This window comes from Candidatus Pantoea floridensis, from assembly GCF_900215435.1.
Taxonomy (GTDB): Bacteria; Pseudomonadota; Gammaproteobacteria; order Enterobacterales; family Enterobacteriaceae; genus Pantoea; species Pantoea floridensis.
The window spans coordinates 2,067,192-2,124,862 of the sequence record NZ_OCMY01000001.1 but is presented as its reverse complement, the minus strand read 5'-3'; the positions used below and the strand labels follow the sequence as shown (position 1 = coordinate 2,124,862).

Annotated in this window: 45 protein-coding genes, 4 tRNA genes, 3 rRNA genes and 1 riboswitch (1 of these 53 only partly in view); of the genes, 20 read left to right on the top strand and 32 right to left on the bottom strand. The window is 54.7% G+C overall.

Features of this window, described 5'->3' with window-relative positions:
• Window positions 1-402, bottom strand: partial view of a LysE family translocator gene (locus CRO19_RS09955; RefSeq protein ID WP_097095683.1) — the 5' portion only. The gene continues 186 nt to the left of window position 1, outside the view; only the first 402 of its 588 coding nucleotides appear in the window; the start codon lies at window positions 400-402; its stop codon lies off the left edge, out of view.
• A 136-nt stretch (window positions 403-538) separates the two neighbouring features.
• On the opposite strand from CRO19_RS09955, the gene CRO19_RS09950 reads away from it, so the two are divergent.
• Complete coding sequence (locus CRO19_RS09950) at window positions 539-2,029, top strand: aminotransferase-like domain-containing protein (protein ID WP_097097628.1); 1,491 nt, start codon at window positions 539-541, stop codon at window positions 2,027-2,029.
• Here the strand turns inward: CRO19_RS09950 and CRO19_RS09945 are convergent.
• Window positions 1,996-2,619: a glutathione S-transferase family protein gene (locus CRO19_RS09945; RefSeq protein ID WP_097095682.1), complete on the bottom strand. Its 624-nt coding sequence runs from the start codon at window positions 2,617-2,619 to the stop codon at window positions 1,996-1,998. The genes CRO19_RS09950 and CRO19_RS09945 overlap by 34 nt on opposite strands.
• A 113-nt stretch (window positions 2,620-2,732) precedes the next feature.
• On the opposite strand from CRO19_RS09945, the gene CRO19_RS09940 reads away from it, so the two are divergent.
• Entirely contained in the window at window positions 2,733-3,581 is an 849-nt protein-coding gene (locus CRO19_RS09940) for a PhzF family phenazine biosynthesis protein (protein ID WP_097095681.1), read from the top strand.
• Between the two features lie 70 nt (window positions 3,582-3,651).
• Here CRO19_RS09940 and CRO19_RS09935 read toward each other — a convergent pair whose 3' ends face one another.
• Window positions 3,652-4,410 (bottom strand): SDR family NAD(P)-dependent oxidoreductase, encoded by a 759-nt coding sequence (locus tag CRO19_RS09935; RefSeq protein WP_097095680.1) that lies wholly within the window; start codon window positions 4,408-4,410, stop codon window positions 3,652-3,654.
• 115 nt (window positions 4,411-4,525) lie between these two features.
• Here CRO19_RS09935 and CRO19_RS09930 point away from each other — a divergent pair, with 115 nt between their 5' ends.
• The 3 genes from CRO19_RS09930 (at window position 4,526) to CRO19_RS09920 (ending at window position 8,102) form a co-directional block, all read left to right on the top strand.
• Window positions 4,526-5,425 carry a LysR family transcriptional regulator gene (locus tag CRO19_RS09930; RefSeq protein ID WP_097097627.1) on the top strand — a complete coding sequence of 300 codons (900 nt, stop codon included), beginning with the start codon at window positions 4,526-4,528 and terminating at the stop codon, window positions 5,423-5,425.
• A 45-nt stretch (window positions 5,426-5,470) separates the two neighbouring features.
• Window positions 5,471-6,478, top strand: a complete 1,008-nt coding sequence (yhjD, locus tag CRO19_RS09925) for an inner membrane protein YhjD (RefSeq protein ID WP_097095679.1) — start codon at window positions 5,471-5,473, stop codon at window positions 6,476-6,478.
• Between the two features lie 289 nt (window positions 6,479-6,767).
• Window positions 6,768-8,102, top strand: coding sequence for an MFS transporter (locus tag CRO19_RS09920; protein WP_097095678.1), 1,335 nt, complete (start codon window positions 6,768-6,770; stop codon window positions 8,100-8,102).
• A 201-nt stretch (window positions 8,103-8,303) separates the two neighbouring features.
• On the opposite strand, the gene ilvC is transcribed toward CRO19_RS09920, so the two are convergent.
• Complete coding sequence (gene ilvC, locus CRO19_RS09915) at window positions 8,304-9,779, bottom strand: ketol-acid reductoisomerase (protein WP_097095677.1); 1,476 nt, start codon at window positions 9,777-9,779, stop codon at window positions 8,304-8,306.
• 161 nt (window positions 9,780-9,940) lie between these two features.
• On the opposite strand from ilvC, the gene ilvY reads away from it, so the two are divergent.
• Window positions 9,941-10,822 carry an HTH-type transcriptional activator IlvY gene (gene ilvY, locus CRO19_RS09910; RefSeq protein ID WP_007888824.1) on the top strand — a complete coding sequence of 294 codons (882 nt, stop codon included), beginning with the start codon at window positions 9,941-9,943 and terminating at the stop codon, window positions 10,820-10,822.
• Here ilvY and ilvA read toward each other — a convergent pair whose 3' ends face one another.
• The 6 genes from ilvA to ilvL all read right to left on the bottom strand — a co-directional run bounded on the left by ilvA (window position 10,823) and on the right by ilvL (window position 17,384).
• Window positions 10,823-12,370 carry a threonine ammonia-lyase, biosynthetic gene (gene ilvA / locus CRO19_RS09905; protein ID WP_097095676.1) on the bottom strand — a complete coding sequence of 516 codons (1,548 nt, stop codon included), beginning with the start codon at window positions 12,368-12,370 and terminating at the stop codon, window positions 10,823-10,825. It lies immediately after the preceding gene.
• 3 nt (window positions 12,371-12,373) lie between these two features.
• On the bottom strand, window positions 12,374-14,224 hold the full coding sequence (gene ilvD / locus CRO19_RS09900) for a dihydroxy-acid dehydratase (protein ID WP_097095675.1): 1,851 nt from the start codon (window positions 14,222-14,224) through the stop codon (window positions 12,374-12,376).
• Window positions 14,225-14,286: 62 nt separating this feature from the next.
• On the bottom strand, window positions 14,287-15,216 hold the full coding sequence (locus CRO19_RS09895) for a branched-chain amino acid transaminase (protein WP_097095674.1): 930 nt from the start codon (window positions 15,214-15,216) through the stop codon (window positions 14,287-14,289).
• Window positions 15,217-15,235: 19 nt separating this feature from the next.
• Window positions 15,236-15,493, bottom strand: coding sequence for an acetolactate synthase 2 small subunit (gene ilvM, locus CRO19_RS09890; RefSeq protein ID WP_097095673.1), 258 nt, complete (start codon window positions 15,491-15,493; stop codon window positions 15,236-15,238).
• The gene (gene ilvG, locus CRO19_RS09885) at window positions 15,490-17,136 is read right to left on the bottom strand and encodes an acetolactate synthase 2 catalytic subunit (protein ID WP_097095672.1); all 1,647 of its coding nucleotides are present in this window, start codon (window positions 17,134-17,136) and stop codon (window positions 15,490-15,492) included. The genes ilvM and ilvG overlap by 4 nt, the downstream gene beginning before the upstream one ends.
• Window positions 17,137-17,285: 149 nt before the next feature.
• On the bottom strand, window positions 17,286-17,384 hold the full coding sequence (ilvL, locus tag CRO19_RS09880) for an ilv operon leader peptide (RefSeq protein ID WP_071531048.1): 99 nt from the start codon (window positions 17,382-17,384) through the stop codon (window positions 17,286-17,288).
• 328 nt (window positions 17,385-17,712) lie between these two features.
• Between ilvL and CRO19_RS09875 the strand changes: the two genes are divergently transcribed.
• Window positions 17,713-19,233 (top strand): YifB family Mg chelatase-like AAA ATPase, encoded by a 1,521-nt coding sequence (locus tag CRO19_RS09875; RefSeq protein WP_097095671.1) that lies wholly within the window; start codon window positions 17,713-17,715, stop codon window positions 19,231-19,233.
• Window positions 19,234-19,262: 29 nt separating this feature from the next.
• On the opposite strand, the gene CRO19_RS09870 is transcribed toward CRO19_RS09875, so the two are convergent.
• Entirely contained in the window at window positions 19,263-19,601 is a 339-nt protein-coding gene (locus tag CRO19_RS09870; RefSeq protein WP_007888811.1) for a MaoP family protein, read from the bottom strand.
• 121 nt (window positions 19,602-19,722) lie between these two features.
• Here CRO19_RS09870 and hdfR point away from each other — a divergent pair, with 121 nt between their 5' ends.
• Window positions 19,723-20,544, top strand: coding sequence for an HTH-type transcriptional regulator HdfR (gene hdfR, locus CRO19_RS09865; RefSeq protein WP_097095670.1), 822 nt, complete (start codon window positions 19,723-19,725; stop codon window positions 20,542-20,544).
• A 105-nt stretch (window positions 20,545-20,649) separates the two neighbouring features.
• On the opposite strand, the gene CRO19_RS09860 is transcribed toward hdfR, so the two are convergent.
• From CRO19_RS09860 to btuB, 9 genes are all read right to left on the bottom strand, one after another.
• A tRNA-Trp gene (locus tag CRO19_RS09860) sits at window positions 20,650-20,725 on the bottom strand.
• A gap of 8 nt (window positions 20,726-20,733) precedes the next feature.
• Window positions 20,734-20,810: transfer RNA gene (locus CRO19_RS09855), tRNA-Asp, on the bottom strand.
• 102 nt (window positions 20,811-20,912) lie between these two features.
• Window positions 20,913-21,028, bottom strand: a 5S ribosomal RNA gene (gene rrf / locus CRO19_RS09850).
• 227 nt (window positions 21,029-21,255) lie between these two features.
• Window positions 21,256-24,161 (bottom strand): 23S ribosomal RNA (locus CRO19_RS09845).
• A 201-nt stretch (window positions 24,162-24,362) separates the two neighbouring features.
• Window positions 24,363-24,438: transfer RNA gene (locus tag CRO19_RS09840), tRNA-Ala, on the bottom strand.
• Window positions 24,439-24,580: 142 nt separating this feature from the next.
• Window positions 24,581-24,657 (bottom strand) — tRNA-Ile (locus CRO19_RS09835).
• A 73-nt stretch (window positions 24,658-24,730) separates the two neighbouring features.
• A 16S ribosomal RNA gene (locus CRO19_RS09830) occupies window positions 24,731-26,271 on the bottom strand.
• Together the 16S, 23S and 5S rRNA genes with 4 tRNA genes alongside form the textbook arrangement of a ribosomal RNA operon.
• A 396-nt stretch (window positions 26,272-26,667) precedes the next feature.
• Entirely contained in the window at window positions 26,668-27,519 is an 852-nt protein-coding gene (murI, locus tag CRO19_RS09825) for a glutamate racemase (protein WP_097095669.1), read from the bottom strand.
• Window positions 27,464-29,344: a TonB-dependent vitamin B12 receptor BtuB gene (gene btuB / locus CRO19_RS09820; protein ID WP_097095668.1), complete on the bottom strand. Its 1,881-nt coding sequence runs from the start codon at window positions 29,342-29,344 to the stop codon at window positions 27,464-27,466. Before btuB ends, murI begins: the two co-directional genes overlap by 56 nt.
• A 68-nt stretch (window positions 29,345-29,412) precedes the next feature.
• Window positions 29,413-29,594: riboswitch (cobalamin riboswitch) on the bottom strand.
• 112 nt (window positions 29,595-29,706) lie between these two features.
• Here btuB and trmA point away from each other — a divergent pair.
• A complete protein-coding gene (trmA, locus tag CRO19_RS09815; protein WP_097095667.1) occupies window positions 29,707-30,810 on the top strand; it encodes a tRNA (uridine(54)-C5)-methyltransferase TrmA in 1,104 nt (367 codons plus the stop codon).
• 99 nt (window positions 30,811-30,909) lie between these two features.
• On the opposite strand, the gene CRO19_RS09810 is transcribed toward trmA, so the two are convergent.
• Window positions 30,910-31,263, bottom strand: a complete 354-nt coding sequence (locus tag CRO19_RS09810) for a YijD family membrane protein (protein WP_097095666.1) — start codon at window positions 31,261-31,263, stop codon at window positions 30,910-30,912.
• 18 nt (window positions 31,264-31,281) lie between these two features.
• The gene (gene fabR / locus CRO19_RS09805) at window positions 31,282-31,926 is read right to left on the bottom strand and encodes an HTH-type transcriptional repressor FabR (protein ID WP_097095665.1); all 645 of its coding nucleotides are present in this window, start codon (window positions 31,924-31,926) and stop codon (window positions 31,282-31,284) included.
• 194 nt (window positions 31,927-32,120) lie between these two features.
• Between fabR and sthA the strand changes: the two genes are divergently transcribed.
• Window positions 32,121-33,521 (top strand): Si-specific NAD(P)(+) transhydrogenase, encoded by a 1,401-nt coding sequence (sthA, locus tag CRO19_RS09800; protein WP_007885417.1) that lies wholly within the window; start codon window positions 32,121-32,123, stop codon window positions 33,519-33,521.
• Here sthA and oxyR read toward each other — a convergent pair.
• Entirely contained in the window at window positions 33,504-34,421 is a 918-nt protein-coding gene (gene oxyR / locus CRO19_RS09795; RefSeq protein WP_097095664.1) for a DNA-binding transcriptional regulator OxyR, read from the bottom strand. The genes sthA and oxyR overlap by 18 nt on opposite strands.
• A gap of 128 nt (window positions 34,422-34,549) precedes the next feature.
• Between oxyR and CRO19_RS09790 the strand changes: the two genes are divergently transcribed.
• A complete protein-coding gene (locus CRO19_RS09790; RefSeq protein ID WP_097095663.1) occupies window positions 34,550-35,284 on the top strand; it encodes a glutathione peroxidase in 735 nt (244 codons plus the stop codon).
• A 184-nt stretch (window positions 35,285-35,468) separates the two neighbouring features.
• On the opposite strand, the gene argH is transcribed toward CRO19_RS09790, so the two are convergent.
• From argH to argC, 4 genes are all read right to left on the bottom strand, one after another.
• Window positions 35,469-36,845, bottom strand: a complete 1,377-nt coding sequence (argH, locus tag CRO19_RS09785; RefSeq protein ID WP_097095662.1) for an argininosuccinate lyase — start codon at window positions 36,843-36,845, stop codon at window positions 35,469-35,471.
• 75 nt (window positions 36,846-36,920) lie between these two features.
• Window positions 36,921-38,138 (bottom strand): argininosuccinate synthase, encoded by a 1,218-nt coding sequence (locus tag CRO19_RS09780; protein ID WP_097095661.1) that lies wholly within the window; start codon window positions 38,136-38,138, stop codon window positions 36,921-36,923.
• A 14-nt stretch (window positions 38,139-38,152) separates the two neighbouring features.
• Window positions 38,153-38,926, bottom strand: a complete 774-nt coding sequence (argB, locus tag CRO19_RS09775) for an acetylglutamate kinase (RefSeq protein ID WP_097095660.1) — start codon at window positions 38,924-38,926, stop codon at window positions 38,153-38,155.
• 15 nt (window positions 38,927-38,941) lie between these two features.
• A complete protein-coding gene (argC, locus tag CRO19_RS09770; protein ID WP_097095659.1) occupies window positions 38,942-39,946 on the bottom strand; it encodes an N-acetyl-gamma-glutamyl-phosphate reductase in 1,005 nt (334 codons plus the stop codon).
• Window positions 39,947-40,115: 169 nt separating this feature from the next.
• Here argC and argE point away from each other — a divergent pair, with 169 nt between their 5' ends.
• Complete coding sequence (gene argE, locus CRO19_RS09765) at window positions 40,116-41,264, top strand: acetylornithine deacetylase (RefSeq protein WP_007885409.1); 1,149 nt, start codon at window positions 40,116-40,118, stop codon at window positions 41,262-41,264.
• 253 nt (window positions 41,265-41,517) lie between these two features.
• On the top strand, window positions 41,518-44,169 hold the full coding sequence (ppc, locus tag CRO19_RS09760) for a phosphoenolpyruvate carboxylase (protein WP_097095658.1): 2,652 nt from the start codon (window positions 41,518-41,520) through the stop codon (window positions 44,167-44,169).
• A 130-nt stretch (window positions 44,170-44,299) separates the two neighbouring features.
• Here the strand turns inward: ppc and metF are convergent, their stop codons facing one another.
• The 3 genes from metF to metB form a co-directional block, all read right to left on the bottom strand.
• A complete protein-coding gene (gene metF / locus CRO19_RS09755; protein ID WP_097095657.1) occupies window positions 44,300-45,196 on the bottom strand; it encodes a methylenetetrahydrofolate reductase in 897 nt (298 codons plus the stop codon).
• Between the two features lie 218 nt (window positions 45,197-45,414).
• Entirely contained in the window at window positions 45,415-47,847 is a 2,433-nt protein-coding gene (locus CRO19_RS09750; protein ID WP_097095656.1) for a bifunctional aspartate kinase/homoserine dehydrogenase II, read from the bottom strand.
• A gap of 2 nt (window positions 47,848-47,849) precedes the next feature.
• Window positions 47,850-49,010, bottom strand: a complete 1,161-nt coding sequence (gene metB, locus CRO19_RS09745; RefSeq protein WP_097095655.1) for a cystathionine gamma-synthase — start codon at window positions 49,008-49,010, stop codon at window positions 47,850-47,852.
• A 274-nt stretch (window positions 49,011-49,284) separates the two neighbouring features.
• On the opposite strand from metB, the gene metJ reads away from it, so the two are divergent.
• Complete coding sequence (metJ, locus tag CRO19_RS09740) at window positions 49,285-49,602, top strand: met regulon transcriptional regulator MetJ (protein ID WP_007885403.1); 318 nt, start codon at window positions 49,285-49,287, stop codon at window positions 49,600-49,602.
• Window positions 49,603-49,679: 77 nt separating this feature from the next.
• Here metJ and rpmE read toward each other — a convergent pair whose 3' ends face one another.
• On the bottom strand, window positions 49,680-49,895 hold the full coding sequence (gene rpmE / locus CRO19_RS09735; protein ID WP_097095654.1) for a 50S ribosomal protein L31: 216 nt from the start codon (window positions 49,893-49,895) through the stop codon (window positions 49,680-49,682).
• A gap of 225 nt (window positions 49,896-50,120) precedes the next feature.
• Here rpmE and priA point away from each other — a divergent pair, with 225 nt between their 5' ends.
• From priA to rraA, 6 genes are all read left to right on the top strand, one after another.
• Complete coding sequence (priA, locus tag CRO19_RS09730; RefSeq protein WP_097095653.1) at window positions 50,121-52,319, top strand: primosomal protein N'; 2,199 nt, start codon at window positions 50,121-50,123, stop codon at window positions 52,317-52,319.
• A 166-nt stretch (window positions 52,320-52,485) separates the two neighbouring features.
• Window positions 52,486-53,523 carry a DNA-binding transcriptional regulator CytR gene (gene cytR / locus CRO19_RS09725; RefSeq protein WP_097095652.1) on the top strand — a complete coding sequence of 346 codons (1,038 nt, stop codon included), beginning with the start codon at window positions 52,486-52,488 and terminating at the stop codon, window positions 53,521-53,523.
• 151 nt (window positions 53,524-53,674) lie between these two features.
• The gene (gene ftsN, locus CRO19_RS09720) at window positions 53,675-54,559 is read left to right on the top strand and encodes a cell division protein FtsN (protein WP_097095651.1); all 885 of its coding nucleotides are present in this window, start codon (window positions 53,675-53,677) and stop codon (window positions 54,557-54,559) included.
• A 105-nt stretch (window positions 54,560-54,664) separates the two neighbouring features.
• Window positions 54,665-55,195, top strand: coding sequence for an ATP-dependent protease subunit HslV (gene hslV, locus CRO19_RS09715; RefSeq protein WP_007885391.1), 531 nt, complete (start codon window positions 54,665-54,667; stop codon window positions 55,193-55,195).
• An 11-nt stretch (window positions 55,196-55,206) separates the two neighbouring features.
• The gene (hslU, locus tag CRO19_RS09710) at window positions 55,207-56,544 is read left to right on the top strand and encodes an ATP-dependent protease ATPase subunit HslU (RefSeq protein WP_007885388.1); all 1,338 of its coding nucleotides are present in this window, start codon (window positions 55,207-55,209) and stop codon (window positions 56,542-56,544) included.
• Window positions 56,545-56,698: 154 nt separating this feature from the next.
• Window positions 56,699-57,184, top strand: a complete 486-nt coding sequence (rraA, locus tag CRO19_RS09705; protein ID WP_097095650.1) for a ribonuclease E activity regulator RraA — start codon at window positions 56,699-56,701, stop codon at window positions 57,182-57,184.
• Window positions 57,185-57,234: 50 nt separating this feature from the next.
• Here rraA and zapB read toward each other — a convergent pair whose 3' ends face one another.
• Entirely contained in the window at window positions 57,235-57,474 is a 240-nt protein-coding gene (zapB, locus tag CRO19_RS09700; protein ID WP_097095649.1) for a cell division protein ZapB, read from the bottom strand.
• Window positions 57,475-57,671: the final 197 nt, after the last annotated feature.

Sequence of the window (57,671 nt, the reverse complement as noted above, 5' to 3'; positions counted from 1 at the left end):
CACGCCGTTGCTGTTGGCGTACATCAGCGCCACGTTCGTCACCATCAGCCAGGCTTTCGGATTCACCGCCTGAAAACAGATACCGCCCACTAGCGTCATCGGGCGCGGGCGTTCGCGCAACGCCGGCGCCCCGGCGCGGAATATCTTCCATGAGAGCCACAGCAGATAGCTGCATCCGACCACTGTCAGCGGCAGGCGAATCGCGCCCATCCAGTGCAGCAACACATCCAGCGCCATACTTGCCAGCAGCATCTGTATCGCACAGCCCAGCAGGATGCCAAACAGCATCGGCAGCGTGCGCCTGAAGCCAAAGTTGACGCCTGAGGTCGCCAGTAACAGATTGTTCGGGCCGGGCGTGATCGACATAACGGTGACGTAGCTGAAGAATGAGGGATCGAGCATGATGCGCTTCCTGATGAACCAATGTTGCATTTATGCTAATGCGGAGCGCGCGATGGAAACAGAGACACAAAACTACTATTGTAATGGATACAGTTGTCTTAAAACTGAATTGTACCCATCACGCGCGGAGGCTTTTGTGTCCCTTCCTCTTTCATCCGGTCAAACGCTGTATCAGCAGCTGGTCGATAGTTTTGCCGAGTCAATTCATCAGGGCACGTTAAAGCCGGGCAAACGACTGCCGGCGATCCGGCGCGTGGCACAATCACATCAGGTTAGTATCAATACGGTGTTAAACGCCTGGCAAATCCTGGAAGATCGCGGCCTGATCGAATCACGTCCGCAATCGGGTTATTACGTGCGCGGCGTGCTGCCCGCCGTGACGCGTCCGGTTAAACCGCTTGCGGCAAAAATTAATGACCCCAGCTCGCAAAAGCTGGCGCTGATTGAGCAGGTGTTCGCCGCGCAGAATAATCCGGAGTACACCAATATCTCGCTCGCCTGTCCGCAGGATGGCACCTTCTATCCGGCGGCGCGTATCGGACGCATTACCGCCTCCATTTTGCGGCAGAATCCCAACATTATCGGGCGCTACGCGCTTCCGCCTGGTAGTGAGCGCTTACGGGAGGAGATTGCGCGCCGCGCGCTGCATAACGGCATCAATCTGCCGCCGCAGGAGATCACCCTCACCCACGGCTGCATGGAAGCGCTGCAGCTGGCGCTGCGTGCAGTAACCAAGCCCGGCGACTGCATTGGTCTGGAATCGCCAACCTATTTCTTCCTGTTTCCGCTGCTGGCGTCGCTGGGGCTGAAGGCGCTGGAAATCCCCACCGATCCGCAGCAAGGTTTGTCGCTGGATGCACTGGAGATGCTGCTGCAGGAGAAACGCATTCAGGCAGTGATCGCCATGCCCGGCGCGCAGAACCCGCTGGGTTATGTGATGCCGCTGGAGCATAAAAAGCGCCTGGCTAAGTTAGTGAATACTTACCACGTTCCGCTGCTGGAAGACGGCTTGTACGACGAATTGCAATTTGAGTGGCCGCTATCGCCGCCGGTGAAGGCCTTTGATAGCGACGGCTGGGTGATTTACTGCACCAGCTTTACCAAAACCGTGGCACCCGATTTTCGTATCGGCTGGACGGCCGCCGGCCGCTTTCATGAACGCATCGCCCAGCTTAAGGCAGTGTCCTCCATGGCAGAATCACGCCTGTTGAGCGAAACGCTGGCCGAGTTTCTTGCCAGCGGCGGTTACGATCATCATCTGCGCACGCTGCGGCGGCGCTATGCCGCAAATCTTGATGCCGCGCGCGGGATGCTGGCGCGCCACTTCCCACAGGGCACGCGCGCTACCCTGCCGCGCGGCGGATTTGTCTTTTGGGTAGAACTGCCGGGCAAAGTCGATACCGTGGAGATGTTTCATCGTCTGCTGCAAGAGCAAATCTGTGTAACGCCGGGAGCGCTCTACTCGCTGAGCAATCGCTATACGCACGCGCTGCGCCTCTCCTGCTGCTATCCGTTTGATGAGCGTTATACGTGGGCGTTGCAACGCACCGGCGCGCTGGCCTGCGAAATGACAGGCCTCGCGCCGGGGCAGGATCAGGGCTTGCCGTTGCGGCCCCAGGTGGTGTAAGGCTCACGCTCGGTCAGGCGCTCGTAATACGTTTGTACCGCCGGGAAGGGAGGATGCTCAAGCGGTGTTTCATACCAGCGATTCACCGCTAATCCCACGGGAATGTCTGCCAGCGAGAAATTGCGGCCTGCGACGTAGCGCCCGGTTTTTTCCAAATGCGCGTTGAGAATGTTCATGGTGTGCGTCCAGCCTTTGACGGCCGCCGCCAGCAGTCGGGGATCCTGATGTGCTGGCGAGTTGCGCACCAGTGACATAAATGCATAGCGCCAGGAGGTATTCAGCTCGGTGGCTTGCCAATCCATCCACTGATCGACCGGCGCACGGGCGCGCGGATTCTCTGGGTAGAGCCATTCGCCGCCGTTGCTATTAGCCAGATAGCGCAAAATAGTGTTGGATTCCCACAGCACGAAATCGTCCTCGATAATCACCGGGACCATTGCATTGGGATTGAGTGCCATAAACTCGGGCGAGTGCAGCGATTGCGGATCGTCGCCCCAGGGTTCAGATTCATACGCGATATCCAGTTCTTCGCACAGCCACAGAACTTTTCGCACGTTAATAGACGAAGTACGGCCAAGCACTTTTAACATTGCAGTCTCCAATTGCAGAATTCTTAATCTATTCATAGCCCTGTTGCTGGCCTTTCGCAATCGGCAGGATGTAAATCCGGATTTCAGACAACCTCAACGAGGAAGGAGTGACAATGCAGGTCGCATTTAAACAGGTGGATGTGTTTACCTCATCGGCGTTCAAAGGTAATCCGCTGGCGGTGATTATGGATGCGCAGGGATTAAGTGACGCGCAGCTGGCAGCAATCGCGCGCTGGACGAATCTGTCGGAAACCACCTTTGTGCTGCCGCCGCAAGATGAAGCGGCAGATTACCGCGTGCGCATTTTTACCGTAGAAGGTGAACTGCCCTTTGCCGGTCATCCAACGCTCGGCACCGCGCACGCGCTACTCGAAGCGGGTTGGCCGCTAAAAACGCCGGGCAAGATTGTGCAGGAGTGCGGCGTTGGCCTGGTTGAGGTGAAGATTAGCCACGACGGCGCGCTGGCCTTTGCAGCCCCCGCCGCCACCTTAACGCCTTTTAGCGATGCGCTGATGAGCAGTGCGCTCAACAGCGAAGCCTTTGATCTCAGCCAGGCACCCACCATCGTCGATATGGGCATTCGCTGGCTGCTGATTCCACTGAGCAGCGCGCAGGCGGTACTGGATGTGGTGCCCTCGGTGGCCGATTTACATCGTCTGCAACAGCATGCCGATGTTAACGGCACGATGATTTTTGGCGCGCTTCCCGCGGATGAAAACGAGCAGTACGAAGTGCGCGCGTTGCTGGTTGAGAATGGCAGTTTGACCGAAGATCCGGTTACCGGTAGCGCCAATGCGTGCCTGGCACGCTACTTCGCCGCCCAGGGCCAAACGCGTGATTATCGGGCGCGCCAGGGCAGCGTGATTCAGCGTGAAGGTCGCATTCAGGTGAGTTTTAGTGATGCAGCGATCTGGATTGGCGGCCAAACGGTGACGGTGATTGATGGGACGATTGCGGTGTAAGGTTGCCATTTATGGCAACCTGGCTGGCGTCGCGGTTTAATGAGGTCGCCATTAATGGCGACCCTACGGATTACAGTGCCTGGCCACCTGAGGCTTCAATGCGCTGCGCGGTGATCCAGCTGGTTTCATCGCTGAGAATTGCGCTAATGGCGTCACCAATATCATCCGGTAATCCCACACGACCCAGCGCAGTCACCGAAGCGATGTGGTCGTTGAGATCTTTGGTATCACGTACGTGGCCACCGCCAAAATCGGTTTCTATCGCTCCTGGCGCCAGAATGTTGACGCGGATGCGGCGTTCACCCAGCTCTTTAGCCTGATAGCGGGTTAATACTTCCATCGCGCCTTTCATCGACGCGTAAGTGCCAGAACCTGGCAGCGTCATACGCGTTAAGCCACTGGAAATGTTCAGGATGCGCGCACCATCCACCAGCAGTGGCAGCAGTTTCTGCGTCAGGAAATAGGGCCCTTTGAAATGCACATTCACCAGTGCGTCGAACTCATCTTCCGTGGTATCGGCAAAGGGCTTGTAGTGGCCGTGGCCGGCGTTGTTCACTAAATAGTCAAAGTTGTCACGCTGCCAGGTTTTTTGCAGCGCCTCTTTTACCTGGGCCACAAAGCCATCAAATTGCCCCGTGTCGCCAACATCCAGCTGCAGCGCCACTGCACGCGCGCCCAGCGCTTCAATCTGTTGTACTACCGCCTGCGCTTCTTCAGCATGGTTGCGATAGGTAAACAGGATATCGGTGCCTTTAGCGGCCAGTTTCAGCGCGCCATTTTTGCCTAAACCGCGATTTCCGCCGGTAATCAATGCAATTTTATGACTCATGTTTCGCTCCAGTTGGAAAATTGAACACGGGATAAGGATATTCGCGAATAATTGATCTATAAACGCAGAGGAATACGCAGCACTGTTTCACTAACAACAACAATCGGTGAACAACATGGATAAAATTCACGCAATGCAGGTTTTTGTGCGGGTGGCAGAAATGGGCAGTTTTACCCGTGCGGCAGAAAGTCTCGGTTTACCGAAAGGCAGCGTTTCACGCCAGCTACAGGCGCTGGAAAATCAAATGGGTACGCGCCTGCTGCATCGCACCACGCGCCGCGTGCATCTGACTCAGGATGGCCTGGTCTATTACGATCGCTGCCTCGATTTACTATCGATGCTCGACGACATAGACAGCCTGTTTCAGCACGATCCCGGCACTTTAAGCGGCAAACTGCGCGTGGATATGTCGGTGGCGATGGCGACCGGCTTTGTGTTGCCGCGCCTGCCGGAGTTTTTACAGCACTATCCTGGCGTGGAGATTGAGCTGAGCAGCAGCGATCGTCAGGTGGATGTGATTCGTGAAGGCTTTGACTGCGTGGTACGCGTGGGCGAGCTGAAAGATTCCGGCCTGATTGCGCGCAAAATTGGCACTCACGCTTTGATCAACTGCGCCAGCGCCGACTACCTTTCCCGCTTCGGCATGCCGGTGCGGCTGGAAGATTTGTCGCAACATGCGATGGTGCATTACAGCCAACAGCTTGGGCAACCTTCACAGGGCTTTGAGTATTTTGATGGCAAACAGTGTCATTACATTCAAACCGGCGGCGTGGTGACGGTAAACAGTACCGAGACCTATCGTGCCGCGTGTCTCGCCGGTCTCGGCATTATTCAGGTACCGGCAATTGGCGTACAGCCGCTGCTGGAATCAGGACAGCTGGTAGAAGTGCTGCATCACTTCCCGGCGAAACCGATGCCGATCTCGCTGCTTTATCCGCATCGTCGTAACGTGGCGCGCCGCGTGCGAGTGTTTATGGAGTGGCTCAGCCAAGTCCTACAAGAGTATGTGACATAAGACGCTATAATTGTATTTTCGCAGTGAACAGGATGACTATCGTCTATGACGGACAACACCCCTAAAGAGAGCGCGGCTGAGGCAGAAGCCAAGCCGCTGATTGATATCAAAACCGGTAATAAAACCGTAGATGGCTCGATCCAAAACGTTTCGCGCTTTGCCGCCTGGTTTCAGGCGATTCCCGCGGTCGCACATTTTTTGCGTGCGCTTGAACGCTTTAACGATCGCCTCGGCAGCCAGTTTGGCGCGGCTATCACCTACTTCTCATTTCTCTCCCTGATACCGATTTTGATGGTCTCCTTTGCGGCTGTCGGCTTTGTGCTGGCGTCGAATCAGGACTTGCTCACCGAGTTGATCAACAAAATCGTTAACAGCATCAGCGATCCTACGTTGGCTACCACCCTGAAGAACACGGTGAATACCGCGATTCAGCAGCGCGCAACGGTAGGATTGACCGGTTTGCTGCTGGCGCTGTACTCCGGCATCAACTGGATGGGCAATCTGCGTGAAGCGGTGCGCGCGCAGTCGCGCGATGTATGGGAACGTAAGCCAGATGACCAGGAGAAGTTCTGGAAAAAGTACGCGCGTGATTTGCTTTCACTGCTTGGTTTGATGTTTGCGCTGGTGATTACGCTGTCGCTGACCTCCATTGCAGGTGCGGCGCAGGCGGCAATTGTGAATGCGCTGGGATTGCAGGATATTGAGTGGCTGCGACCAGCGATGACCATCATCGCGTTATCGATCTCTATTTTCGCGAACTACCTGCTGTTCCTGTGGATCTTCTGGATTCTGCCGCGCCATAAGCCGCGTAAGAAAGCGCTGTTCCGCGGTACGCTGCTGGCAGCAATTGGCTTTGAGGTGATTAAATTTGTGATGACGCTGACCCTGCCAAAACTGGCAACCTCGCCTTCTGGCGCGGCCTTTGGTTCGGTGCTTGGCTTAATGGCCTTCTTCTACTTCTTTGCACGTCTGACGCTGTTCTGCGCAGCGTGGATCGCCACGGCGAAATACAAAGATGATAAAGAGATGCCGCAGCCGCATCAGGCAAAATAGGCTGGCTCACTTGTTACATTTTCTCAACTAGCTAAAAATGTTTCCTGCTGGCTGCTTTTCCAGCAAAAACCAGCAGGAAACGCTGAAGGGTCACTTTAATTTGGCCCTTTTGCAGAGATTCACGCCAAAAAAGTGACACTTCCCGTTCCCATCCGCCACTGATTGCATCAACTCAGAAATTATCCACTTTTTCGCCGAAAAAGCCCGGTCTGACGCGGTTTTTCGCCATTGAATGCCGCAAACCAGGTGCGTAAGATTCTCTGTCTACATTTACAATTAAGAAACACTTATGCAAGCCTCCATCACAGAAACACTCGACCAAAAACACGACGACACGCCGGTCAATTCACGCGGCAAAGTGGTTGTGGCATCGCTTGTCGGCACCGCCATCGAATTCTTCGATTTCTATATTTATGCCACTGCCGCGGTGATTATTTTCCCGCATATCTTCTTCCCGCAGGGCGATCCAACCGTCGCCACGCTGCAATCACTGGCTACCTTCGCCATCGCCTTCGTTGCGCGCCCTATCGGCTCTGCGCTGTTCGGGCACTTTGGCGATCGCGTCGGCCGTAAAGCCACCCTGGTGGCATCGCTGCTGACCATGGGCGTTTCGACAGTGCTGATTGGTTTGCTGCCGAGCTATCAAACCATTGGCGTGGCTGCCCCGCTGCTGCTGGCGCTGGCGCGTTTTGGTCAGGGTCTTGGCCTGGGCGGCGAATGGGGCGGTGCGGCACTTTTGGCGACCGAGAATGCGCCCGCAAAGAAACGCGCGCTTTATGGTTCATTCCCACAGCTTGGCGCGCCGATTGGCTTCTTCTTCGCCAACGGCACCTTCCTGTTGCTGTCATGGCTACTAACTGATGAGCAGTTCATGAACTGGGGCTGGCGCGTGCCGTTTATCCTTTCTGCAGTGCTGGTGCTGATTGGCTTGTATGTGCGCGTTTCGCTGCATGAAAGCCCGGTGTTTGCCAAAGTGCAGAAAGAGAATAAGCAGGTGCGGATGCCGATTGGTACGCTGCTGAGCAAGCATTTAACGGCGACCATTCTCGGTACCTTCATCATGCTTGCCACCTATACGCTGTTCTACATTATGACCGTCTACTCGATGAGTTACGGCACCGCACCCGCCCCGGCAGGCCTCGGTTATTCGCGTAATAGCTTCCTGTGGATGTTGATGGTGGCAGTGATTGGTTTTGGTGTGATGGTGCCGATTGCCGGTTTGCTGGCCGATCGCTTTGGTCGCCGTAAAACCATGATCACCATTACGCTGATGATTATCGCTTTTGCGTTGATGTTCCCCGTGCTGCTCGGTTCGGGTTCTCAGGTGCTGGTGATGGGCTTCCTGATTCTCGGCTTGAGCATTATGGGTTTGACGTTTGGTCCAATGGGCGCGCTGCTGCCAGAGCTGTTCCCGACCGAAGTACGTTATACCGGCGCGTCGTTCTCCTATAATCTTTCGTCGATTCTTGGTGCGTCGGTTGCGCCCTATATCGCCACCTGGTTAAACGCCAATTACGGTTTGCAGGCGGTAGGTTTCTATCTGGCTTCAATGGCAGTGCTGACGCTGATTGCGCTGATTGCCTGTAAAGAGACCCGTAATCAGACGCTGTATGAAGCGGTGTGATTTGATTGAGCGTTAAGAGAACCCGGCTTTTAGCCGGGTTTTTTATTGATTGAGATAAGGTATGCGGAAACCAGGTCGCCATGAATGGCGACCCTACGATGTTGTATAGTCAGCATTCATGCTGAACCGATCGAATCCCACATAATAAAAAACCCCGGCAAGCCGGGGTTTCTTTGTGCTGAAAACGGTGTCGTGCGTGGCTTAGCCCGCGACGGCGATACGTTTCATATCGGTCATGTAGCCACGCAGCTTGCGGCCTACCGATTCGATTGGGTGCTGACGCACCGCTTCGTTGACGTCACGCAGCTGCGCGTTATCAACCTGAGTGCCTTCAACCGCTTTACCCAAATCGCCTGGCTGCAGCGTGGTCATGAACTCTTTCAGCAGCGGAACGGCCGCGAAGGAGAACAGGTAGTTACCGTATTCTGCGGTATCTGAGATAACCACGTTCATTTCATACAGGCGCTTACGGGCGATGGTATTGGCAATCAGCGGCAGCTCATGCAGTGATTCGTAGTAAGCCGACTCTTCGATGATGCCTGCGTCAACCATGGTTTCGAACGCCAGCTCAACGCCCGCTTTCACCATCGCAACCATCACTACGCCTTTGTCGTAGTACTCCTGCTCTTCGATTTTGCCTTCAAACTGCGGTGCATTTTCGAACGCGGTAGCACCGGTCTCTTCACGCCAGGTCAGCAGGTTTTTATCGTCGTTAGCCCAGTCAGCCATCATGCCAGAAGAGAATTCGCCAGAGATGATGTCATCCATGTGCTTCTGGAACAGCGGTGCCATGATGGTTTTCAGCTGCTCAGACAGCGCATAAGCGCGGATTTTCGCCGGGTTAGACAGACGATCCATCATCAAGGTGATGCCGCCGAACTTCAGAGATTCGGTGATGGTTTCCCAGCCGAATTGAATCAGTTTTTCGGTGTAAGCCGCGTCGTGACCTTCCGCCACCAACTTGTCGAAGCACAGCAGAGAACCGGCCTGCAGCATACCGCACAGGATGGTCTGCTCGCCCATCAGGTCAGATTTCACTTCCGCAACGAAGGAAGACTCCAGCACGCCTGCACGGTCGCCGCCGGTGGCTGCGGCCCAGGCTTTAGCAATCGCCATGCCTTCACCTTTTGGATCGTTTTCCGGGTGAACCGCGATCAGCGTCGGCACACCGAAACCACGCTTGTACTCTTCACGCACTTCGGTACCCGGGCATTTCGGCGCCACCATCACGACGGTGATGTCTTTACGAATGGTTTCGCCCACTTCAACGATATTGAAACCGTGTGAGTAACCCAGCGCCGCGCCATCTTTCATCAGCGGCTGAACAGCCTGAACGACGGCGGAGTGCTGTTTGTCCGGCGTCAGGTTAACCACCAGATCGGCTTGCGGGATCAGTTCTTCGTAGGTGCCGACTTTGAAGCCGTTATCGGTGGCTTTACGGAAAGAGGCACGTTTCTCAGCAATCGCTTCAGCACGCAGGGCATACGCCACATCCAGGCCAGAATCACGCATGTTCAGGCCCTGGTTCAGACCCTGAGCACCACAGCCAACGATGACCACTTTTTTGCCTTTCAGGAAGCTTGCACCATCGGCGAATTCATCGCGCGCCATGAAGCGACACTTGCCCAGCTGCGCTAACTGGTTGCGCAGATTCAATGTGTTGAAGTAATTAGCCATGGGTACTCCGGTTAGATGTTGTGTTTGTTTTTGTTCAGGAACAGCGTTGTCTATTACGCCGCGAATGACCCCATCATATGACAGGAAATCTATTGCTTAAATTGATATATTAGCAAGGTCACATTGCAGAAATTGCAACATAACGTTGAGGCGACAAGCGCATGGATTTACGAGACCTGAAACTGTTTCTTCATTTGGCGGAAAGCTGCCATTTCGGACGTACTGCGCGCGCCATGCACGTCAGCCCATCCACCCTTTCGCGCCAGATTCAGCGCCTGGAAGAGGATGTCGGCCACGCGCTATTTCTGCGTGATAATCGTACCGTTACGCTGACCGAAGCCGGTGAGCGTCTGCGCCAGTTTGCACAGCAGACGTTGCTGCAATACCAGCAGCTGCGCCATGTGATGGATCTCAACGGTCCGTCGCTCAGCGGCGAACTGCGCCTGTTTTGCTCGGTGACGGCCGCTTACAGTCATCTGCCACCGATTCTCGACCGCTTCCGTGCCGAACATCCGCAGGTGGAGATCAAGCTCACCACCGGTGATGCCGCCGATGCGATTGAAATGGTGCAGTCCGGTGACGCCGATCTCGCCATTGCCGGCCGACCTGAATCGCTGCCTGCCAGTATAGATTTTACGCCACTGGGGCTGATCCCGCTGGTGCTGATCGCCCCGGCGCTGCCTTGTCCGGTGCGCAGCCAGGCAACGCAGGATGAGCCGGATTGGGCGCAAATTCCGTTTATCCTGCCGGAACAAGGGCCTGCGCGCCGCGGCATTGATTTATGGTTCCGCCGCCAGCGCATCCCCAATCCGCAGATTTACGCCACGGTTTCGGGACACGAGGCGATTGTCTCGATGGTGGCGCTGGGCTGTGGCATTGCGCTGCTGCCGGATGTGGTGCTGGAAAACAGTCCGGAACCGGTGCGCAATCGCGTGTTAACGCTGGAGAATGTGGAATCTGTTGCGCCGCTGGAGCTTGGCGTGTGCGTACAAAAAAAGCGGCTCGGGGAGCCGCTTATCAATGCGTTCTGGCACCAGCTGTAATTACTGCCCGGCGAGGAAGAAACGAAACGCCGGGTTGTTCGCTTCGTCGTGCCATTCGTAACCCAACGCGGTGAGATGAGTTTCGAAATCCGGCTCCTGCTCGTTAGCTTCAAACGCCGCCAGCACGCGACCGTAATCGGTGCCGTGGCTGCGATAGTGGAACAGCGAGATATTCCAGTGTGCGCCCAGCGTCTGCAGGAACTTCAGCAGCGCGCCCGGTGCTTCCGGGAACTCAAAGCTAAACAGGCGTTCACGCAGCGGCTTCGATGGACGGCCGCCCACCATGTAGCGCACGTGCAGCTTTGCCATCTCATCATCCGACAGGTCCACCACGTGATAACCGGCTTCGTTCAGCTGGTTGATGATTTCACTGCGCTCCTCCAGCCCACGCGTTAAGCGCACGCCGACGAAAATGCAGGCGTTATCCGCATCCGCATAGCGATAGTTGAACTCGGTGATTGAGCGGCCACCGATGGTTTGGCAGAACTTGAGGAAACTGCCCTGCTGCTCTGGAATCGTCACCGCCAGCAGTGCTTCACGCTGTTCCCCCAGTTCGCAACGCTCAGAAACGTAACGCAAGCCGTGGAAGTTGACGTTGGCACCTGACAACACGTGCGCCAGACGCTCGCCTTTGATGTCATGCTGCTGGATGTACTTCTTCATACCCGCCAGCGCCAGCGCACCTGAAGGTTCCGCAACCGCGCGCACATCTTCGAACAGATCTTTTACCGCCGCACATATCGCATCGCTATCCACCGTGATGATGTCGTCGAGATACTCACGACACAGACGGAAGGTCTCATCACCAATGCGTTTGACCGCCACGCCTTCAGCAAACAAGCCGACGCGCGGCAAATCCACCGGCTCGCCGGCATCCAGCGCTGCTTTCAGGCAGGCTGAATCTTCCGATTCCACGGCAATCACTTTGATCTGCGGCATTAGTTGTTTGATCAGCACCGCAACCCCCGCTGCCAGACCACCGCCGCCCACCGGTACGAAGACGCGATCGAGATGCGCATCCTGTTGCAACAGCTCCATCGCCAGCGTGCCCTGTCCGGCGATGACCGCAGGATGGTCAAACGGCGGCACGAAGGTGTAACCCTGCTGTTCTGACAGCTCGATCGCTTTGGCTTTTGCCTCGTCGAAGTTGGCCCCAAACAGATAAGCCTCACCGCCAAATGCGCGCACTGCATCAACCTTGATGTCTGCCGTGGCCAACGGCATCACAATCAGTGATTTGATGCCAAGCGTGCTGGCCGAGAGCGCCACGCCCTGCGCATGGTTACCGGCCGAAGCCGTCACCACGCCGCGTGCTTTTTGCTCTTCATTCAGCCCGGCTATCATCGCGTACGCCCCGCGCAGCTTGAAGCTGTGCACCGGCTGGCGATCTTCACGCTTCACCAAAATGGTGTTGCCAAGACGCGATGATATTTTTTCCATTTTCTGCAGCGGCGTTACCTGGGCGATTTCATACACCGGTGAACGCAGCACGGCGCGCAAATATTCCGCGCCGTTGGGCGACGCGGGTAGCGGTTGAGACTCAGCCATCGGTTAGCCTCCCAGCTTGGACTTATCGCGCACCGCGCCTTTGTCAGCGCTGGTCGCGAGGGATGCATAAGCGCGCAGGGCGAAGGAGACTTCACGCACGCGGCCGTGCGGCGTGTAGGCCGCTTCGCCACGTGCCTGCTCTTCTTCACGACGGGCGTGCAGTTCGTTATCCGCCACCGCCAGCTTTATGCCACGGTTCGGGATATCGATTTCAATCATGTCGCCATCTTTCACCAGCGCGATGGTGCCGCCGCTCGCCGCTTCCGGAGAGGCGTGACCAATCGAAAGACCGGAGGTGCCGCCCGAGAAGCGCCCGTCGGTGATCAGCGCGCAGCTTTTGCCGAGGCCCATCGATTTCAGATAGGTGGTGGGATAAAGCATTTCCTGCATGCCCGGGCCACCTTTCGGTCCTTCGTAACGGATAACCACCACGTCACCGGCAACCACTTTGCCGCCAAGGATGGCTTCTACCGCATCGTCCTGGCTTTCGTACACTTTGGCTGGGCCTTTGAAGGTGAGGATTTCTTTATCAACGCCCGCGGTTTTTACGATACAGCCATCTTCTGCCAGGTTGCCGTAAAGTACCGCCAGCCCCCCATCCTGTGAGTAAGCGTGTTCGCGCGTACGGATGCAGCCTTCGCTACGATCGTCATCCAGCGTGTCCCAACGGCAATTCTGCGAGAACGCCTTGGTGGTACGAATACCGGCAGGACCGGCGCGGAACATATCCTTCACGGCCTGATCGTTGGTCAGCATGATGTCGTACTGATCGATGGTTTCACGCATGCTTTGCTGCAGAATGTTGCGCGCGCTGGAGTCGATTAAGCCGGCGCGATCTAACTCACCGAGAATGCCGATAACGCCACCCGCACGGTGCACATCTTCCATGTGATATTTCGGCGTACTTGGTGCCACTTTGCACAGCTGCGGCACCTTGCGCGACAGACGGTCAATATCGGAGATATTAAAATCGATCTCGCCTTCCTGCGCCGCAGCCAGCAGGTGCAGAACGGTGTTAGTGGAACCACCCATGGCAATATCCAGCGTCATCGCATTCTCAAACGCCGCCTTGGTGGCGATGTTGCGCGGCAGCATGTTGACGTCATCCTGCTCGTAATAGCGTTTGGTCAGACTCACGATGCGCTTACCGGCATTGATGAACAACTCTTTACGATCGGCGTGTGTGGCCAGCAGTGAACCGTTACCTGGCTGCGACAAGCCCAGCGCTTCGGTCAGGCAGTTCATGGAGTTGGCGGTGAACATCCCAGAACAGGAGCCGCAGGTTGGACAGGCAGAACGTTCAATCTGATCGCTGTCGGCATCGCTGACGTTCGGGTTCGCACCCTGAATCATCGCGTCCACCAGATCCAGCTTGATGATTTGATCGGACAGCTTGGTTTTACCGGCTTCCATCGGGCCGCCAGAAACAAAGATCACCGGAATGTTGAGGCGCAGTGCGGCCATCAGCATGCCCGGGGTGATTTTATCGCAGTTGGAGATACACACCATGGCGTCGGCGCAGTGCGCGTTAACCATGTACTCCACTGAATCGGCAATCAGCTCACGTGAAGGCAGTGAATACAGCATGCCGCCATGACCCATGGCGATACCATCATCCACCGCAATGGTGTTGAACTCTTTGGCTACACCGCCTGCTGCTTCGATTTCTTCAGCAACCAATTTGCCAAGGTCGCGCAGGTGCACGTGGCCCGGTACGAATTGGGTGAATGAGTTAACCACGGCGATAATCGGCTTACCGAAATCGTCGTCGGTCATTCCAGTCGCGCGCCACAAGGCACGGGCACCGGCCATGTTGCGTCCATGGGTGGTGGTGGCGGAACGGTACTTTGGCATGCTCTATTTACTCCAGTAATAATAAGGTTGCGGGCGCCATCTGACGCCCGCAAAAAATCTCGTTATGCGTTAACCGGATCCAACCAGCCCCACTTGTCTTCCGTCTCGCCAGTGAACAGGCCAAAGAAGGCCTTCTGGATACGACCGGTGACCGGACCACGTTTACCTTCGCCAACCTGAATACCATCGACGCTGCGCACCGGGGTGATCTCCGCTGCAGTACCTGACATGAAGACTTCGTCTGCCAGATACAGCGATTCACGCGACAGAACCTGCTCACGCACTTCGATCCCCATGTCTTGCGCCAGCTTGATGATGGCGTCACGGGTGATGCCTGGCAGCGCCGAAGAGGTGAACGGTGGCGTGAACAGAACGCCATCTTTCACTTCGAACAAGTTTTCGCCAGCGCCTTCTGAAATATAGCCGTTGGTGTCGAGGGCGATACCTTCCTGATAGCCGTGACGGCGTGCTTCGCTACCCACCAGCAGAGAGGAGAGATAGTTACCACCGGCTTTCGCAGCGGTCGGCAAGGTGTTTGGTGCCACGCGGTTCCACGAAGAAACCATCGCATCGATGCCGTTTTCCAGCGCTTCAGCGCCCAGGTAAGCACCCCATGGGAAGGCGGCGATGATTACGTCGGTGGTGTAGCCATCTGGCGGGTTTACACCCAGGCCCACGTCACCCACAAAGGCCAGCGGACGGATATAAGCGCTTTTCAGTTTGTTCACGCGGATCACTTCGCGGCACGCTTCCATCAGTTCATCTACGCTGGCTTTGATCGGGAAACGGTAAATTTTGGCGGATTCATGCAGACGCTTCATGTGTTCACGATGACGGAACACCACTGGGCCTTTGTGTGAGTCGTAGCAACGTACGCCTTCAAACACAGAAGTACCGTAATGCAGTGCGTGAGACATTACGCTGACCTTGGCGTCTTCCCACTTAACCATCTCTCCATTGAACCAAATAAAGTCTGCTTTCTTTGTACTCATTGCTTTTTTCCTTTGGCGACTAAGCGCGGATTTGTTGTGTTGTCTGTTGTTGGATCTCGACGCAAGCGACATCCATAAGTTTGCTTAACTGCGAAGACAGTAAATCGACAGAGCGTTGGCTGGCAACGGTCATTTCGATATTAATGTTCTCGACATTGACCGCGGAGGCCATGTTCATCGCACACACCTGGAATCCACGGTGACGCACGACACGCAAAATGCGCTCCAATATTTCAGGGCGAAAGCGAGCTTCGATAGACAATTGATGCTGGTTCATGCGGTTTTCTCCATCATGTTTGCGTTGCTGGCACCCGGTGGTACCAATGGCCAGACGTTTTCATGCTCATCTATCGAAACATGCAGGAAGTAAGGACCTTCACTGTTCAGCAGAGCATCGAGGGCGGCGTCGACCTGATCTTTACGGCTAATGCGCTGGCCTGGAATATCAAAGGCGCTGGCCAGCGTGAGGAAATCGGGATTGTCGGTAAGAATGGTTTCGCTATAGCGTCCATCAAAAAACAGTTGCTGCCACTGGCGCACCATGCCCAGACGTTGGTTATCCAACAGCAGGATTTTTACGGGTAGTTTGCCGCGCTTGATGGTGCCCAACTCCTGAATATTCATCATGATCGAGCCATCGCCAGATACGCAGATCACCGTATCTTCAGGACGCGCCACTTGCGCACCGATCGCCGCTGGCAGGCCAAAGCCCATGGTGCCGAGGCCGCTGGAGGTGATGAAGTTTTCTGGTGCGGTGAAGCTCATGTGCTGAGCGGCCCACATTTGATGCTGACCAACGTCGGTGGTCACCACCGCGCTATCCGCTTTGCGATCGGATAACTGCTTCAGCAGCAGCGGCGCGTAAATCGCTTCGCCTGGATGATCGTAGCGCCAGTCGAATTCAGTTTTCATCGCGCTCACTTCCGCGCGCCAGCCATCAATCTGCAGCGGCATGCTCAGCGCAGGCAGCACCTGATTCATGTCACCCTGCAAAGAGACGTGCGCACGGCGCAGTTTGTTCAGTTCGGCAGGATCGATATCGATATGGATGACGCTGGCATGCGGCGCGAAGGTATCCAGCTTGCCAGTGACGCGGTCGTCAAAACGTGCGCCCACTGCAATCAGCAAATCGCAGGATTGCACCGCGAGGTTAGCGGCTTTGGTACCGTGCATGCCCAGCATGCCGAGATAGAGATCGCTGCTGGCATCCGCACTACCGAGACCTTTCAAGGTGGAAACCATCGGAATACCGGTTTCCTGCGCCATGGCGCGCAGTGCGGGAACGGCTTGCGCCATGCCCACGCCGCCGCCGATATACAGCATCGGTTTGTGCGACTGTGCCATTAAGGCACGCGCTTCCGCGATATGCTGCGCCGAATAGCTCACTTCTTCTTCCACCGGCAGCAGGTGCGGCGTCAGTTCGCCATGGGCAATTTGGATGTCTTTCGGGATATCAACCAGTACCGGACCAGGGCGGCCGGACTGTGCAATAGCGAAGGCTTCGGCCATCACGGAAGGTAAATCATCAAGCGATTCAACGAGGAAACTGTGCTTGGTGCAGGCTAACGACAAACCGAGTACATCGATTTCCTGGAAGGCGTCCGTGCCGATAAAGGCGGAAGAGACCTGACCAGTGATCGCCACAACCGGGATGGAATCCATCATCGCATCCGCCAGGCCGGTAATCAGGTTGGTGGCGCCCGGACCCGAAGTAGCGATGCATACGCCAGTTTTGCCGGTTGCACGGGCATAACCAATTGCCGCCATCACCGCACCTTGCTCATGACGGCACAATAGGTGTTCCACGCCGCCATCGTAGAGCGCATCGTACACTGGCATGATTGCGCCGCCAGGATAACCAAACACTGTATCAACACCCTGCGCGCGTAAAGCCTGAACTACCCACTGTGCACCTGTCATGGTTATTCTCCTGTGTTCCTTGGGGAACAACAGAATTTTATGCTACTGCTCATAATCTGTTCCTCGCTGATTCGCTAATATTTTGTCTGGTTAAAAAAAAACCCCCGGACCTTTCGGTGCGGGGGTTTTTGGAATTCCAGACTTGATTTTTAAGCCTTTCTTTCTCCAAGCGATGCCCCGCACGGTGGGATAATAATCACCACCACGCTAATCACGACTAGGCTAATCACTTGTAGAAGGGCTTTCATGTGTTATTCGTTTTTTCGATTGTTCGAAGTAATACCTACAGAGTTACCATAGTTATCTGGCTCTTGACAATAATTTTCATTGGATTTTTTTATAATGACATTGGCGGCGGTTCGTTATCACATTGTATGTAAAAGGTTATTTACATAAGTGATGAATTTTCATTACGTCCGGAGGGCAACTTTTTTTCGACCATTGGGAACGGGATCTGAATTTCACTGAAAGAGTCGCAATCATGAGGGATTATGCGGAATCTTCCTCCGAAATCAGAGATCAGGGATTTGAGTGACTCAACACAGGCACCGATGATAAGGACAACAAGGAGCGGCTATGTCTTTATCAAAGGTTTTAACACGGGCTGCGTTAGGGGTTCAGGCTCCGCTCGTCACGGTAGAAGTGCATATCAGTAATGGCTTGCCTGCCCTGACATTAGTCGGTTTGCCCGAAACCACTGTGAAAGAGGCACGAGAACGGGTTCGCAGTGCGATCATCACTAGCGGTTTCACTTTCCCGGCCAAACGCGTCACCATTAATCTTGCCCCTGCCGATCTGCCTAAAGAAGGGGGGCGTTATGACCTACCCATTGCTATTGCGATTCTGGCAGCCTCTGAGCAGCTACCAGACGATAAACTGACGCAATATGAATTCCTGGGAGAGCTAGCCCTCAACGGCGCGCTCTGTGGCGTTCAGGCCGCCATTCCGGCAGCAATGGCGGCGCTGCAAGCAGGACGACAAATGGTACTCGCTGAGCAGAATCAACAGGATGTTGGTTTGATTCAGCAAGGTGAAACCTTGGTGGGCAATCATCTGGTGGATATCTGCGCCTTTCTCCATAACAAAACGACGCTCACCGTTGCCCGCTATCATCCTGAAGCCCTTGATCAGCAAACGCAGGACCTTAGCGATATCATTGGCCAGGATCAGGGCCGGCGTGCGCTGGAAATTACGGCTGCAGGTGGCCATAACCTATTACTGATTGGTCCACCCGGTACGGGAAAAACCATGTTAGCGACACGTCTGCCCGGCATCATGCCCCCGTTAGACGACCAGGAAGCACTGGAGTGCGCCGCTATTGCCAGCCTGGTAAGTAGTGGCAACCTGCATCATCAATGGCGTAAACGGCCGTTCAGGGCCCCTCACCACAGTGCTTCTCTGTACGCACTGGTAGGGGGCGGTTCATTGCCGCGCCCGGGTGAAATCTCTTTGGCGCACAATGGCGTGTTATTCCTGGATGAGTTACCGGAGTTCGAACGCAAAACGCTGGATGCATTGCGTGAGCCAATAGAATCGGGCGAGATTTCTATTTCGCGCACCCGCGCCAAAGTGACCTATCCTGCGCGCTTTCAATTAGTGGGAGCCATGAATCCTAGCCCCACGGGCCATTATCAGGGCAACCACAATCGTTGTACGCCCCAACAGGTTTTACGTTACCTCAGCCGTCTATCAGGACCTTTTCTTGACCGCTTTGATTTGTCGCTGGAAGTACCGCTCCTGCCCAGCGGTACCCTGAGTAAGAAACAGCAAGTTAGCGAAAGCAGTGCTGAAGTGCTAAGACGTGTTATAGCTGCCCGCAAGATTCAGACGGCGCGCAGTGGCAAAATAAACGCACAACTTTCAAACCCTGAGATTTTACGTTGGTGTTCGCTGAGGCAGGAGGAAGCTGAATGGCTGGAAGGGGTGCTGAATTCGTTAGGACTTTCAGTACGCGCCTGGCAGCGGATTTTAAAAGTGGCGAGAACAATTGCTGACTTAGCGGGTGAAGAACAGATTACGCGGAGCCATCTGCAGGAAGCGGTGGGATATCGTAGCATTGACCGTTTAATGATCTATTTGCACAAGAGCCTGGAATAAAAAATGGGGCTTATATAAGCCCCATTTTTTTAATCATCACTATCGCTGAAATCTTCCACCGTATCCATCTGCGGCTTACCACCAGACAGCGTGTGGAAACGCTTAGGACGCTTGATACGCGCAGTGTATTTTGACCATACACGCTCAGCTTCCGTTTGCGGCTCACGAAGACCACGACATACTTCTAAAAAAGAACGCTCTTCTTCTGTAGTGGGTTCACGCTTTGCGAGATCCAATTCATTGAAGGCGTAACCGTGGCGCTCCAGAAGCTGGGCTTCTTTAATGGTGAAATCACCATGGCGCGAAAAACCACGTGGGTAATGTTTGTTATCAAAGAAACGATTTGTTGTTGCGAAGCTATCCGCCATTTTACACGCTCCTGACTCTCATATGGCCGTGCTATTTATGGCGCGGAGTATTAGATAGGCTTGACAGAGTGTAAAACAAAACATTTAAATCAGTACGACAAACAATTTTTGGGAGAATGGTGTGGATACGGAATTACTGAAAACTTTCCTCGAAGTGAGCAGAACGCGCCATTTCGGGCGTGCTGCTGAAGCGCTCTACCTCACGCAATCAGCCGTTAGTTTCCGCATTCGTCAGTTGGAGAATCAACTGGGTGTTAACCTCTTTACTCGCCATCGTAATAACATCCGGTTGACCTCAGCAGGCGAGCGTTTATTACCCTATGCCGAAAGCTTGATGAGTACCTGGTTGATGGCCAAGAAGGAAGTTTCACATACCCAACAGCACCATGAGCTTTCTATAGGAGGTAGCGCATCCCTTTGGGAAGCCTACTTAACCCCTTGGTTACAAACGCTTTATGAGAATAGAGAAAGTCTTCATCTTGAGGCAAGAATTGCCCAGCGACACCTGCTGGTTAAGCAATTACATGAACGCCAACTGGATCTGTTGATTACCACTGAAGCGCCAAAAATGGACGAATTAACCAGTCAGCAGATTGGTCATATCTCGCTCGCATTATTCCGCGCGCGCAAAACGGAGAAGCGTGAAAAGTATGATTACATTAAACTGGAATGGGGAGCAGATTTCCATCAGCATGAAAGTTATCTATCCAGTGATGATGTGCCCGTATTAACCACTACATCAGCGCATGTGACGCGTGAATTGCTGCATACCACCGGTGCCTGTGCATTTTTACCTGATTTCTGGCACGGGATTTATAGTGATTTGATGGTTATTCCAGATACACCTGTCGCTGTGCGACCTTTATATGCGGTGTGGCTGCAGAATAGCGATCAACAAAGTCACATTCGCCAGTTACTTAAATATCCGGTACTGACACACTAATAGAGTAAATGAGCAAGTTTGAGTGGATCACAGTGAAACTCAAACTCTTTTCACTGCTAAATTTTGGACAAAAAAAATCCTTTGCCGAAGCAAAGGATTATTTTCTGGCAGGGGCGGAGGGACTCGAACCCCCAACACCCGGTTTTGGAGACCGGTGCTCTACCAATTGAACTACGCCCCTAATTAGGGTGGCGGAACGGACGGGGCTCGAACCCGCGACCCCCTGCGTGACAGGCAGGTATTCTAACCAACTGAACTACCGCTCCACCGATTCTGTACTGATATCAGAAAATCGTTCTGATTTCAGGTGTTTCACCCTTTCCGCGTCACCGGGAAGGTCACGACCCGATAACGGGTCTTAAATTGATGCCTGGCAGTTCCCTACTCTCGCATGGGGAGGCCCCACACTACCATCGGCGCTACGGCGTTTCACTTCTGAGTTCGGCATGGGGTCAGGTGGGACCACCGCGCTAAAGCCGCCAGGCAAATTCTTTTCGCTCTGTCCTATGTCTTTTACGCTGCTGCTGCGTTGGCCGCTCTCGCGCTACTCCGTCACATACCCTCGTATGCTCCCTCGTAGCGTCTCGTTTGCCGCCTTGCTTCAGCGCAAAATCCTTCGGACTTAACTCCGCAGGACAAAACTGAATTCTTTATCCGGTAAAACAAGCTGAAAATCTCTGGTCTCTCTCACCAAAACGCCTCTGGCGTTGTAAGGTTAAGCCTCACGGGTCATTAGTACCGGTTAGCTCAACGCATCGCTGCGCTTACACACCCGGCCTATCAACGTCGTAGTCTTCAACGTCCCTTCAGGACTCTCAAGGAGTCAGGGAGAACTCATCTCGGGGCAAGTTTCGTGCTTAGATGCTTTCAGCACTTATCTTTTCCGCACTTAGCTACCGGGCAGTGCCATTGGCATGACAACCCGAACACCAGTGGTGCGTTCACTCCGGTCCTCTCGTACTAGGAGCAACCCCCCTCAATTCTCCAGCGCCCACGGCAGATAGGGACCGAACTGTCTCACGACGTTCTAAACCCAGCTCGCGTACCACTTTAAACGGCGAACAGCCGTACCCTTGGGACCTACTTCAGCCCCAGGATGTGATGAGCCGACATCGAGGTGCCAAACACCGCCGTCGATATGAACTCTTGGGCGGTATCAGCCTGTTATCCCCGGAGTACCTTTTATCCGTTGAGCGATGGCCCTTCCATTCAGAACCACCGGATCACTATGACCTGCTTTCGCACCTGCTCGAGCCGTCACTCTCGCAGTCAAGCTGGCTTATGCCATTGCACTAACCTCCTGATGTCCGACCAGGATTAGCCAACCTTCGTGCTCCTCCGTTACTCTTTGGGAGGAGACCGCCCCAGTCAAACTACCCACCAGACACTGTCCGCAGCCCGGATTACGGGCCTACGTTAGAACATCAAACATTAAAGGGTGGTATTTCAAGGTTGGCTCCACGCAGACTGGCGTCCACGCTTCAAAGCCTCCCACCTATCCTACACATCAAGGCTCAATGTTCAGTGTCAAGCTATAGTAAAGGTTCACGGGGTCTTTCCGTCTTGCCGCGGGTACACTGCATCTTCACAGCGATTTCAATTTCACTGAGTCTCGGGTGGAGACAGCCTGGCCATCATTACGCCATTCGTGCAGGTCGGAACTTACCCGACAAGGAATTTCGCTACCTTAGGACCGTTATAGTTACGGCCGCCGTTTACCGGGGCTTCGATCAAGAGCTTCTCCTTACGGATAACCCCATCAATTAACCTTCCGGCACCGGGCAGGCGTCACACCGTATACGTCCACTTTCGTGTTTGCACAGTGCTGTGTTTTTAATAAACAGTTGCAGCCAGCTGGTATCTTCGACTGGCTTCAGCTCCGGGAGCAAGTCCCTTCACCTACGCGCCAGCGTGCCTTCTCCCGAAGTTACGGCACCATTTTGCCTAGTTCCTTCACCCGAGTTCTCTCAAGCGCCTTGGTATTCTCTACCTGACCACCTGTGTCGGTTTGGGGTACGATTTCGTGTTACCTGGAGCTTAGAGGCTTTTCCTGGAAGCAGGGCATCAGTTACTTCACCACCGTGGTGGCTCGTCGTCACGCCTCAGCCTTAAGACACCCCGGATTTACCAAAGGTGTCAGCCTACACGCTTAAACCGGGACAACCGTCGCCCGGATAACCTAGCCTTCTCCGTCCCCCCTTCGCAGTAACACCAAGTGCAGGAATATTAACCTGCTTCCCATCGACTACGCTTTTCAGCCTCGCCTTAGGGGTCGACTCACCCTGCTCCGATTAACGTTGAACAGGAACCCTTGGTCTTCCGGCGAGCGGGCTTTTCACCCGCTTTATCGTTACTTATGTCAGCATTCGCACTTCTGATACCTCCAGCAACCCTCACAGGCCACCTTCAACGGCTTACAGAACGCTCCCCTACCCAACAACGCATACGCGTCGCTGCCGCAGCTTCGGTGCATGGTTTAGCCCCGTTACATCTTCCGCGCAGGCCGACTCGACCAGTGAGCTATTACGCTTTCTTTAAATGATGGCTGCTTCTAAGCCAACATCCTGGCTGTCTGTGCCTTCCCACATCGTTTCCCACTTAACCATGACTTTGGGACCTTAGCTGGCGGTCTGGGTTGTTTCCCTCTTCACGACGGACGTTAGCACCCGCCGTGTGTCTCCCGTGATAACATTCCTCGGTATTCGCAGTTTGCATCGGGTTGGTAAGCCGGGATGGCCCCCTAGCCGAAACAGTGCTCTACCCCCGAGGATGAGTTCACGAGGCGCTACCTAAATAGCTTTCGGGGAGAACCAGCTATCTCCCGGTTTGATTGGCCTTTCACCCCCAGCCACAAGTCATCCGCTAATTTTTCAACATTAGTCGGTTCGGTCCTCCAGTTAGTGTTACCCAACCTTCAACCTGCCCATGGCTAGATCACCGGGTTTCGGGTCTATACCCTGCAACTTAACGCCCAGTTAAGACTCGGTTTCCCTGCGGCTCCCCTATACGGTTAACCTTGCTACAGAATATAAGTCGCTGACCCATTATACAAAAGGTACGCAGTCACCCCATAAAGAGGCCCCCACTGCTTGTACGTACACGGTTTCAGGTTCTGTTTCACTCCCCTCGCCGGGGTTCTTTTCGCCTTTCCCTCACGGTACTGGTTCACTATCGGTCAGTCAGGAGTATTTAGCCTTGGAGGATGGTCCCCCCATATTCAGACAGGATACCACGTGTCCCGCCCTACTCTTCGAACTCACAGAATGTGCACTTTCGTGTACGGGACTATCACCCGGTGTCGTGCGACTTTCCAGACGCTTCCACTAATGCACAAACTGATTCAGGTTCTGGGCTGCTCCCCGTTCGCTCGCCGCTACTGGGGGAATCTCGGTTGATTTCTTTTCCTCCGGGTACTTAGATGTTTCAGTTCCCCGGGTTCGCCTCGCAACACTATGTATTCATGTTGCGATGATGCACTGGGTGCACCGGGTTTCCCCATTCGGACATCGTCGGCTGTAGCGGTTCATATCACCTTACCGACGCTTTACGCAGATTAGCACGTCCTTCATCGCCTCTGACTGCCAGGGCATCCACCGTGTACGCTTAGTCGCTTAACCTCACAACCCACAGGCGTTTTGCAACGCTTGGGACTGCAAGCATTTGAGAGACTCGAACATGTTGTTATTCATTTCTTATTACGGAGAAATGAACCAACACGTCGTTTCAATTTTCAGCTTGTTCCGGATTGTTAAAGAGCATAATACTTCGCAGCACACCGTTTCCGGTTTGCTCTGAAGTATTGTTTTGAGTCACTGTAATGGTGGAGCTAAGCGGGATCGAACCGCTGACCTCCTGCGTGCAAGGCAGGCGCTCTCCCAGCTGAGCTATAGCCCCATACAGTTACTGCAGAGACCGCTACTACCACTCACCAGGAGTTCCGTTTTCACAAACGGTAATTTCTTTTCAGGCAAGGCAAAGTGTCGCGACGTATAGTTCACTATACGAGCGGCGCTTTAACGCAGCATGAGAAGAAATTTGGTAGGCCTGAGTGGACTTGAACCACCGACCTCACCCTTATCAGGGGTGCGCTCTAACCACCTGAGCTACAAGCCTGTAGAGGTTTTTTCTGCTCGTTACTTTCTATCAGACAATCTGTGTGAGCACTTCGCGGGAAGGTATCTTCAGGTAAGGAGGTGATCCAACCGCAGGTTCCCCTACGGTTACCTTGTTACGACTTCACCCCAGTCATGAATCACAAAGTGGTAAGCGCCCTCCCGAAGGTTAAGCTACCTACTTCTTTTGCAACCCACTCCCATGGTGTGACGGGCGGTGTGTACAAGGCCCGGGAACGTATTCACCGTAGCATTCTGATCTACGATTACTAGCGATTCCGACTTCACGGAGTCGAGTTGCAGACTCCGATCCGGACTACGACGCACTTTATGAGGTCCGCTTGCTCTCGCGAGGTCGCTTCTCTTTGTATGCGCCATTGTAGCACGTGTGTAGCCCTACTCGTAAGGGCCATGATGACTTGACGTCATCCCCACCTTCCTCCAGTTTATCACTGGCAGTCTCCTTTGAGTTCCCGGCATTACCCGCTGGCAACAAAGGATAAGGGTTGCGCTCGTTGCGGGACTTAACCCAACATTTCACAACACGAGCTGACGACAGCCATGCAGCACCTGTCTCACGGTTCCCGAAGGCACCAAGGCATCTCTGCCAAGTTCCGTGGATGTCAAGAGTAGGTAAGGTTCTTCGCGTTGCATCGAATTAAACCACATGCTCCACCGCTTGTGCGGGCCCCCGTCAATTCATTTGAGTTTTAACCTTGCGGCCGTACTCCCCAGGCGGTCGACTTAACGCGTTAGCTCCGGAAGCCACTCCTCAAGGGAACAACCTCCAAGTCGACATCGTTTACGGCGTGGACTACCAGGGTATCTAATCCTGTTTGCTCCCCACGCTTTCGCACCTGAGCGTCAGTCTTTGTCCAGGGGGCCGCCTTCGCCACCGGTATTCCTCCAGATCTCTACGCATTTCACCGCTACACCTGGAATTCTACCCCCCTCTACAAGACTCTAGCCTGCCAGTTTCGAATGCAGTTCCCAGGTTAAGCCCGGGGATTTCACATCCGACTTGACAGACCGCCTGCGTGCGCTTTACGCCCAGTAATTCCGATTAACGCTTGCACCCTCCGTATTACCGCGGCTGCTGGCACGGAGTTAGCCGGTGCTTCTTCTGCGGGTAACGTCAATCGGTGAGGTTATTAACCTCACCGCCTTCCTCCCCGCTGAAAGTACTTTACAACCCGAAGGCCTTCTTCATACACGCGGCATGGCTGCATCAGGCTTGCGCCCATTGTGCAATATTCCCCACTGCTGCCTCCCGTAGGAGTCTGGACCGTGTCTCAGTTCCAGTGTGGCTGGTCATCCTCTCAGACCAGCTAGGGATCGTCGCCTAGGTGAGCCATTACCCCACCTACTAGCTAATCCCATCTGGGCACATCCGATGGTGTGAGGCCCGAAGGTCCCCCACTTTGGTCTTGCGACGTTATGCGGTATTAGCTACCGTTTCCAGTAGTTATCCCCCTCCATCGGGCAGTTTCCCAGACATTACTCACCCGTCCGCCACTCGTCACCCGAGAGCAAGCTCTCTGTGCTACCGTCCGACTTGCATGTGTTAGGCCTGCCGCCAGCGTTCAATCTGAGCCATGATCAAACTCTTCAATTTAAGTTTGATTTGCTGCAACAAGTGCAGCGATGCTCATCTGTAAAACGTCATAATGAATTTCATTATGTGTTCACTCGTGAGACTTGATATTTTGCTGCGTCCGGAGACGCTGATATCAATCCTGCGAGTGCCCACACAGATTGTCTGATAAATTGTTAAAGAGCAGTGCCGCGATTTCTCTAGCGGCGCGGGATGCGTATATTACGCTTTCCGCATTTTCAGTCAAGCATTTATTTTTGCTTTTCTGAAGGTTGCCTTGAAGACCACCTCCTGAACACTTCGCTTCGTAAGCCGTTGTTCCGTGTCAGTGGAGGCGCAGTATAGGGATTTCTTCGGGGCTGACAAGCGCTAATTTCAAATTAATTTCCGAGTGCTGATTTTTTCGGCGAAACGCGATTAAACTGCTAATTTTTCCAGCAACGGGAAGCCATAACGCTGCAGAATTGGTGATAATTTCGTCACCTCCGCATCCATACGCGTGCAGAACGCTAAATTCTGCCCGGATGAAACAGCATGCGGCGCTTCATGCTCTAATAACCAGACGGTACGACGCGCAATGGCGGCCCCCGAATCCACTAGCCGCGTTCCTTCTGGAAGCACCAATTGCAGCTCATCACGCAATAAAGGGAAATGCGTACATCCCAACACCACGGTATCCGGCGGCTCTTTCATACGTAGCCAGGGTTGCACAGCGCGGCGTACATCTGCGAGCTCAACATCTTCGCCATGCAGCTTCGCTTCTGCTAATTCCACCAGCTCAGCAGAACCGAGCATTTCAATTTTGCAATCGCGGGCAAACTGCGTCACTAACTCATGCGTATAAGGACGCTTTACCGTGCCACGCGTGGCCAGCAATCCCACAACGCCGTTACGCGTCAGACGTGCTGCCGGTTTGATCGCAGGCACCACGCCCACAACCGGAAATTCGAAGCGTTCACGCAGAGCCGGCAAAGAAATGGTGCTGGCAGAGTTACAGGCAATGATCACCAGCGCTAACGGAAAACGCTGCGTAATAGCCGTCACCACAGCCACCACACGCTCGACAATAAAGTCTTCGGATTTTTCGCCGTACGGAAAACCTTCATTATCGAAGGCGTAGAGATAGTGAAGATCCGGCAGTAGATGCCGGACCTCATCATAAACGGAAAGCCCACCCACGCCGGAGTCAAACACCAGCACAGTGGGGCGGAGATCAGAAGCTGTAGCTGGCGCTGAGGTAGTACTCCGTTCCTGGAGTTGGATAGCCATACACTGTCTCGTAGTTTTTATCGAACAGGTTGGCAATTCTACCACGAACGGTGAGCTGTGATGTGACCGGATACGAAACTGCCAGATCCCATAAACTTACACCGCCCAATTTAACGCGCTGCGCAGTATAGGAGTGGTTGTAGTCGGTATCGTAACGATCGCCGAGATAGTGATAAGTCACAGACCAGTCAAAATTATAGAGCGTCCAGTCGAGCTGATATTTAACCTGCTGCTTAGCACGACGCGCCAGCTGCTGGTTGGTTTCGGCATCACGCGCATCAACATAATCATATGAAAGCTGATGACTCAGCGGACCCGTATCAAATGAAGCCGTTGCCTCAACACCTTTAATACGCGCTTTATTAATATTGTAATAAACGTAGGTACTGGGATCGCTATCAATCAGATTATCGATATCGTTGCGGTAACCCGATACGCGCCAGTTCACTGGGTCGGTTAGACCTTCAAAGCCACCTTCCCACTGTTTGCTCTCTTCCGGCTTGAGATCGCTGTTGCCATAAGATCCATACAACTGGCCAAGACGCGGTGCTTTGTAGGCTGTGGCATAGTTAGCAAAGACACTGTAGCCCTCAACAAACTCCCAGGAAGCGCCACTCTGCCAGGTGCTGTGCCAGCCAAACTGACTATTATCATCACCACGTACCGCGCCTTCTACAGTGACGCTGCCAAACTGCTGCTGAGCCGTCGCATAAATGCCCGTATCGCGCTGTTCAGTGCTGTTGGTGACATACGCCGTTCCCGGCTCAGTCGTCTGTTTCTGCCAATCCACACCACCGCTGACCGTACCTGTGCCAACCTGGAAGGTGTTGCCCCATTGCAGGTTGTACTGCTTGCTGTCATCAAGTGTGGTCGCCGGGCCATAGCGGCCGGTACGCGGGTCGTAGTTAAAATCTTTAGTTCGGCTATAGCTGGCAATCAGCTGAGTTGAATAGATGTCATGGTTGTAACGCAGGCCGGTGTCCCAGGTCTGGCTATAGAGCTGGCGAGTATCATCCAGTCCCAGGATATTGAAGCTGCTGTCATAGCTATAAGTACCGTCGTAAGCCGTGCGATTATCAAAACCGTAGCCGCGCACGAAACCGCTCAACTCATCGCTAAACTGGTGCTCCAGTGAGCCATAGAGCGATTTACTCATAAAGCCATCGCGATCTTTCTGCGCGGGATCGCCATACACGTCAGGCAGGTTAGCCACCACATCGTAGCCTCTGGTATAGGTATAATTACCCGCCATTGTCAGCTTAGTGGCATCACCGATCTGCTGCTGCGTCGAACCTTCATAACTCTGATAGCCTTTAGAGCCTATGCCCGCGGTCAGGGTGGTACCGGGTTTTGCACGGCCGGTAATAATGTTAACCACTCCGCCAATCGCATCCGAGCCATATACCGCCGAGCGCGCACCGCGCACATATTCAATGCGCTGCACCAACGAAAGAGGAATTTGACTGAGATCGGATGAACCCGAAACACCAGCCTGATTAAGACGAATACCGTCAATCAGCACCAGCACATGGCTTGAGTTAGTTCCGCGAATAAACAGAGAGCTGGATTGGCCCAGCCCACCGTTCTGCGCAATATCCACGCCCGGCAAACGGCGCATCACATCGGTGAGACTTTTTGACTGCCAGCGATCGATATCTTCGCGGGTAACAACGGTGGTGGGCGCCAGCACCGAAGAGACCGGCTGCGCGAAGCGGTTGGCGGTAACGATTTGCGTATCATCATTCTGCTGGGCGTAGCCAAATTGGGCCCAGAGAGACAACGCCGTTGCACTAAAGGCAAACAGCGAAGCGGGTGTTTTTTTCATTGTTATAGCATCCAAAAGACGAAGCAGGATGCCGCATGACTACAACCAATAGCACGCGATGGTCGTATGTATTGCGACGTCACACCGGCAGGTCTTCGGGCTGAGAATCATAAATGGTGAAAAACTTCCCATCCGACAGGACAGTGTTTATAGGTGCCATCACCACGACATTCTTTACCGCTGCGCGTCAGCTCCAGATTCACACTGGATTCCCTTTTAACTCAAGGAGGCCGGCAGGCGCAGTCTAAGGCCAGGAAGGCCGGAAATCCAGACTTCCAGCCATCGTGTGTTGCGCAGGGCTGGACATCATCAGTTGAATGCCTACAATCGCCCGGCAAGCCAGCTTATTACCAGGATTAAAGATGACACCCGAACAGCTCCCGATTGAACAATACGACGCGCAACTGGCGGAAAAAGTCAGCCGCTTACAGGCGATGATGGTGCCCTTTGCCGCGCCCGACGTGGAGGTGTTCCGCTCACCGGTCAGCCACTATCGTATGCGCGCCGAATTCCGCATCTGGCATGACGGGGACGATCTCTACCACATCATCTTTGATCAGGAGACTAAACAACGTATCCGCGTCGATCGCTTCCCGGCCGCCAGTGAATTGATCAACCAACTAATGCCGAGATTGATGGATGCGATCCGCGATAACCGCGCGCTGCGTTTTAAGCTGTTCCAGATCGATTACCTCTCGACCATGAGCAACCAAATCGTTATCTCACTGCTCTATCACCGCAAGCTGGAAGAAGAGTGGACGCTCGCCGCCAGCGCCCTGCGCGATAACCTGCGTGCCGAAGGTTTTGATGTGCAGCTGATTGGCCGCGCCACCAAAACTAAAATCTGTCTCGATCGCGATTTCGTCGATGAACGCTTGCCGGTAGCGGGCAAAGAGATGATTTATCGTCAGGTGGAGAACAGCTTCACCCAGCCTAACGCAGCGATGAATATTCAGATGCTGGAGTGGGCGCTGGACGTGACGCAGAATTCGCGCGGCGATCTGCTGGAACTTTATTGCGGTAATGGCAACTTCTCGCTGGCGCTGGCGCGTAACTTCCGCCGCGTACTGGCTACGGAGATTGCCAAGCCGTCAGTAGCGTCCGCGCAATACAACATTGCCGCCAACCAGATTGATAACGTGCAAATTATTCGCATGGCAGCGGAAGAGTTCACTCAGGCGATGAACGGCGTGCGCAGTTTCAATCGTTTAGAAGGCATCGATCTGAAGAGTTATCAGTGTGAAACCATCTTCGTCGATCCACCACGCAGCGGGCTGGATGCGGAAACCGTGAAGATGGTGCAGGCGTATCCGCGCATCCTTTATATCTCCTGCAATCCACAAACGCTATGCGATAACCTTGCGGTGCTGGCAGAAACCCATGATGTCACGCGCCTCGCGCTGTTCGATCAGTTCCCGTATACCCATCACATGGAGTGCGGCGTGCTGCTGACGCTGAAAGCCTGATTGGCAAATAAAGAGTGGGTCGCCATGAACGGCGCCCCTACAAAACCGGTGCGCCATGCGTCAGTTTTGTAGGGTGCGCATTCATGCGTACCGAAAGGCTTAGTTTCTGTTTTTGCGGCGAAAACGCATGGCAATCCAGAACACCAGCGCCACCATCAGAATGGTCGGGATAAAGTTGGAGCCGATATCCGGATATTCAGCCCGCACCAGCGCGCTATACACCAGAATACCTAACAGGAAGAATGCCGCCGCCAGCGAAGGCATGCCTTCTGGCATATTGCGGTTGAGATAACGTTGATGCAGACACCAGGCGGCAAGGCCAAGCGCGATCAACGGAAAAATCGAAAAGGGAACAAACGTACTGAACAGCACCGAAAAGGAGCCGTTGATAGCTAAACCGGTGATAAAAGCCAACAAAAGCGTCCCTTTATCGCGAGGGTTTTGCTCAATCATTTCTTTATCCTTATCACATTACTCTTCGGGTTTTTCCAGGGTAACCGACAGGCGCTCTTGCTCCCGGCGATACCAGTAATACGCACCTTTGGCGATCATACGCAGCTGCAGCACCAGGCGATCTTCAAGCTTGCGTCGCAGCTCAATATCGACATCTAACGCTTCAGCACCCGCACTAAACACAATCGTCACCATGGCTTCAGCCTGCGCCTCGGTGAAACTGCGCGGCATACGATTTTCCAGCTCAAGATAATCGGCCAGTTCGGCGATAAAGTGTTGAATCTCACGCGCCACCGCAGCACGAAACGCCGCCGAGGTTCCGGAGCGCTCGCGTAGTAAGAGCCGAAAAGCGTTGGGATTGTTCCCGATGAACTCCATAAAAGTTGCCACCGACGTTTTAATGATGCTGCCGCCTTTGGCAATGCGCTGGCGCGCCTGCCGCATGAGCTGACGCAGCATCAAGCCGCTTTCGTCCACCATGGTCAAGCCAAGTTCATCCACATCGCGGAAGTGGCGATAAAACGAGGTCGGCGCGATCCCGGCTTCACGTGCAACTTCACGCAAACTCAGGCTGGCAAAACTCCTTTCTGCACTTAACTGACTGAAGGCAGCTTCAATCAGTGAACGTCGTGTACGTTCTTTTTGTTGCGCTCTGACGCCCATTTTCCCGGCCTTGTCGATGATTTGGCAGGCACTATAACAAACTTTTCAGCGTACAGCGGTGCAAACTTTGTGAATGGCTGTGAACCTCACGCTTTGTCAAACTTCAGCAATTTACGCTGTTAGAATTCAGATGTGCGCGGCGAGATGTTAGAATCTCGTTGTAAAAATGTGATAAAAAAATAGGACGTACTGGTATGCAAAAGTCTTACGATTACGATGCCATTGTGATTGGCTCCGGTCCGGGCGGCGAAGGTGCGGCGATGGGGCTGGTGAAGCAGGGAGCGCGTATTGCAGTGATCGAACGCTACCACAACATCGGCGGCGGTTGTACTCACTGGGGAACCATCCCTTCCAAAGCCTTGCGCCACGCTGTTAGCCGTATTATCGAGTTCAATCAAAACCCTCTTTACAGCGATCACACTCGACTCCTGCGCTCCTCATTCGCCGACATTCTGAACCACACCGAGAACGTTATCAGCCAGCAAACCGCAATGCGTCAGGGTTTTTATGAGCGTAACCGCTGTGAACTGTATCAGGGCGATGCGCGTTTTGTTGATGCCAACACCATCGAAGTGGAACAGCCAGACGGCACGCGCGAGCGCCTAACCGCAGAGAAATTTGTGATTGCCTGTGGTTCTCGCCCGTATCATCCAACGGATGTCGATTTTACCCACCCGCGCGTTTACGATTCCGATTCCATCCTCAACCTGCACCATGAACCTGGCCACGTCATCATCTACGGCGCCGGCGTGATTGGTTGTGAATATGCGTCGATTTTCCGCGGCCTGAACGTCAAGGTTGACCTGATCAACACCCGCGATCGCCTGCTGGCGTTCCTCGATCAGGAGATGTCCGATTCGCTCTCCTATCACTTCTGGAACAGCGGCGTGGTGATTCGTCACAACGAAGAGTTCGAGAAAATTGAAGGCGTTGATGATGGCGTGATCATTCACCTGAAATCAGGCAAGAAAGTGAAAGCGGATTGCCTGCTGTATGCCAACGGCCGAACGGGTAACACTGATTCACTGGCGCTGGAAAACGTAGGACTGGAAGCGGATGGTCGTGGCCTGCTGAAAGTAAATAGCATGTACCAAACCGCGCAGCCGCACATCTATGCGGTCGGCGACGTGATTGGCTATCCAAGCCTGGCATCCGCCGCATACGATCAGGGCCGCATTGCCGCACAGGCGATCATCAAAGGTGAAGCCACCGCACATCTGATCGAGGATATTCCAACCGGGATTTATACCATTCCGGAGATCAGCTCAGTGGGTAAAACCGAACAGCAGCTTACTGCGATGAAAGTGCCGTATGAAGTGGGTCGTGCGCAGTTTAAACATCTGGCGCGTGCGCAAATTGTTGGCATGCACGTCGGCAGCCTGAAGATTTTGTTCCACCGCGAAACCAAAGAGATTTTAGGCATTCACTGCTTTGGTGAGCGTGCTGCGGAGATCATCCACATTGGTCAGGCCATCATGGAACAGAAGAACGGTGGCAATACGATTGAGTACTTCGTGAATACCACCTTCAACTATCCCACCATGGCCGAAGCCTATCGCGTGGCGGCGTTAAACGGCTTAAACCGCCTGTTTTAACGTGGTATCCAGGTAACCCTGCATGTGGGTTTTAATTGCTTCTGCCAACTGCTCATAGCGGTTGCGCAGAGGCGATCCCGGACGGTAAACCAACGCGATAGTGCGCTGCGGCACCGGCTTATAACACGGCAGATAGCAAACACCATCACGCACGCGCTCATTCGGCACGGCCAGCGAAGGCAGCAAGGTGATGCCGCTTCCAGCCGCAACCATATTGCGCAGCGTTTCCAGACTGGTGGCGCGGAAATGCGTATCTTCATCCGCTCCGGCTTCAAAGCAGAAACCCATCGCCTGGTCGCGCAAGCAGTGGCCATCCTCCAGCATCAGCAATTTTTCACCGGCCAGATCCGACATCGGCACGCGATCGCGATCGCGCCATGGATGATCGGCGTAAACCGCCAGCGTCATAGGCTCATCAAACAGCGGCACCTCAATAAAGGCCTCGCTCTCTTTCACCAGCGCCAGAATGGCACAATCCAGCTTGCCGCTGTCGAGCTGTGCCAGCAGTTGCTGCGTCTGCGCTTCGTGCAGATACATTTCGAGTTTGGGGAAGGTCTGATGCAGCATCGGAATGATGTGCGGCAGCAGATAGGGCCCGGTGGTTGGGATCAAACCAATGTGCAGCGGTCCAGACATCGCTTCGCCCTGCTGGCTCGCCATCTCTTTAAGCACTTTGACTTCACGCAGCACGGTTCGCGCCTGATCCACCAGCAGCAGACCCGCCTGGGTAAATAACACCTTACGACTGGTACGCTCCAGTAGCATCACACCAAGTTCATCTTCAAGCTTACGAATCTGTCCACTTAAGGTGGGTTGGCTGACATGACAAGCATCAGCTGCACGCCGGAAATGGCGATGCTCCGCAAGTGAAACCAGATATTCAAGATCACGAATATTCATGCAAATCCTCCAAACCACGATAGCCCGTGGCGATAGATAGAATAGCAATGAACGATTAGCCCTATCAAGCCGCGAGCGGGAATAATACGCCCCATAGAATTAAGACCATTGAATAGTGAGGAGAAGATATGTTCGCAAGCCAGGAAGGCAAAGCCGTACCGCAGGTTACCTTTCACACGCGTCAGCATGATCGTTGGGTTGATCTCACGACTGACGCGTTGTTCAAAGACAAAACCGTTATCGTGTTCTCGCTGCCGGGGGCGTTTACGCCAACCTGTTCATCGAGCCACCTGCCACGCTACAACGAGCTGTTCAGCACCTTTGCGCAGCACGGGGTCGACAGCATTCTGTGCGTGTCCGTTAACGATACCTTTGTCATGAATGCGTGGAAGGCCGATCAGCGCGCTGAACATATCACCTTTATTCCGGACGGCAACGGCGACTTCACCCGCGGTATGAATATGCTGGTAGAAAAAGCCGACGTGGGTTTTGGTCCGCGCTCGTGGCGTTATTCCATGCTGGTGCGCAACGGCATCATTGAGAAGATGTTTGTCGAGCCGAACAAGCCGGGCGATCCGTTTGAAGTGTCGGATGCTGATACGCTGCTGCGCTATCTGGCGCCTGAATATAAGGTGCAGGAATCCGTGTCGGTGTTCACCAAACCCGGCTGTCCATTCTGCACCAAAGCGAAACAGCTGCTGATTGATCGCAGCATTGCGTTTGAAGAAATCGTCCTGGGGCAAGATGCCACAACCGTGAGTCTGCGTGCCGTATCAGGCCGCGCCACGGTGCCTCAGGTATTTATCGGTGGTCGTCATATTGGCGGCAGCGACGATCTGGAGCAGTACCTGCAATCTGCTTAAAACCAATCACTGTGCCGGCTGGGAGTGGCCTGCCCTTGATGATGTGCCTATAAAAAAAGATGTAATTCCGAAGCTAGAGGTTGGCGGGCTACCGAAACGGTGCCCGCTTTTTTTTGCTCTGAATTTGCCCGGTCGCCATGAATGGCGCCCCTACAATGTAGGGTGCGCATTTATGCGCACCGATTTACTCACTTAGGCGTTTCTGGGCTTCACCGATGGCAAATGCGACCTGCTGAGGCGACACGCCACCCTGCGCATTACGCTTATCAAGGCAAGATTGCAGCGACAGAATCGGATAGACATCATCCTCAATTACCGCGCTGAACTGCTTGAGTTGCGCCAAACTGAGCGCTTCCAGCGCCACCCCTTGCCTGATCGCTTCGACCACCGTTTCACCGACAATATGGTGCGCTTCACGGAACGGTACGCCTTTTGCCACCAGATAATCGGCCAGCTCGGTGGAGTTAGCGTAGCCCTGTTCAGCGGCTTCCTGGCAACGTGGACGTTTCACCTGAATGCCGTCCAGCACCAGCACCGACATATGCAGGCAGTCGAGCCAGGTGTCGAGTGCATCAAACAGCCCTTCTTTGTCTTCCTGCATATCTTTGTTATACGCCAGCGGCAAGCCTTTCAGCGTCATCATCATGCCGGTTAGCGCACCTTGTACACGGCCACATTTGCCACGGATCAGCTCCAGCGCATCCGGGTTTTTCTTCTGCGGCATCAGCGACGAACCGGAAGTCACTTTATCCGACAGCTCCAGGAATCCCGCTTCGCCGGTGTTGAAGAAGATCAGGTCTTCCGCAAAGCGCGACAGATGCACCATGCCAATCGAGGCATCTGACAGCAACTCCAGCACATGGTCGCGATCGGAAACGGTATCAAGGCTGTTACGCGTGGCAGACGCAAAACCTAACCAGCCCGCCAGCTGCTGACGATCGATCTCATACGCGGTACCGGCCAGCGCGCCGCAACCCAGCGGGCTGACGTCCATACGCTTCAGCGCATCCTGTAAACGGCTCTCATCACGCGCCAGCATCTCAACGTACGCCAGGCACCAGTGCGCGAAGGTCACTGGCTGCGCACGTTGCAGGTGCGTGTAACCCGGCATCACTGCATCCTGATTGGCTGCTGCGGTGGTAACCAGCGCGGATTGCAGTTCACGCGTCGCCTCCAGCAGCACGGCAACCTGCTCTTTGCACCACAGTTTCAGATCGGTCGCGACCTGATCGTTACGGCTACGGCCGGTGTGCAATTTCTTGCCCAGCGCGCCGACTTTATCGATTAGCTTGCCTTCCACCCAACTGTGAATATCTTCGGCATCGCTTTGCAGAATCTGTTCAGGATTGGCACGTACCTCGGCCAGCAGTTCCTGCAGCGCGCTTTCCAGCTGTTGCTGCTCGTCATGGGTCAGCACATTGACCGTGACCAGCGCTTTTGACCAGGCAATCGAGCCGGTAATGTCCTGCTCGGCCAGGCGATAATCAAAACGCAGCGAATCATTGAACTGTTTGAACCGTTGGTCTGCTGCCTGCGAAAAACGTCCGCCCCAAAGTGCCATCTGAATTACTCCTGAATCCGTTATAGAAAAGGCGGCCCGAAGCCGCCCTTGCAAAATGTGTCGCTTGCCGCGGTATTACTTCTTCTGCTCGTTCAGCGCGCGAATGCGTGAAGAGAGCGAGAACAGACGGATAAAGCCGCCCGCGTGACGGTGATCGTAAACTTCGTCTTCGCCAAAGGTGGCAAACTCTTCTGAGTACAAGCTGTTAGCAGAGGTTTTCTGAATCGCCGTGGCCTGGCCTTTGTACAGCTGCAGCACCACTTCACCGTTCACCTCTTCTGCCAGTGATTCGGCAGCGGCCTGGATAGATTTACGCAGCGGCGCGAACCAGCGGCCATCGTAAACCACGTAAGACATTTCGTGGCCCAGCTGCTCACGCCATTTGAAGCTATCGCGATCCAGCACCAGCTGTTCAACCGCACGCAGCGCGTTCACCATGATGGTGCCGCCCGGAGTTTCATAGCAGCCACGCGACTTAATGCCCACCAGACGGTTTTCCACGATGTCGATACGACCCACGCCGTGTTTCGCGCCCAGCACGTTAAGTTTTTCCAGGCACTGGAACGGGCTCAGCTTCTCGCCGTTCACCGCAACGACGCGGCCTTTCTCGACGGTAACCGTGACGTTTTCTGGCTGATCGGGCGCTTCCAGCGGATCAACGGTCCACACCCAGCAATCTTTATTCGGTGCATTAGCCGGGCTTTCCAGCACGCCACCTTCCGTGGAGATGTGCCATGCGTTCTCATCACGGCTGTAGATTTTTTCCAGCGACGCGGTGGTCGGGATGTTGCGCTCTTTCAGGTAATCCAGCAGCGCTTCACGTGAACGCAGGTTCCACTCACGCCATGGCGCAACCACTTTCAGCTGTGGCGCCAGCGCGGTGTAGGTGGTTTCGAAACGCACCTGGTCGTTACCTTTGCCGGTTGCGCCGTGGCACAGCGCATCAGCGCCCACTTTCAATGCCAGCTCAACCTGTGCTTTAGCGATGATGGGACGCGCCATCGACGTTCCCAGCAGGTAAGTGCCTTCGTACAGTGCGCCGGTCTGCAGCACTGGATAAACATATTCGCTGATGAACTCTTCGCGCAGATCCACCACGTGGCACTCAGAAGCGCCGGACTGCAGCGCTTTCTTCTCAACGCCTTCCAGATCGCTACGTTCCTGACCGATATCCGCCACAAACGCCACCACTTCACAGCCGCCGTAGTTCTCTTTCAACCACGGAATGATGGCTGAAGTATCGAGGCCGCCTGAATAAGCCAGTACGATTTTTTTGATGTTTTGCGTGCTCATGTCTTAATCCTTGATTATGCGAGAATCCGGGTGCCAATCGACACGCCGTTGAAAAGGGTTGGCAGTTGTTCAGCATGACGCCAGCTGGCGATATCCACCGGGCGACCGAGCGTGCGCGCCGCATCGAGCGCCGCATTCACTTTCACGACCATGCCATCGGTGATGATGCCCTGGGCGATCAGCTGTTCCGCTTTCGCTGCAGTCATCTCTTCGATGCGCTGACCTTTGCCGTCGAGAATACCGCTGACATCGGATAACAGCACTAAATCGGCACCGAGCGTTGCGGCCAGCGCGGTCGCGGCCTGGTCGGCATTGACGTTCATCAACTCGCCGCCGTCGGTGATACCAATCGAGCTGATCACCGGCATGTAGCCTGCCGCCAGCAAAGTGTTCACCAGCGCCGGATTACCCGGCGTGGCGTTACCAACATGGCCGAGCTCTTCATCGAACTGCGCCACATTGACCAAACCGGCATCGCCCAGGCACAAACCCACGGCGCCGATGCCATATTTCTTCGCCCACGCCAGCAGCGTTTTGTTGGCGGTACCGGCTAACGCACCGGTAATAATGTCAATCTGATCGGCTGGCGTCACGCGCAAACCGTTCTTCTTTTTCACCGGCAGCGCGAGCTTCTTCATCAGCTCGTCCACCACGCAACCGCCGCCGTGCACAATGATCAGCGGACGCTGATGTGCATTGCGATACGCCAGCAGGGCATCAAACAGACGGGCCAGCGCTTCTTCGCTATCCAGCAGCACGCCACCCAGTTTAATGATTAAAGGATTCATTGCGTTATCCGTTGGTTAAATCAGAGACAGCGTTTCGGGGAAGCCGAAACGAATGTTCAAACACTGAACCGCCTGCGATGAGGCGCCTTTCAGCAGGTTATCTTCAGCGGCGACCACAATCAGGTGCTCGCCTTGCATGGCGAAGCCGATATCGCAGAACGGCAAACCGACCACCGCTTTCAGCGCCGGAACGCCTTTGTCATACACGCGCACCAGCGGTTTGTCGTGGTAAGCATGATGGAAGGCCTCGGCCACATCCTGCTGCGTCACGCCCGCTTTCAGGCGGCAGGTGGTGGTCGACAAGATTCCGCGCGGGAAACTGCCCAGATGTGGCGTGAAGATCACTGGCGTGCCGAGATGCGCGACGATTTCCGGATGATGACGATGATTAAACAGGCCGTACGGCTGCAAACTCACTTCACAGAAGCTGGTGGCAACATTAGCTTTGCGCCCTGCACCGCTCACGCCGCTGGTAGCATTAATCACCGGCCACTGTGCATCGTTAAGCAGACCGGCCTCGATGAGTGGTTTCAGCGAAAGCTGTGCTGCGGTTGGGTAGCAACCCGGCACCGCAACCAGCTGCGCGTCTTTGATTTGGTCGTGCTGCCATTCGGCAAGACCGTAAACCGCTTTATCCAGCCAATCCTGATGCTGATGGCTGAAACCGTAATATTGCGTATAGAAAGCGTCGTCGTTGACGCGGAACGCGCCGGAGAGATCGAAGACCACGCAACCTGCTTTGAGGAATTCGGGTGCCAGATCGTGGCTGACTTCGTGGGCAGTCGCGAGGAACACCACATCCACTTTATCGGCCCATTCTGCGGCGTCGCTCAGCGGCTGCAGCGGCAAATCGACAATGCCTTTGAGCTGCGGATGCAAATCCGACAATAACTTTCCAGCATCCGGGCTTTGCGCTGAAACCGCCAAAGCGGTTATGTTCATATGCGGATGGCGATTCAGGTAGGTGGCAAGCTCTACGCCAGCGTAACCACTGGCACCAACGATCAGCGTATTCAACATCAGGCTGTATACCTTATTACAGTCACACGTATCGGGTCGCGGCCTTGCCCCGTTGCCCAGGATGCCGTTTGCAGAAGATTTGATGCTTCACATGCAAGCGACGTTATTGTATTTTTATTCACTATTAATGCATGAATATTGATACATCCTAACCCAAGGACCGTCAACAGTGAAGACAAAATTACCACCTTTTATCGAACTCTACCGCCAGTTGATTGCCACGCCATCAATCAGCGCAACCGACAGCGCACTGGATCAGAGTAATGAAACTTTAATCAATTTGCTGGCCGGCTGGTTCCGCGATATTGGCTTCAGCGTCGAAGTGCAGCCGGTGCCTGGCACGCGGCATAAATTCAATATGCTGGCGCGCAGTGGATTGGGCGCGGGCGGCCTGTTGCTGGCCGGCCATACCGATACCGTACCCTACGATGATGGCCGCTGGACGCGCGATCCCTTCACGCTGACCGAACACGACAACAAGCTTTATGGCTTGGGCACCGCCGATATGAAAGGCTTCTTCGCGTTTATTCTGGATGCGCTGCGTGACGTTGACGTGACCAAACTCAGCAAGCCGCTATACATCCTCGCAACCGCCGATGAAGAGACCACCATGGCGGGTGCGAAGTATTTCTCTGAATCGACCCAGCTGCGTCCGGATTGCGCCATTATCGGCGAGCCAACGTCGCTCAAACCGGTGCGCGCGCACAAAGGTCATCTATCGAATGTGATCCGTATTCAGGGGCAATCGGGCCACTCCAGCGATCCGTCGCGCGGCGTGAACGCCATCGAACTGATGCATGAATCCATCACTCAACTGATGCAGCTGCGTAACACCTTGAAAGAACGCTACAACCACGACGGCTTTGCTATTCCATATCCAACCATGAACTTTGGCCATATTCATGGCGGCGACGCGGCTAACCGCATCTGCGCCTGCTGTGAATTGCACATGGATATTCGTCCGCTGCCGGGCTTAACTCTGAGCGATTTGGATGGTCTGCTGAACGACGCGTTGGCGCCGGTCAGCGCGCGCTGGCCGGGACGTTTAACCGTGGGCGAGCTGCATCCGCCTATTCCAGGCTACGAATGCCCTGCCGATCATGAGCTGGTGCAAGTGGTGGAGAAACTATTGGGCGTGCCGACTGAAGTGGTGAACTATTGCACTGAAGCGCCATTTATCCAGCAATTGTGCCCAACGCTGGTGTTAGGCCCGGGATCTATCAATCAAGCCCATCAGCCGGATGAGTTTATTGATACCGCATTTATCAAGCCGACTCATGCGCTTATCACCCAGGTTGTGCAGCATTTTTGTCATTGATGAACAACAGATGGGGCATTTCACTGTTAAATCAGCAAATTGCCCCGTCATTGTTCGGGATTTGATAATAAGAATAACTTATCTCGCTTCGCTGCAAGCAAATTCTTTGAATTTCCGCTATTTAGCCGCACATTCATGCGGATTTAAGTCAATTGACGTACAAGAAGATACGTGGCTAGATAAAAGACGATGTTATGCCCGTGGATAATTCCCGTGGGGATATTTAAAAAGATGATGAGGGTGTCAGGGTCCAATGAACGAACAATATTCCGCAATGCGAAGTAATGTCAGTATGCTCGGCAAACTGCTCGGGGATACGATTAAGGATGCACTAGGAGAGAACATCCTCGACCAGGTGGAGACCATCCGTAAACTCTCTAAGTCATCCCGCGCGGGAAATGACACTCATCGTCAGGAACTGCTGAACACGCTGCAAAATCTGTCGAATGACGAGCTGCTGCCGGTTGCGCGTGCGTTTAGCCAGTTCCTTAATCTCACCAACGTCGCTGAGCAGTATCAAACCATTTCCCGCAGCGGCGATGGCGCGAATCATCCTGAGCTGCTGAAGAAGACCTTCGAGCGTCTGAAACAGCAAGGTGATATCAGCGAAGCCGCTATCCGCCAGTCGATTGAAGAGCTGTCGCTGGAGCTGGTGCTGACGGCACACCCCACCGAAATTACCCGCCGCACGCTGATCCATATGCTCGGCGAAGTGAACAGCTGTTTACAGCAACTCGATCACAGCGATATCTCTGACTACGAGCGTACGCAGGTGATGCGCCGTCTGCGTCAGCTGGTGGCACAAGCGTGGCATACCGATGAGATCCGCAAATATCGTCCAACGCCCATCGATGAAGCCAAATGGGGCTTTGCCGTGGTGGAAAACAGCCTGTGGCAAGGCGTGCCTGCCTTCCTGCGCGAGCTGAATGAACAGGTGGAAGAGACCTTTGGCATTAAGCTGCCGGTCGATTTCGTGCCGATCAAATTTACCTCGTGGATGGGCGGCGACCGTGACGGCAACCCAAACGTTACCGCACCGATTACCCGCCACGCGATGCAGCTGAGCCGCTGGAAAGCCGCGGACCTGTTCCTGCGTGATATCGGCGTGCTGGTTTCTGAGCTGTCGATGTCCGAATGCAGCGACGAAGTGCGCGAGCTGTGCGGCGATCCGGAAGCGCTGGAGCCATATCGTATGGTGCTGAAACGCCTGCGCAGCCAGCTGATGACGACACAAGCTTATTTGGAACGTCGTCTGAAAGGCGAGCGCCTGCCGCGTCCGACCGGTCTGCTGGTTTCTAACGATCAGCTGTGGGAACCGCTGTTCGCTATCTATCAGTCTTTACAACAGTGCGGCATGGGCATCATCGCCAATGGCCAGCTGCTGGATACGCTGCGCCGCGTGAAGTGCTTCGGCGTGCCGCTGGTGCGTATCGATATCCGTCAGGAGAGCACCCGACATACCCAGGCGATTGCTGAAGTGACGCGCTATCTCGGCCTCGGTGATTACGAAAGCTGGTCAGAAGCGGACAAACAGGCCTTCCTGATCCGTGAACTGAATTCTAAGCGTCCGCTGTTGCCGCATCAGTGGGAACCTGGCGATGAAACGCGTGAAGTGCTCGATACCTGCAAAGTGGTGGCCGAAGCGCCGCAGGGCTCAATTGCCTCTTACGTGATTTCGATGGCGAAAACGCCGTCAGACGTGTTGGCGGTACATCTGCTGCTGAAAGAAGCCGGTATTCCTTACGCCATGCCGGTGGCGCCGCTGTTCGAAACCCTTGATGACCTCAACAACGCCAATGACGTGATGACGCAGCTGCTGAGCATCGACTGGTATCGCGGCTTTATCAATGGCAAGCAGATGGTGATGATTGGCTATTCCGACTCGGCGAAAGATGCCGGCGTGATGGCCGCCAGCTGGGCGCAATATCAGGCGCAGGATGCGTTGATCAAAACCTGTGAGAGCGCCGGCATCACGCTGACGCTGTTCCACGGACGCGGCGGCTCAATTGGTCGTGGGGGCGCGCCAGCACACGCCGCGCTGTTATCACAACCGCCGGGCAGCCTAAAAGGCGGTCTGCGCGTGACCGAACAGGGCGAGATGATTCGCTTCAAATACGGTTTGCCTGAAGTCACTATCGCCAGCCTGTCGCTGTATACCGGCGCGATTCTGGAAGCTAACCTGCTGCCACCACCGGAACCAAAACGCGAATGGCAGGAGATCATGAACGGCCTTTCGGCGCACTCCTGTGCCATGTATCGCGGCTATGTGCGTGAGAATCCCGACTTCGTACCGTACTTCCGTTCGGCAACGCCGGAGCAAGAGCTGGGTAAATTGCCGCTGGGCTCACGTCCGGCAAAACGTCGCCCAACCGGCGGTGTGGAATCGCTGCGCGCCATTCCGTGGATCTTTGCCTGGACGCAAAACCGCCTGATGTTGCCGGCCTGGCTGGGTGCGGGCGCCGCGCTGCAGAAAGCGATGGATGAAGGTCATCAGGATGAGCTGGAAACCATGTGCCGCGACTGGCCGTTCTTCTCAACGCGTCTTGGCATGCTGGAGATGGTGTTCTCGAAAGCCGATCTGTGGCTGGCGGAATACTACGATCAGCGTCTGGTGGATAAGTCGCTGTGGCCGCTCGGCAAGCAGCTACGCGATCAGCTGGATGCGGATATTAAAGCGGTGCTAACCATCGCCAACGATGCGCACCTGATGGCTGACCAACCGTGGATTGCCGAATCCATCGCGCTGCGTAACGTGTATACCGATCCGCTGAACGTATTGCAGGCTGAACTGCTGCATCGTTCACGTGCGCAGGAAGAGCGCGGTGATGCGCCGGATGCGCGCGTTGAGCAAGCGCTAATGGTGACGATTGCCGGTGTTGCAGCGGGTATGCGTAATACCGGTTAACAAAGAGGCATGATGTGAAAAAGGAGCCAGCTGGCTCCTTTTTTTATGGGTTCTGCACCCTGGTGTCAGGAGCGCATGAATGCGCACCCTACAGAATCAGCACTGGCAAATTGTAGGGGCGCGCATCACCTTAGGCGCTAATCCCCGGGCGCACGCCCAGCGTGTGGCAAATGGCGTAACTCATCTCGGCGCGGTTCAGCGTATAGAAGTGGAAATCCTTCACCCCTTCGCGCGACAGGATTTTCACCATGTCCATGGCAACGTTAGCGCCGACCATTTTGCGCGTTTCCGGATCGTTATCGAGGCCTTCAAACATCGCGCTCATCCAGCCTGGCACGCGGACGTTGGTCATGGTGGCGAAGCGCTGCAGCTGCTTAAAGTTGGATACCGGCAGAATGCCCGGCACGATTTCAACGTCGATGCTGGCCGCGACGCAGCGATCGCGGAAACGCAGATAACTTTCAACGTCAAAGAAAAATTGGGTAATGGCGCGGTTCGCACCGGCATCAATTTTACGCTTTAAGTTGATGAGATCGGCCTGCGCGCTTTTCGCTTCCGGATGTACTTCCGGATAAGCCGCCACAGAAATATCAAAATCGCCAACGTCTTTCAGCAACGCTACCAGGTCCGAACCGTACATTTCTGGTTTGCCGCCGCCCGGTGGTAAATCACCGCGCAGTGCCACGATATGACGAATGCCGCTGTCCCAGTAATCACGGGCGATGCCACGCAGTTCATCACGCGTGGCGTCGATACAGGTCAGATGCGGTGCCGCTTCTAAACCGGTCCGATCTTTGATGCCTTTAATAATGCTGTGCGTGCGATCGCGCTCACCCGAGTTGGCGCCGTAGGTCACGGAGACGAATTTCGGTTTCAGGCTGCTCAGCCGATCGATTGAGCTCCACAGGGTTTCTTCCATTTCGCTGGTACGTGGCGGGAAAAACTCAAAAGAGACATTAATTTGCCCATTCAGCTCAGCCAGGCTCTGGTTCAACGCTTCACGTTGATTGGCGTGAAAGAAACTCATCCTAATTACCTCATCATCACACAGCGATTATTTTTCGGCCCGCGAACATCCATACGTTTAGACGTCCAGATGCACAAAATGAACCATTACCGCGTTAGCGTCAACTTAAAATTAATCAGCAGGCGTGACAAATCTTCAAACAACGTGAAAGCGTTTCATGATGGGAGGGATAAAGTGAAAAAGGCAGACGAGGGGAGCCGTCTGCCTATTGTGGAAGGTTACAGCAGCTGTGCGAGGCGATTGATGTCAGATTGCAGTGCACCCGCCGTCACATCACGACCTGCGCCAGGACCGCGAATCACCAGCGGATTATCACGATACCAGCGGCTTTCGATGGCAAACACGTTATCGCACGGCAGCAGCGCGGCCAGCGGATGCTCAGGGCGTACCGCTTCCACACCGACGCGCGCTTTGCCATTGGCATCGAAACGCGCTACGTAACGCAGCACCAGACCCAGTTCCTGCGCCGCTTCCAGACGCTGTAGCATCTGCTCATTGAGCTCATCGGCATTTTCGAAGAAGTGATCAATCGACTCACCGTCGCAAATCGACGGCACCAGCGATTCCACCCGCACCTGATCCGGCTCGATGTCGTAGCCCGCTTCGCGCGCCAGAATCACCAGCTTGCGCATCACATCCTGCCCAGACAGATCAACGCGTGGATCGGGTTCAGTCAGGCCTTGCTGCCAGGCCTGGTCGACCAGCTCGCTGAATGGAACCGTGCCGTCAAACTGCAGGAACAACCAGGAAAGTGTGCCAGAGAAAATGCCGCTGATCGCCAGAATGCTATCACCGCTTTCTCGCAAATCACGCACCGTGTGATTGACCGGCAAACCGGCGCCCACGGTCGCGTTATAGAGCCAGTGACGCCCGGTTTTGGCGAAGGCATCACGCACCTGACGCCAGCTCTGGCCGCTGGATGCACCGGCGACCTTATTGGCGCTGATCACGTGGAAACCGTGGCTGGCGAAATCATGATACTGCTGCGCCAGCTGCTCGCTCGCCGTGACGTCCAGCACCACCAAATCATCGAACGGGTGCGCGCGCATCCACAGGAACAGCGACTCTTCATCGCGCTCAACCGCTTCGTCATCGAAAAACGCCAGCGCGCGGCTGGCTTCCAGACCGTCGTAGCTCAGCAAACTGCGGCTGCTGTCCGCCACGCCCGCCAGCACATATTCAAATCCGGTACGCGCCGACAGCGTTTCCTGCTCGCGCGCAAACAGCTCCAGCCAGCGGGATCCAATATTGCCTTTGCCGAAAAGTATCAGGCCAATGCGCTTTTCCGCGCGGAACAGCGACTGATGCAAGCCCTGAATCAGGTGCTGCGTTGGCCCAACGCGCAGTACAGCAACAATGCTGATGTGATCTTCAGACTGCCAGACAAATTCCACCGGCTGATCTTTGATCTGCTGCCAGAAGCGATGGCTATGCAGCGGATTACGCGTTACGCCTGCTCCCACTAGCGCCACCAGCGCTAAGCCGTCGCGCAGCTGCAGATGACCCGGCAATGCGGCATCCTGCAGCAGATTAAAGGCGCTGTTCACCACTTCAGAGGTGTAACACAGCTGCAGCAGGCGGCGATCGGGATGAATCCCCATCGCCAGCGGCCGTAGCTGCGCGCGCTTCAGCAGCAGATCGATCTCTTTCTGCTGCGTTTTGAAATCGTGATTAGCCGGGATCTCAATCTCAACCAGACACACATCATCGTGGCTGGTGACGATGCGCGCACCGGTGCCAGATGCCAGCACGCGCTCGATGCGCGTCGAGCCCTGCTCCGGCTGATAGCTGCAGCGCAGCTGCAAATCGATATCGCTATTAGAAACCGGCTGCAAGGTGCGAGTGTGCAATACCGGCGCCGCCAGACGTGCCAGCTCGCTGGCTTCATCCAGACGCAGCAGCGGCAGCAGGCAGGCATCAGAGACTTTGCGTGGATCGGCGCTATACACGCCCGCCACATCGCTCCAGATGGTCACGCGACCCACACCCGCCAGCGCACCAATCTGCGTGGCCGAGTAGTCCGAGCCGTTACGGCCCAGCAAGACCGTTTCACCGGCATCGCTGCGGCTGATAAATCCGGTTACCACCAAACGCTTATGCGGATGCTGGGTCAACAGCTCCTGCAGCAGCGGCCAGGATTTTCCTTCATCCACCTGCGGCTGTGCGGCACGTTCGGCACGCAGGAAGTCACGCGCATCAAGCCAGGCCGCTTCAATTTCGCGCTGGCTTAATACTGCAGCCATTAAGCGCGCCGACCAGATTTCGCCGTGGCCGACCACTTCGGCATAAACCGCGTCGGTGATGGTGCCGTCGAGCAGTGCCGCCAACCGTTCCAGATCGCGTATAAAGGTAGAGGTCAGGGTTTCGGCATATTCAGCAGGCAGCAGCGCAGCAATAAGCTCGCTGTGAAAGCGGCGTAAAGCCTGTTGCACCTGATGGGCAGATAAGCGATCGCTCTGGCTTAATTTCAGCCAGCTAATCAACTGGTTGGTGGTGCTGCCTGCAGCAGAGACCACCATTAAGTCGCCTGGCTGGCTGTAATCCGCCATGATGCTGGCTACGCGTTGATAGCAACGTGCGTCGGCCAGGCTACTGCCACCAAATTTATGCAACTGCTTGATCGGCGTTCCCGCGCCTGCTGAAATCGTCATGGTTACCCCTCGGCTGCGATCCTGAATGCATTATCCAGATCGGCGATTAAATCTTCGTGATCTTCAATTCCCACTGAAATACGCAGCAGTGTTTCAGAAATTCCCGCTGCCGCGCGCGCTTCTGCAGACATGCCCGCATGCGTCATGGTCGCGGTATGCGAAATCAAACTCTCTACACCGCCCAGTGATTCAGCCAGCGTAAACAGCTGCAGTGCTTTCAGGAAGCGGCGCAGGCGCGCTTCATCAGCATCAATTTCGAAACTCAACATGGCGCCAAAGCCACGCTGCTGACGTACCGCAAACTCATGACCGGCGTTTTTCGGCAGAGACGGATGATACAGTTTTTTCACCAGCGGTTGTTGCTTCAGGTAATCAACAATTGCCAATGCGTTGCGTTGTGCGGCGGCGATACGCGGCGACAGCGTGCGTAAACCGCGTAGCAGCAGGTAGCTATCAAACGCGGCGCCAGTGACACCAATATTATTCGCCCACCAGGCAAGATCGGTCGCCATCGCCGGATCTTTAGAGATGACTGCGCCTGCAACCACATCGGAGTGGCCGTTCAGGTATTTGGTACAGGAGTGAACCACCAGATCGGCACCCAGCGCCAGCGGGTTTTGCAGCGCCGGGCTAAGGAAGGTGTTATCCACCACGCTAATCGCGCCGGCTTCGCGCGCGGCGGCACAAATGCTGGCGATATCAACCACGCGCAATAGCGGATTGCTTGGGCTCTCGACCAGCACCAGCTTTGGCTTCTCAGCTAATGCAGCAGCCAGCGCGGCTTTATCGCCCTGATCAACAAACTTCACGCGATAGGCACCGCGCTTGCTCAGGCTATCGAACAGACGATAGCTGCCGCCGTAGCAGTCATGAGGTGCGACCAGTAAATCGCCCGGCTTCAGGAACACGGTGGTCACCAGATGAATCGCTGACATGCCGGTATTGGTTAATACCGCACCTGCGCCCCCCTCCAGCTCCGCCAGCGCACGCTGAACCACATCGCGCGTCGGATTACCGCGGCGTGAATAGTCATGCGCGCGCGGCTCATTGAAGTCGAGGAAGTTATAAGTACTGGAGAGATGAATCGGTGGGACAACGCAGCCATATTGCTCGTCATCATTCAAACCGCTGCGTACTGCGATGGTTGCCTGTTTGCGCGTCATGGTGCCTACTGTTCCTGAAGAAAAAGAAGAGCAACAGAATAACATTCAGCGCATAGACGTCAATACATCTGGACATCTAAATGTCTTTGCGTATAGATTGAGCAAATCATCAATAACCGCTAAAATTGTCCGTCATCGCCTGGTGTTCAGCGCGCTTTCCTTTTCAAAAGCGATGCTCAAGCATAAAACCTGCGGTTTAAGGGGTCAGGTATCGAAAAATCGGGCATAATCAACGGATTTCCCCATATTCAACTTTTATTGATTAAGGTAACCCATGGCTGAATGGAACGGCGAATATATCAGCCCTTACGCTGAACATGGTAAGAAGAGCGAGCAGGTTAAGAAAATCACAGTTTCTATCCCGCTGAAAGTGCTGAAGATTTTAACGGATGAGCGTACACGCCGTCAGGTGAATAACCTGCGTCACGCTACCAACAGCGAACTGCTGTGTGAAGCCTTTTTGCATGCTTTCACCGGGCAGCCTCTGCCGAACGATGTCGATCTGCGCAAAGAACGCAGTGATGAAATTCCGGAAGAAGCAAAACAGATTATGCGTGAGATGGGCATCGATCCCGATAGTTGGGAATACTGACGCCAGAAATAAAAAAACCCAGCCGAAGCTGGGTTTTTTCTTGCTTCCGAATCGTGATGATTCGACGGCAAATAATCTTATTTCTTGCTTGCTGGCACGCTGAAACGCTTGTTGAAGCGATCTACACGGCCACCGGTGTCAGCAACACGCTGCTTACCAGTGTAGAACGGGTGGCATTTGCCGCACACGTCCAGGTTCAGACCAGAAGCCATGGTTGAACGGGTGTTGATCACGTTACCGCAAGAGCAAGTCATGGTTACTGCTTCGTACTTAGGGTGAATACCTTGTTTCATGGGAGAACCTCATAAAAGGCCGTGTCGCTCTCCGCGCCAGGCTCTCAGCCTGCACAGCACCACACGCGATTGAACATTAAGTGTATGCTCCGACGAGCAATCTCATCGAAGGCGGCATAGTATACAGAAATTAACCAGTTTTAGCAAATCACTACTCTAGATACCCGCTCAGTGTATCAGCGTGTACACTACTTCTCCTTAATTCAGAACCGGATAGAGATTCACATGCCCGTTGTTCAGGTTGCCCTGCCCGTTCCGCTACCTCGTCTGTTTGATTACTTGCTGCCTGCCGATGCGCCGCAGCCGGTGGCAGGCGCACGCGTGAATGTGCCGTTCGGCAATCGCAAAATGATCGGCATTGTGGTTGGTACGCGCGAAACCAGCGATCTCCCGTTAACGCAGCTCAAGCAGATTGAGAACGTACTCGACGATGAAAGTCTGTTCTCGCCCGCGCTGTGGCGCATCCTGCATTGGGCGGCTCATTATTATCACTCACCGCTCGGTGAAGTGCTGAGTCATGCGCTGCCGGTGCTGCTGCGCCAGGGCAAACCGGCGCAGGAAGCACCGCTGTGGCAATGGGTGATCAATGATGCTGGACGAGAAGTGGCGATGGAGAGCCTGAAGCGCGCGCCGAAACAGCAGCAGGCGCTGGCGATGCTGCGTCAGCAGCCGTTGTATCGTCATCAGGTCAGCGAACACGATTTTACCGATGCCGCCCTGCAAGCGTTGCGCGCGAAAGGCTTGTGCGATCTGCGTGAACACGCGCCGCAAATGCACGACTGGCGCAGCAGCTTCGCCGTAAAAGGCGAACGCCTGCGCCTGAATACCGATCAGGCGATGGCGGTGGGCGCGATGCGCAGCGAAGACGACCACTACGCACCCTGGCTACTGGCGGGAATTACCGGTTCGGGTAAAACCGAAGTTTATCTTAGCGTGCTGGAGAATGTGCTGGCACGCGGCAAACAGGCGCTGGTGCTGGTGCCGGAGATCGGCCTGACGCCACAAACAATCGCCCGCTTCCGCGAACGTTTTGATGCGCCGATTGATGTGTTGCACTCGGCGCTCAACGATAGTGAACGCCTTGCGGTTTGGCTGCGCGCGCGCAGCGGCGAAACCGCGATTGTTATCGGAACGCGTTCAGCACTGTTCACGCCGCTGGCGCGTCCGGGTGTGATCATTATTGATGAAGAGCACGATAGCTCGTACAAACAGCAGGAAGGCTGGCGCTATCAGGCGCGCGATCTGGCAGTATTTCGCGCCCATGAAGAAGACATCCCGATTGTGATGGGATCGGCCACGCCCGCGCTGGAAACCTTGCACAACGTACGCGTTGGCAAATATCGCCAGCTCAATCTCACCAAACGCGCGGGCAATGCCAAACCGGCGTTACAGCAGTTGATTGATCTGAAAGGTCAGCAGCTGAAAGGAGGATTGGCACCCGCGCTGCTCGGCAAAATGCGCCAGCATCTGCAGGCCGATAATCAGGTGCTGCTGTTTCTCAACCGCCGCGGTTTCTCACCGGCGCTGATGTGTCATGATTGCGGCTGGCTGGCAGAGTGCCAGCGCTGCGACAGCTACTACACGCTGCATCAGAATCATCGCCAGTTGCGCTGCCATCATTGCGATAGCCAGCGCCCGCTACCTAATCAGTGTCCGGGCTGCGGCTCAACGCATTTGATGCCGGTCGGCGTAGGTACCGAACAGCTGGAACAGCAGCTCGGTACGTTATTCCCTGGCGTACCGGTGTCGCGCATCGATCGCGATACCACCAGCCGCAAAGGTGCGCTGGAGCAGCATCTGGCCGATGTGCATCGCGGCGGTGCGCGCATTCTGGTCGGCACACAAATGCTGGCGAAAGGTCACCATTTCCCGGATGTCACGCTGGTATCACTGCTGGATGTTGATGGCGCGCTGTTTTCCGCCGATTTCCGCGCCGCCGAGCGTTTCGCTCAGCTCTATACCCAGGTTGCTGGCCGCGCTGGTCGCGCCGGGAAACAGGGCGAAGTGTTGCTGCAAACCCACCATCCAGAACATCCACTGCTGCAAACCCTGTTGCATCGCGGCTATTTTGCCTTTGCCGATCAAACGCTGCTAGAGCGTCAATCAGTTCAGCTGCCGCCGTGGACCAGCCACGCCCTGTTCCGCGCCGAAGATATGGATAACCAGCAGGCAGCGGAATTTCTTACGCAACTGCGCAATTTACTGGAAGCCAGTCCAATGAAAGATGAGGCGATGTGGCTGATGGGGCCAGTTCCTGCACTGGCGCCTAAACGCAGCGGGCGCTGGCGCTGGCAGTTACTGGTACAACATCCGTCACGTAAACGTTTGCAACAGTTGCTGAGCGGATCGCTGCCATTGATCGCTACTTTGCCCGCCGCGCGCAAAGTGAAATGGACGTTAGATATCGATCCCACCGAGAGTTAAGCCACGCTACAACTGCGAGCCAGATCGAAAAAAGTCGCACAAGTCACAATTTTTATGCAAATTAAGTAACAACCCGGCGCGACCTTGGGTTAACAATAGTGCCGACCCGGTTGAAGCCCGGCATTCTCTGTAAATCAATGCGCTGTACCGCGTCAGGAGTTATACGTTGGACCAGAAGCAATCCTCAACCGCCGCCACCATGAAAGATGTGGCTGAGAAAGCCGGTGTTTCTACCGCCACGGTTTCACGTGCGTTGATGAATCCAGAAAAAGTCTCTGCCGCTACCCGGCTCAAAGTCGAAAAAGCGGTGCTTGCCGTGGGCTACGCGCCGCACGGTTTGGCGCGCAACGCCAAACGCGGTGAAACGCAAACTATTCTGGTGATTGTGCCGGACATCTGCGATCCCTTTTTCAGTGAGATTATCCGCGGCGTAGAAGTGACCGCCGCGCAGGAAGGTTATCTGGTCCTGATTGGAGATTGTGCCCATCAAAATCAGCAGGAAAAAACCTTCCTGAATTTAATGCTGACGCGGCAAATTGACGGCATGGTGCTGCTGGGTTCACAGCTGCCGTTTGATGCAGGCATTGAAGATCAGCGCAATCTGCCGCCGATGGTGATGGGAAATGAATTTGCCCCAGAAATGGCGCTGCCAACGGTGCACATTGATAACCTGACGGCGGCATTTGAAGCCGTTAATCATCTCTTGCAGCTTGGTCATCGTCAAATCGCCTGCATCACCGGACCAGAACACGTTCCGCTCAGCCAGTATCGTTTGCAGGGCTACATTCAGGCGCTGCGCCGCAGCAGCATCGCCATCGATCCCACCATGATTGTGCACGGTGATTTCACCTTTGAAGCAGGCGCCAGCGCGCTGAAGCAGTTAATGAGCTTGCCGCAGCCGCCAAAAGCCATCTTCTGCCATAGCGATTTGATGGCGCTGGGTGCCATGAACCAGGCGCGCAAACTTGGCATGCGCATTCCACAAGATTTGTCTGTTGTGGGTTTCGATGATATCGAGCTCGCACAATATTACGATCCACCCTTGACCACCGTCGCGCAGCCGCGCTTTGCTATTGGCCGCGAAGCGATGCTGCTATTACTCGATGAGCTGCAAGGGAAACGCGTGAATAATGGATCACGTCTGCTGGATGCGGAGCTGCGCGTACGCGGTAGTACCGCACCGGCGGCAAAACGCGAAAAATAGCGTAACGACCCCAGAATTTTCAGCCGATTCTGAAGGCAGACTGTGCTGGTCAAAGTTCCAGCCCTTGCGTAACATGGCGCATTCGTTGCCGGGCGATTAATCGCAATTTTTCACGCCCATTGGCATTTTTTTGAAGGGTATCAGAACGAAAGTGGCACAGAAAGATTATGTAGGCCGCGGGCGTTCAACAGGGACGCGTCGCAAAAAACCCGCCAGCCGCAGCAAGAAAAGCAAAGGCGGCTCCGGCACTTCAAAAATCATGATGATACTGGCTGTGGCCGTGCTGGTCACCTTTGCCGGTGGTTTATGGTTCATCTCGCACCATAAGAAAGAAGAGATTGAGGTTATTCCGAATCATAAAGCCAATGGTAACGGCCTGCCGCCGAAGCCGGAAGAGCGCTGGAAGTACATCAAAGAGCTGGAAAATCGTCAGATTACCGTTCCATCACCGACTGAGCCTTCGGCGGGTGGCGTACAATCACAAACTCAGCTAACCGATGAACAGCGCCAGCTACTGGATCAAATGCAGGCCGATATGCGCCAGCAGCCTACGCAGCTGAATGAAGTACCGTGGAATGAACAAACCCCGGCGCAGCGCCAGCAAACGCTGCAGCGTCAACAGGTACAGCAACAGCAGCAGCAGGTGCAACAACGCCAGCAGCAACAGTTACAACAGCAGCAGCGCCAACAGCAGTTGCAGCAGCAACAGGCCGCGCGTCAGCAGCAGCAACCTGCGCCGATCACGCGCGAGCCAACGCAGCAGAGCAAGCCGCAGGAAACCGCCAGGGCGAAACCTGAAGAGAAAACCTCTTCGCAACGCTGGATGGTGCAGTGTGGTTCATTTAAAGGCACCGATCAGGCGGAATCCGTGCGCGCCGGTCTGGCATTTGAAGGATTTGAGAGCCGTATTACGACCGGCGGTGGCTGGAATCGCGTGGTGATCGGACCGTTTAAAGATCGCAGCAGCGCGGACAGCACGGTCAAACGCTTACACAGCTCCGGCCACGGAAGTTGTATTCCCCTCGCTTTACCTTAAATTCTTTAGGGGTTGAAACTCCCCAATCCTGCCCCATATCTGGTTGCATGATACTCCGCGCCGAGTGCGCGGAGTTCCTTTTCTACTGTAACAAGGGGTCTGCCCGTGACAACAATAGTAAGTGTACGACGCAACGGCCAGGTAGTGATTGGCGGTGATGGCCAGGCTACGCTCGGCAATACCGTAATGAAAGGCAATGTTAAAAAAGTCCGTCGTCTTTACAACGATAAAGTGATCGCTGGTTTTGCTGGCGGTACCGCAGATGCCTTCACCCTGTTTGAACTGTTTGAGCGCAAGCTGGAGATGCACCAGGGTCATTTGGTGAAAGCGGCGGTCGAACTGGCGAAAGATTGGCGTACCGATCGCATGCTGCGCCGCCTTGAAGCGCTGCTGGCGGTCGCTGACGAAAACGCCTCACTGATCATCAGCGGCAACGGCGACGTTATCCAGCCGGAAAATGACCTGATTGCGATTGGTTCTGGCGGCCCTTACGCTCAGGCAGCAGCACGCGCACTGCTGGAGAACACGGACATTGGTGCACAAGATATTGTGGAAAAGGCGCTGAACATCGCCGGCGATATCTGTATCTACACCAACCACAACATCAACATCGAAGCATTGCCGTCTAAGGCGTAAGGATCAAAATCATGTCCGAGATGACTCCACGCGAGATTGTCAGCGAGCTTAACCGCTTTATTATCGGCCAGGACGGCGCAAAAAAGGCGGTCGCCATCGCCCTACGTAACCGCTGGCGCCGCATGCAGCTCGACGAAGAGCTGCGCCACGAAGTCACGCCGAAAAATATTCTGATGATTGGTCCTACTGGTGTGGGTAAAACCGAGATAGCGCGTCGCCTGGCCAAACTGGCTAACGCACCGTTTATTAAAGTAGAAGCGACCAAATTCACTGAAGTCGGTTATGTCGGTAAAGAAGTCGACTCTATTATTCGCGATCTGACCGACTCTGCCATCAAGATGGTGCGCAGCCAGGCGATTGAGAAGAACAAATACCGCGCCGAAGAGATGGCGGAAGAGCGCATCCTTGATGTGCTGATCCCACCGGCGAAAAATAACTGGGGCCAGGCTGAGCAAGCGGCTGAACCCTCGGCAGCGCGTCAGTCTTTCCGCAAGAAACTGCGCGAAGGCCAGCTGGACGACAAAGAGATTGAGATCGATCTGGCCGCTTCCTCAGCCGGCGTTGAAATCATGGCGCCTCCTGGCATGGAAGAGATGACCAGCCAGCTGCAATCGATGTTCCAGAATCTCGGTGGCCAGAAGCAGAAGCCGCGTAAGCTGAAAATCAAAGAAGCGATGAAGCTGTTGATTGAAGAAGAAGCGGCCAAGCTGGTGAATCCGGAAGAGCTGAAGCAGGATGCCATTGATGCGGTTGAGCAGCACGGCATCGTGTTCATCGACGAAATCGATAAAATCTGTAAGCGCGGCGGTCAGAATGCCGGCGGTCCAGACGTTTCACGTGAAGGTGTGCAGCGCGATCTGCTGCCGCTGGTTGAAGGCTGCACCGTATCCACCAAGCACGGCATGGTGAAAACCGACCACATTCTGTTTATCGCATCCGGCGCGTTCCAGGTTGCCAGCCCTTCCGATCTGATTCCAGAACTGCAGGGCCGTCTGCCGATCCGCGTTGAGCTGCAGGCGCTGACCGTCAACGACTTCGAACGTATCCTGACCGAACCGAACGCCTCGGTGACCGTACAGTACAAAGCGCTGATGGGTACTGAAGGGGTTAACATCGACTTTACCGATGATGCGGTGCGTCGTATTGCCGAAGCAGCGTGGCAGGTGAACGAAACCACTGAGAACATTGGTGCGCGTCGTCTGCATACCGTGCTGGAGCGTTTGATGGAAGATATCTCCTATGACGCCAGCGATCGTAACGGCGAGTCGATTACCATCGATGCCGAGTACGTTGGTAAGCATCTGGATGAGCTGGTAGCCGACGAAGATCTCAGCCGCTTCATTCTGTAAGCGTCGTCCTCGCTATTCCCGCCCGGCCACTGCGCCGGGCTTTTTATTACGCAGGATATTGATGCAGCGCTTTTTTTGGCGGTTGATGATTTTGCCAACAATCGCCAGATAGCGATATACTTAGCGCTCCTGTGGCAAACAGACGAAAACCCTCATGAAATACGATACATCTGAACTCTGTGACATCTACCACGAAGCTGTGAACGTTGTTGAACCGCTTTTTTCGAACTTTGGTGGGCGCAGCTCATTCGGTGGTCAAATCACCACAGTGAAATGTTTCGAAGACAACGGCTTACTCTACGATTTGCTGGAAGAGAATGGTCGGGGTCGCGTATTGCTGGTGGATGGCGGCGGCTCGGTACGTCGCGCACTAGTCGATGCTCAGCTGGCGACTCTGGCAGCGCAAAATGAGTGGGAAGGCATTGTGATTTACGGTTCGGTGCGTCAGGTTGATGACCTGGAAGAGCTGGAAATCGGCATTCAGGCGATTGCGGCAATTCCGGTGGGAGCAGCGGGTGAAGGCATTGGCGAGAGTGACGTACGCGTTAACTTTGGCGGCGTAACCTTCTTCTCTGGCGATCATCTGTATGCCGACAATACCGGCATTATCCTGTCTGAAGACGCACTCGACATCGAGTAAGCCGCAACAAAAACGGGTGCCGCGGCACCCGTTGGTTTAAGCGATAACGCTTAAACTTCTTCCATTTTTCCCAGCAGTGCCCGCAGACGATCCTGCCAGACGTGCTGCTCTTCTTTCAGATGCTGATTTTCACGTACCAGCGCATCCTGGTTGCCTGAAGCCTGGCTGACTTCGTTTTTCAGGTTATTGTTTTGCTCTTTCAGCTCTTCAATTTCCATCTGCAGCAGAGTGATGGTATCAATCGCCTGCTGTACTTTCGCTTCCAGTTTCTCGAATACTTCAAATGACATCTTTCTGACCTCTCCTAAATCTTGCAAGGCGTTGATGGGGCTGGTGCATGCCTTATTATGGTGCGCTCAGCCACGATGACTCGATTGTATGTAGCCAAACCCAGCAAGTCCAGCGGCACAAGGCCTGCGAGGGCAGTCTGTAACACTTTTCAGTCAATGCCTAAAAAAATGCGCATCTTCGCGCATTTGTGTGGGCG

What these genes read in the sequence shown, in the direction of transcription:
- sthA (WP_007885417.1), top strand. Translation starts at nt 32,121, where the DNA reads ATGCAAAAGTCTTACGATTACGATGCCATTGTGATTGGCTCCGGTCCG.
- ilvM (WP_097095673.1), bottom strand. Translation starts at nt 15,493, where the DNA reads ATGAACCAGCATCAATTGTCTATCGAAGCTCGCTTTCGCCCTGAAATA.
- argC (WP_097095659.1), bottom strand. Translation starts at nt 39,946, where the DNA reads ATGTTGAATACGCTGATCGTTGGTGCCAGTGGTTACGCTGGCGTAGAG.
- fabR (WP_097095665.1), bottom strand. Translation starts at nt 31,926, where the DNA reads ATGGGCGTCAGAGCGCAACAAAAAGAACGTACACGACGTTCACTGATT.
- metB (WP_097095655.1), bottom strand. Translation starts at nt 49,010, where the DNA reads ATGACGCGCAAACAGGCAACCATCGCAGTACGCAGCGGTTTGAATGAT.
- ilvA (WP_097095676.1), bottom strand. Translation starts at nt 12,370, where the DNA reads ATGGCTGAGTCTCAACCGCTACCCGCGTCGCCCAACGGCGCGGAATAT.
- CRO19_RS09920 (WP_097095678.1), top strand. Translation starts at nt 6,768, where the DNA reads ATGCAAGCCTCCATCACAGAAACACTCGACCAAAAACACGACGACACG.
- oxyR (WP_097095664.1), bottom strand. Translation starts at nt 34,421, where the DNA reads ATGAATATTCGTGATCTTGAATATCTGGTTTCACTTGCGGAGCATCGC.
- trmA (WP_097095667.1), top strand. Translation starts at nt 29,707, where the DNA reads ATGACACCCGAACAGCTCCCGATTGAACAATACGACGCGCAACTGGCG.
- metF (WP_097095657.1), bottom strand. Translation starts at nt 45,196, where the DNA reads ATGAGTTTCTTTCACGCCAATCAACGTGAAGCGTTGAACCAGAGCCTG.
- yhjD (WP_097095679.1), top strand. Translation starts at nt 5,471, where the DNA reads ATGACGGACAACACCCCTAAAGAGAGCGCGGCTGAGGCAGAAGCCAAG.
- CRO19_RS09810 (WP_097095666.1), bottom strand. Translation starts at nt 31,263, where the DNA reads ATGATTGAGCAAAACCCTCGCGATAAAGGGACGCTTTTGTTGGCTTTT.
- ppc (WP_097095658.1), top strand. Translation starts at nt 41,518, where the DNA reads ATGAACGAACAATATTCCGCAATGCGAAGTAATGTCAGTATGCTCGGC.
- zapB (WP_097095649.1), bottom strand. Translation starts at nt 57,474, where the DNA reads ATGTCATTTGAAGTATTCGAGAAACTGGAAGCGAAAGTACAGCAGGCG.
- ilvY (WP_007888824.1), top strand. Translation starts at nt 9,941, where the DNA reads ATGGATTTACGAGACCTGAAACTGTTTCTTCATTTGGCGGAAAGCTGC.
- CRO19_RS09940 (WP_097095681.1), top strand. Translation starts at nt 2,733, where the DNA reads ATGCAGGTCGCATTTAAACAGGTGGATGTGTTTACCTCATCGGCGTTC.
- ilvG (WP_097095672.1), bottom strand. Translation starts at nt 17,136, where the DNA reads ATGACAGGTGCACAGTGGGTAGTTCAGGCTTTACGCGCGCAGGGTGTT.
- argH (WP_097095662.1), bottom strand. Translation starts at nt 36,845, where the DNA reads ATGGCACTTTGGGGCGGACGTTTTTCGCAGGCAGCAGACCAACGGTTC.
- murI (WP_097095669.1), bottom strand. Translation starts at nt 27,519, where the DNA reads ATGGCTATCCAACTCCAGGAACGGAGTACTACCTCAGCGCCAGCTACA.
- btuB (WP_097095668.1), bottom strand. Translation starts at nt 29,344, where the DNA reads ATGAAAAAAACACCCGCTTCGCTGTTTGCCTTTAGTGCAACGGCGTTG.
- argB (WP_097095660.1), bottom strand. Translation starts at nt 38,926, where the DNA reads ATGAATCCTTTAATCATTAAACTGGGTGGCGTGCTGCTGGATAGCGAA.
- CRO19_RS09935 (WP_097095680.1), bottom strand. Translation starts at nt 4,410, where the DNA reads ATGAGTCATAAAATTGCATTGATTACCGGCGGAAATCGCGGTTTAGGC.
- CRO19_RS09945 (WP_097095682.1), bottom strand. Translation starts at nt 2,619, where the DNA reads ATGTTAAAAGTGCTTGGCCGTACTTCGTCTATTAACGTGCGAAAAGTT.
- CRO19_RS09790 (WP_097095663.1), top strand. Translation starts at nt 34,550, where the DNA reads ATGTTCGCAAGCCAGGAAGGCAAAGCCGTACCGCAGGTTACCTTTCAC.
- CRO19_RS09870 (WP_007888811.1), bottom strand. Translation starts at nt 19,601, where the DNA reads ATGGCGGATAGCTTCGCAACAACAAATCGTTTCTTTGATAACAAACAT.
- rraA (WP_097095650.1), top strand. Translation starts at nt 56,699, where the DNA reads ATGAAATACGATACATCTGAACTCTGTGACATCTACCACGAAGCTGTG.
- CRO19_RS09750 (WP_097095656.1), bottom strand. Translation starts at nt 47,847, where the DNA reads ATGACGATTTCAGCAGGCGCGGGAACGCCGATCAAGCAGTTGCATAAA.
- CRO19_RS09780 (WP_097095661.1), bottom strand. Translation starts at nt 38,138, where the DNA reads ATGAGCACGCAAAACATCAAAAAAATCGTACTGGCTTATTCAGGCGGC.
- ilvD (WP_097095675.1), bottom strand. Translation starts at nt 14,224, where the DNA reads ATGCCAAAGTACCGTTCCGCCACCACCACCCATGGACGCAACATGGCC.
- priA (WP_097095653.1), top strand. Translation starts at nt 50,121, where the DNA reads ATGCCCGTTGTTCAGGTTGCCCTGCCCGTTCCGCTACCTCGTCTGTTT.
- CRO19_RS09875 (WP_097095671.1), top strand. Translation starts at nt 17,713, where the DNA reads ATGTCTTTATCAAAGGTTTTAACACGGGCTGCGTTAGGGGTTCAGGCT.
- metJ (WP_007885403.1), top strand. Translation starts at nt 49,285, where the DNA reads ATGGCTGAATGGAACGGCGAATATATCAGCCCTTACGCTGAACATGGT.
- hslU (WP_007885388.1), top strand. Translation starts at nt 55,207, where the DNA reads ATGTCCGAGATGACTCCACGCGAGATTGTCAGCGAGCTTAACCGCTTT.
- rpmE (WP_097095654.1), bottom strand. Translation starts at nt 49,895, where the DNA reads ATGAAACAAGGTATTCACCCTAAGTACGAAGCAGTAACCATGACTTGC.
- CRO19_RS09930 (WP_097097627.1), top strand. Translation starts at nt 4,526, where the DNA reads ATGGATAAAATTCACGCAATGCAGGTTTTTGTGCGGGTGGCAGAAATG.
- CRO19_RS09895 (WP_097095674.1), bottom strand. Translation starts at nt 15,216, where the DNA reads ATGAGTACAAAGAAAGCAGACTTTATTTGGTTCAATGGAGAGATGGTT.
- ilvL (WP_071531048.1), bottom strand. Translation starts at nt 17,384, where the DNA reads ATGAAAGCCCTTCTACAAGTGATTAGCCTAGTCGTGATTAGCGTGGTG.
- ilvC (WP_097095677.1), bottom strand. Translation starts at nt 9,779, where the DNA reads ATGGCTAATTACTTCAACACATTGAATCTGCGCAACCAGTTAGCGCAG.